Here is a 56,664-nt window from a genome sequence, read left to right as displayed (position 1 = left end):
CACCTGCGTCCTCGGCGACAACGGCGCCGGCAAGTCCACGCTGATCAAGGTGCTGTCGGGGGTGCACCGGGCCGACCGCGGCCAGGTGCTGCTCGACGGCCGGCCGGTGGCCTTCGGATCACCCCGCGAGGCCCTGGACGCCGGGATCGCCACGGTCTTCCAGGATCTGGCGATGATCCCGCTCATGGCCATCTGGCGGAACTTCTTCCTGGGCGCGGAGCCCACGAAGGGCCGGGGACCGTTCCGCCGGTTCGACTCGGCGCGCGCCAAGGACGTCACCCGGCGCGAGCTGGCCGCGATGGGCATCGACATCCGCGATCCCGACCAGCCGGTCGGAACGCTGTCGGGCGGGGAGCGCCAGTCGGTGGCCATCGCGCGGGCGGTGCACTTCGGCGCGCGGGTGCTGATCCTCGACGAGCCCACTTCGGCCCTCGGCGTCAAGCAGGCGGGGGTGGTGCTGCGCTACGTGGCCCAGGCCCGCGACCGGGGCGTCGGCGTCGTGCTCATCACGCACAACCCGCACCACGCCTACCCGGTGGGCGACCGGTTCCTCGTGCTGAACCGCGGGCGCAGCCTCGGCGAGTTCGGCAAGTCCGACATCGACCGGGACGAGCTGACCCGCCTGATGGCCGGTGGCGCGGAGCTCGAGGCGCTGGCGCACGAGCTGGAACGACCCGCCGACTGACGGCGATGTCGACAAACCGACAGCCACGAGGCGGTCACTGAACGTTCTGATCGCGGCGCGGCACAGGTACCGCGTGTTGCCTTTGTGACTAGTGGTGACGGTGCGACTCTCGCTGGGCTCAACGCCCCACCCTCTTCCCCAGGGAGCGAGTCATGCACCAGCGCCGTCCGACCGGACCGCTGACCCCTCGGATCGGCCGCCGCCGGCCCGTCGCTCGCCGCTCCGTCCGTGCCCTGCGCACCGCCCTGGTCGGCGTGGTCGCCGGAGCGGTGCTCCTGGGGAGCGCCGGCACGGCCGTCGCGCTGCCGCCCCCGCCGCCCAACCCGAGCGACAGCCAGCTGGGTGCGGCCCAGGGCACGAAGGACGCCGCCGCGGCCGAGGTCGGCCGGCTCCTCGGGCTGCTCGCCGGCGCGGAGGCGCAGCTGGAGCGGGTCGGCATCCAGGCCGAGGCTGCCGGTACCGCCTACGAGGCCGCCAAGGAGGCGCTGGAGATGGCGCAGGCCGCGGCCGCGCAGGCCGCCCTGGAGCTGCAGGCGGCGGCCGACGAGGTCGCCGCGGCGGAGGCGCGGATCGCGCTCTTCTCGCGCGACAGCTACATGCAGGGCTCCTCGCTGGCCAGCTCCGCCGCACTGCTCGACTCCCGCGGACCGGGTGAGCTCATCCAGCGCGCCGCGATGCTGGACTACGTCGCGGAGAACGAGCTCGACGTCCTGGGCACGCTGGAGGTGGCCCGGATCCGGCAGGCGAACGCCGAGTCCAGCGCCCGTGCCACCCGGGACGAGCGGGCCGCGGCCGAGGCGTCGGCGGAGGAGACCAAGGCGGCGGCCGATGCCCAGCTCGCCGCGCAGCAGGCCGCGTACGCCGAGGTCGACGCGCAGAAGGCCCAGTACGAGGAGCAGCTGAAGGCCGCGGAGATCCAGCTGCTCCAGCTGCAGGGCGCGCGCAACGCGCACGACCAGTGGGTGGCCCAGAAGCAGGCCGAGGAGGCAGCCGCTGCGGCGGCGGCCGAGCGGGCGGCCCGGGCGGCCGAGGAGGCCGCAACGGCAGCGCGCAACGACCCCGGCGGCAGCGGTGGCGCTTCGTCGGGTTCCGGGAGGTACCTCAAGCCGTTCTCCGGCCGCGTCACCAGTTGCTTCGGTCCGCGGTGGGGGGTCAACCACAACGGCGTGGACGTCGCATCGGCGATCGGTACACCCCTGTACGCGCCGATCTCAGGCACCGTGCGCCGGGCGGGAGCGGCCACGGGATTCGGACTGGCTGTCTACCTGGAAGGGGATGACGGAGCGATCTACGTGTACGGCCACATCAACGACTACTTCGTCCGCACCGGCGACCGGGTCGTCGCAGGTGAGCGGATCGCCGAAGTCGGCAACAGGGGCAACTCGACGGGGCCCCACGTCCACTTCGAGGTGCATCCGAACGGATCCATGTACACCGGCGCGGCCGACCCGGTGTCGTGGCTGAACGCTCGCGGTGTCACGGTCGGGGCCTGCGGTGGCTGACAGGGACTGCGGCAGGCACCCCGTGCGGGGGGAGCGGTGCGGTGCAGGGGCCTCCCTCAGCCGCCGGGCGTGGCGGAGCCGGCCGAGACGTCGATGCCGCAGTCGTCGCGCAGATAGGTCTCGACGTTGGTCGACGCCGTCTCCAGGTCCTGCTGCAGCGGGGTGAGCTCCTGCTCCAGGGTGGCCAGGGCGTTCGGGTCGCTGAAGTCGATGCCGGAGAGGGTCTCGGACAACCTCTGGGCCCCGTCGGCCAGGGCGCTCCAGTCCGCCTCGATCTCGGCGGGGGCATCGATCGCCCGGATCTCGTCGGCCGCCCGCTGCATGACCTGGGGGAGCTCCGTGGGGTCGGACACGCCGCCGGCCGTCGCCTCCAGGCGCTCCTGGATGCTGGCCGCCTGGGTGCAGAACTCCGAACCGGCCGCCACCGCGGTGGACTCCGCGGCGGTCATGGGGGTCTCGGGCGCGGAGTCCTCCCCGTCGGACCCCCCGCAGCCGGTGAGCAGCACGACCGCGGCGGCCACGGAGAGTCCGCTGCGGCGCAGCAGGATGGAACGGTGCATGCGCCGGAGGGTAGCCACCGGGAGCGCGCCGTAGAGGCACCGGCGATAGCGTGCGGGCCGTGACCGCCCCGTCCGATCCCCGCGCCGGCTGGGGACTGCCCGGCCTCGGCGCCCTGCCGCGCACCGCCGACCTCGAGCCGCTGGTCACCCGGGTGCTGGCGCCCAACCCGTCCCCGATGACCCTCGACGGCACGAACACCTACGTCGTGGGCGCGCCGGGCAGCGGGCAGGCGGTGCTGGTGGACCCGGGCCCGGACGACGCCGCGCACCTCGCCGCCGTGGAGGCCGCGCTCGAGGCGCGGGGCGCCCGGTGCGTCGCCGTCCTCGTCACCCACCACCACGGGGACCACGCGGAGGCGGCCCTCCCGTGGGGCGGCCGGTTCGGCGTGCCCGTGGCCGCCGGCAGCGGCGCGGTCGCCGGTCCGGGCGGCCGGGTCCTGGAGCCGGGCGAGCGGCTCGCCCTCGCCGGCACCGCCTTCGGCGTCGTCGCCACCCCCGGCCACACGGCCGACCACCTGGCGTTCCGGCTGGAGTCCGGCGCCGTGCTGGTCGGCGACCACGTGCTGGGGCGGGGGACGTCGGTGGTCACGCACCCGGAGGGCGACGTCGTGGCCTACCTGGAGTCGCTGCGCCGCGTGCACGACCTCGGCCCCGGCGCGCTGTACTGCGGCCACGGCCCGGAGCTGACCGAGGACCCGGGCGCGGTGCTGGACTTCTACCTGGCCCACCGGGCGTACCGCGAGCAGCAGCTGCTGGACGCGCTGGGAACGGGCGCCGCCACCGTGGACGAGCTCGTCGCCACGGTCTACGCCGAGGTGCCCCGGGAGGTGTGGCCGGCAGCTGCCCAGTCCACCCGTGCCACGTTGGACAAGCTGGCCGCCGAGGGCCGGGTCGTGCTGGGCAACGCCGAGGAGGTGCGCCCGGCGTGACCGACGTCCCGCTGGTCACCAGCGCCGGGAGCGAGCGCGACCAGCGGCGGGCGGCAGCCGCGCTCGCCGCTGCCGGCCTGCGGCCCGGCGACCGGCTGCTGCTGTCGGCCACCGCGTCACCGGAGCTGCTCGCCGTCGTGTTGGGCGCGCTGCGCACGGGGATCGTCCCGGTGGTGCTGGACCCGGCGCTGCCGGACGACGAACGCGCGGCGCTGGCGGAGGACGCCGACCCGGGCCTTGACGCGGGAGGGGACCCGGCGCGCCTGCTCGGCGACGACGAGGCCGAACTCGCCGACGTGCCGCTGGCCAGGCCGATGCACTACACGTCGGGCACGACCGGCCGGCGCAAGGGCGTCTGGTCCGGAGTGCTGGCCGAGGAGGACGCCCGGGCGCTGGCCGCCGAGGAGATCGAGCTGTGGGGATTCGGGCCCGGTGACCGGCACCTGGTGCTCTCGCCGCTGCACCACAGCGCACCGCTGCGGTTCGCGATCCACACCCTCCTGGCGGGAGGGGAGGTGCTGCTTCCGGGCGCCTTCGACGTCGAGCGGGCCGCCGCGGCGATCAGCACGCTCCGGCCGACCACGACCTTCTGCGTGCCCACCCACCTGCAGCGCCTCATCGCGCACGCGGGCGTCGACTGGTCCTCCTTCCGGCGCCTCGTCCACGCGGGGGCGCCCTGTCCGGAGCCGCTGAAGCGGGCGGTGCTGGCGGCGCTGCCCGAGGGCAGCGTCTGGGAGTTCTACGGCTCCACCGAGGCCCAGTTCACGGTCTGCTCTCCCGAGGACTGGCTGGCGCACCCCGGCAGCGTGGGACGGGCACGGCCGGGCCGGCGGCTGGAGACCGACGAGCGGGGCCAGCTCTGGTGTGCCGTGCCCCGGTGGGCGCGGTTCGAGTACTGGCGGGCACCGGAGAAGACCGCGGCCGCCTGGCGGGGCGACCGGGTCACCGTGGGCGATCTCGGCCGGGTGGACGAGGACGGCGTGGTGTGGCTCGACGGCCGCCGCGAGGACCTGGTGATCTCCGGCGGGGTGAACGTCTACCCCGCCGAGGTGGAGGCGGTCCTCGACGCCCATCCGGCCGTGATCGAGAGCGCGGTGTTCGGGGTGCCCGACCCCGACTGGGGGCAGCGGGTGGTGGCCGCGTACGTGGGCGACGCCGATGCCGGTGAACTCGGCACCTGGGCCCGGGAGCGGCTGGCACCGGCCAAGCGGCCCAAGACGCTGCACCCGGTGGCCGAGCTGCCGCGCACCTCCACCGGCAAGGTGCGCCGCCTGGACCTGCCCGGGGTGCTCGGCCTCGCCGATGGCTGAGCAGGGCGGCTGGGACGTCGTCGTGGTCGGCGCGGGAACCGCCGGGTGCGCGCTGGCGGCCCGGCTGGTCGACGCCGGCCGCCGGGTGCTGGTGCTGGAGGCGGGCGCGGACCACCCGCGGGCCTCCGACGTCCCCGAGGAGCTGCGGGACGCCGGGACGCTGCGCGCTGCGGTCCCCGGGCATCCCGCCAACTGGGATCTGCCCGGGTTGCTGCCCGACGGGCGCACGGTGCGGGTGCCCCGGGGCCGCGTCGTGGGCGGGTCGAGCGCGATCAACGCCGGCTACTTCATCCGCCCGACCCCGCACGACGCCGCCGGCTGGGCCGCCGAGGGCAACGACCTGTGGGCCTGGGACAGGCTGCTGCCCGCGCTGGTGCGCCTGGAGAGCGACCTCGACCTCGGGTCCCGGCCGGGGCACGGCGCGGACGGGCCGGTGCCGGTGGCGCGGCCCCGCGGCGGCCCACCGCTGGCCGACGCGTTCGCCCGGGCCGCCGTCGAGCTCGGGCTGCCGGCGGAGCCGGACAAGAACGCCGGTGGGGAGCCCGGCTACGGGCCCCTGCCGCGCAACGTGCGGAACGGCGTGCGGATCAGTGCCGCCGACGCCTACCTCGCCCCGCGCCGGGGGCATCCGGGGTTGACCGTGCGCGGCGACGTCCAGGTGCTGCGGGTCCTCGTGGAGCGGGGGCGGGCCGTCGGCGTCCGGACGGCGGACGGCGACGTCCGGGCCGCCGAGGTGGTGCTCAGCGCCGGTGCGGTCGGCTCGGCGCACCTGCTCCTGCTGTCGGGCGTCGGCCCGGCCGGGCAGCTGCGGGCGGCCGGGATCGAGGTGCTGGTCGACGCGCCGGGCGTCGGGACGGGCGCCACCGACCACCCGCTGGTCTACCTGCCGTTCTCCCCGCGCGAGGGGGTTGCCGCCGGGCTCGGGGAGTCGCCGCTGCACGGGGTGCTGCACGCGACCTCCGACGGCGCGGCCGTACCGGGTGACCTCGAGGTGCTGCCCTGGCTGGCGCCCTTCGCCGAGGTGATGACCGGCCGGGCGGCGCCCGGCCGACCGATCGAGGTGGGCGTCGGGCTGCAGCGGACCGAGGGCCGGAGCCGGCTCGCGCTCGTGGACGCCTCCCCGTTCACCCCGCCGCTGGTCGAGTACCGCCACCTCGCCGAGGCCGCCGACGTCGCCCGCATGCGGGCCGGCGTGCGGCTCGCGGCGGAGCTGATGTCGACGCGGGCGCTGCGCGAGGTGGGCGAGCCGGGGAACCTCCCGCGGGACGACGCCGGGCTCGACCGCTGGATCCGCGAGCGGCTGACCACCGCCGTGCACCTGTCCGGAACGGCCCGGATGGGTCCGGACGGGGATGCAGGGGCCGTCGTGGACCAGGAGCTGCGCGTGCGCGGCGTCGAGGCACTGCGGGTGGTCGACACGGCGGTGCTGCCGCGCGTGCCCAGCCGTGGACCGGCGGCCGCGGCGGTGCTGGTGGGGGAGCGGGCGGCCGAGCTGATGGCCGGCGGCTGACCGCCGCGCGGGATCAGCGGACGGCGGGCATCTCGCTGGTGGTGGCGGGAGCCGGGGCGGACCAGGCGTCGGGGTGCGGGCGGCCGGCGTCGGCCGCCCAGACCGGGGTGCGGGTGCCGCTCCCGGAGGTGCGCGTGGCCGTGGCCGGCCGGGCGCTGAGGCTCACGATCACGGCCAGCAGCACGAGCAGACCGACCAGCACACCGCCGATGACCAAGAGCGTGGAGAGCATGTACTCAAGGTAGGGCGCGGACCGTTCCGTGTCACTCGGCAGAACTTCACTGACATGGGCCTCGACAGGCGCACACTTCGCCTGTCGGAGCGGCTCGCGTCCCATGCGTAACAGCGACTATCGCCAGCCGTGCCGCACCGCGCTCCCGAGGCCCGGCGGTTCCTTGGATACGAGCGTCGCTGCCGGGGGTAGGGCGGGCGTTCCGGATGGACGGGAGGGGTCCGGTGGCGGATCTGGCGGAACTGGCGGGCCGGGCGGTGGCCGTGCCCGTGGGCGCCGTGGCGCGCTGGCGGCACGGCCGGGCCGTGCACCCCCGGGGCGCGGTGTTCGACGCGGTGCTGGAGCGGTACGGGGCGACGCCGCCCGTCGAGGTGCCCTGGCTGGACGCGGAGCACAGCGAGCCGGTCGTCGTCCGGTTGTCCCGCGGAGCCGGGCTGCCGGCGCCCCTGCCCGACGTCCTCGGCCTGGCGATCCGCCTCGGAGCGGAGGAGGCGCCGGTGGACCTGCTGCTGTCCAGTGCCGGCCGCGGGCCCTGGTCCCGGCGGGTGCCGATCCCGCGGATCGGCGAGGCCGTCTCCTACGGCTCGATCATGGCCTACTCCACCACGGCCGGGCCGGTGCGGATCACCGCCCGGGCCGAGACGTCGGGGCTGTCCTCCGACCCCGCGCCGGTGGCCGCGGCGGCGGACGCGGGCGCGCTGGTGTTCACCCTGGCCGCCGCCGTCGCGGGCGAGGGCTGGCGACCCTTCGCCCGGCTTCGCAGCACGGGGTCGCGGGGGCCGCTCGACCCGGCCGTGCGCTTCGACGCCGTCCGCAACCCGCCGCCCGGACTGGTCCCGGACGGGCCGCTGGCCCGGTTCCGGGCGCCGGCCTACGCCGCCGCCCGTGTCGCCGGACCCGAGGGCCGGTGACGCGCACGACACGCCAGCTCACCCGATGGAGTCGGTTCCGGGTTCGCTGACGGACGCGTGGGGTAGGACGGTTCAGACCTGCTCAACCACCAGTCAGGCCCGAGGACGTCGAGCGACACCGTCGTGCTGTCGCGATGCTCGACCGCACGAGGAGACGCACCGTCGCGTGAGCCCTGCACAACCCCCGGATACCGGGCTGCCCGGCGTCGTCGGCGCAGGCATCCGGATCGCCACGATCCCGCACCGGGACCCCTACGTCGACGCGGTCGTCCCCGACGGTGTCGAGCGGGTGGCGCGGGACGCCGTCGTCGGCCCGTGGCGCGACGTCGCCTCCCTGGCCGAGCACACCCGCGACGTCGACGTGGTGCACCTGCACGCCGGCTACGGGTACCTCGACGACGCGGTCGTGGAGGCGTGGGCCGAGGAGCTGCAGCGGCTCGGCGTGCCCCTTGTCGTGACGGTGCACCAGCTGAGCGGCCCCGCGGGCTCGGGAGGCCCGCCCGACAGGGCGCTGGCGGCCGTGCTGTCCACGGCGGAGGTGGTGCTGACGCTCACCCCCGGGGCGGCCGACGACATCGCCGAGCGGTACGGCCGGACCGCCATCGTGGTCGCGCACCCGTCCCTCTGCGCCCCGGACCCCGAGCTGGGCGCGGAGCGCGGGCTGGTGGGGATCCGGATCGGCCCGGCCTCCGCGGCGGTGCCCGATCCGGTCGCCCTCGTGCGGGCGGCGCTGTCGGGCGCCGTGTCGGGGGGCGGGCGGCTGCGGGTCCTCGTGGAGGAGGCGGAGGTGCCCGCCCTCGATCCCGCGGTCGTCGAGCTGGCCGCCGACGGGCAGCTGGAGCTCGTGCGGTTCGGTGTCGCGGGCTGGCCCGCCCAGCTGCAGCAGCTGCACGTGGCCGTCCTCCCGGAGCGGTGCGGCACGCACTCCCGGGACCTGGAGATCTGCCGGGACGTCGGCACCCGCGTGGTGGCGCCCAGCTGCGGCTGGTTCGGCCACCAGTGGTCCGACGTCGTCTCCTACGGCAACGACGAGCGGGACGGGTTCGACGCCGTGTCGCTGGCCGGCGCGATCGGTGCCGCCCTGGCCCGTCCGATGCCCCGTCCGGCCGACCGGGCCTGGCGTGCGGAGCAGAGCGCTGCCGTGCGGCAGGTGCACGCCGAGGTCTACGCCCAGGTGGCGGCGGACCGCAGTTGGTCGTAGACGACGCGCGGGGCCGGGAACGGGGACGGGCCCGGCGCGCTGCGCCGGGCCCGCATGTGAGGTGGGCAGGGGCGGGGTCGAACCGCCGACCTCTCACTTTTCAGGCGAGCGCTCGTACCAACTGAGCTACCTGCCCCTCCCGGCGTATCCGCCGGAAAAGCGACCCTGACGGGACTCGAACCCGCGACCTCCGCCGTGACAGGGCGGCGCGCTAACCAACTGCGCTACAGGGCCTTGCTTGTGGTGCTCTGCTCGTGGTGCATCGTGCCCCCAACGGGGTTCGAACCCGTGCTACCGCCTTGAAAGGGCGGCGTCCTGGACCGCTAGACGATGAGGGCTCTCGTTCGCCGGGGGCAGCGAGAACAATACATGCCCCTCGCGCCTCCTCGGACCGGGGGTGCCCCGATGCGAGGGTGGGCCCGTGCGCGCCACCCCTCTGCTCTCCCTTCCCGCCCTGCCCGCGGCCCTGTTCACGGCTCTGGCCCTGCTGGCCGGCTGTGCCGGCGACGGCGGCTCGGGCACGTCCCCGTCGGCGGCCCCGGAGCCGGGCGCCGGCAGCAGCACCGCCGCACCCCGTCCGGAGCCGGACGAGCCGGCGACGCCGTCGGACTTCCCGGCCGACACGGAACCGGACACCGCCGAGCCGTCGCAGGACGCCCGACTGACCGTCAGCGACGTCCGGCTCGGCGCGCAGGAGGGGTTCGACCGCGTGGTGTTCGAGCTCGGTGGCGCGGGCACGCCGGGCTGGGACGTCCGGTACGTGGACGAGCCGACCGCCGACGGCAGCGGCGCCCCGGTGGAGGTTGCGGGCGAATCCGTCCTGCAGGTGCGCATCACCGGCGCCGGGTACCCGTTCGACACCGGCGTCGACGAGTACTCCGGGCCGTCCCTGATGGCGGCGGCCGGCACCGGCGCCGTCACCGAGGTGGTCTTCGGGGCCACCTACGAAGGGGTGACGTCGGCGTTCGTCGGCAGCACGGCTCCCCGCCCGTTCCGGGTGTACCTGGCGGAGGACCCTCCACGCGTCGTGGTGGAGGTCGCCCACACCGGCTGAGCCGGCCAACCGTCAGTTGACGCTGGCGGTGAGCTCCACGGAGTCCTCGGTGATGCCGGAGCAGGCCAGCTGCAGGGGCCCTGCGCTCACGCTCTCGCCCTCGCCGCAGGAGACGCTCGCGCCACCGACGCTCAGCGTGGCGCGGCCGTCCTGGACCCCGCCGAAGGTCAGCGTGGTGTTGAGGATCTCCGCCTGCGCGCCGTCGCCGGTGAGGGTGACGGAGCAGGAGCCTCCCGAGCAGGAGACGTTCTGGGAGGTGAAGGAGCAGCCGGCCAGCAGCAGGCCGCCGGCGAGCAGGCCACCGGCGAGACGGGTGGCACGGGTCGTCGTCGACATGCCCTCAGCCTAGGGTCGGGCGGTCAGCCGGGCGGGGAGGGCAGCGCCGGGGCGACGCCGGCGGCCCCCTCCCCGTCCGGGATCGCCCCGTCGGGGACGGGGGCGTTCGGGATCGCGTCCTCGGGGATCGTGCCGTCCGCGGGGGCCGCACCGTCCCCGGCGGCGTCGGGAAAGCGCGGCAGGATCGTCCGCTCCATGGTCACCTCGGTCTCGCCCAGGCCGCCCAGGGTGATCTCGTCGTAGGCCCGCAGGGCCCCGGTGTCAGGGTCGAGGTACAGCACCGTGCCCGTCAGAGGCTCGGGGAAGTCCCCCTGGAGCCCGCGCAGCCCGGCGCCGCCCGTGGAGCCCTGGACCATCAGCAGCGTGCCGTCGTCGAGCTCGGACACCTTCGGCTCGTGCGTGTGGCCGGCCAGCACCAGCGGGACGGCGCCGTCCAGGGGCGGGGCCTGCTTCGGGTCGTGCACCAGGGCGATCGCGGGCGTCGGGTCCATCGTGTCCACCAGGTCGGCCAGCTGTTGGCCGGAGTTCACCAGCACGTCCTCGCCGACGTCGTCGTCGCCGGTGCTCTTGTCCGGGGTGAACCGCGGGTCCGCGGTGCCGACGATCCGGATGCCGGCGACCGTGGTCGCGGAGCCGTCCAGCACGGTGACGTTGGGCTGGTTGGCGAGCAGGGCCGCGGTGACCGCGGAGTCGTGGTTGCCGCGGATGTAGACGTAGGGCACCTCCAGCGTGCCCACGGAGGTGATCAGCCGGCCCTCCGGCGGGCTGCCCCAGTCGGTGATGTCGCCGGTGTCGAGGACGGCGTCCACGTCGAACCGCTCGGCGACCTGCTCCAGCAGGTCGAAGCCGGCGGGGTTCAGGTGGAGGTCGGAGACGTGCAGCAGCGCGACGGTGTCGTCGTCCCCGCCGGGCGCGGGCAGGGCGGACAGGGTGGCGTAGAGGGTGCCGACGTTGGACACCAGGTCCTCGAGGGAGGCCCGGTAGGCGTCGAACCGCGCGACGATGTCCTCGGCGCTGCCGATCAGGCTGTTGGCGTTGACCAGCAGACCGGTGTACGTCGGCTGGGAGAGCGCCTCCGGACGCCAGGTGGCCGCCCCGATCGCGCCGGTGCCGGCCAGGACCGCCGTGGTCACGCCCAGGGCGATCAGCGGTTCGCGACGGCGGTGGAGCACCGCCCACGAGGTCAGCGCCCCGCCGGCGAGGGCCACGAGCGCGGTCAGCCAGATGAGCCGGACCACGGCGTCCTGCAGGTTCTCCGTCACCCGGTCCACGACGCCGGCGAGTTTCACCGGGTCGCTGGCGAGGGCCGCGGCCCGTTCCTGGTCGACCCGCTCCAGGACGACGTCGAGACGCAGCGGCCCGTCGTACACGTCGACGACCAGTTCGCCGAGGGGCGCCACGGACACCTGGGCGCCGCCGCCGGCGGGCCGGAACGCCAGGGTCGCGTCGAACGGTCCGATCGGTGCCGAGATGCGGGCGAACAGCAGGACGGCGACGAGCGCGCCACCGAGGGCCAGGCCGACGCGGGCGGCCCACAGACCGGTCTTCCGGGCCCGACGCGGCCACGGGGACTCGCGCGGGCTCGGCTCGGTCACCTGACGAGGCTAGCCAGAGACCGGCCGGTCCTCAGCGCGGCTGGCCGCGCGATCAGCCCTCGGCGTGAGCGGGGCGGAAGATCCAGCGCAGCGCGAGGAAGCGCATCAGGCCGATGAACGCGGTGACGGTGGCGACGGTGGCGATCTGCAGCGCGAGGTGCGAGGTCACGGTGAGCGCCTCCAGCAGGCCCAGAGCCGAGCTGGTGGCCAGCAGGCCGAGCACGGTGACGCCACCGGCCTCCCACTGAGCGGTGAACCAGTGCACGCGGTCGTCGGCGCGGAAGGTGAGCCGGCGGTGCATCTCGTTGGCCAGGACCGTGGACACGGCCGTCGCCAGCAGGTGGGCGGTGAGGTAGCCCCCGCCCCGCAGGGCGATGAAGAAGAGCGCGTAGACCGCCGTGGTCGCCGCGCCGACGAGCACGAACCGCATGAATTGGGCGGTGGTGTCGTCCCGGCGGAGTCGCGCCGTGAGCCGGGGCGTGGTGTCCTGCACCCACCGCGCCGTCGCCCGTGACAGGTCGCCGAATGCCTCGGCGGCATGGCCGCGGCGGAGCAGGTACGGGCTGGTCACGGGGGTCCTTCGGCAGTCGGGCGGGTCGTCGAGGTCGAGCAGGGTCAAGGCTCCTCCTCCGGCTAACCCGTGTCACCACCGTTTATGCCGGTCGTCACTGGCACTCACCCGTGTCGTTGCTCACGGTTGCCTGTGGGTCCTCGACCCCGGGACGTGCGTCGAGCGGTGCGGACGCGGGTAGGGGGCGGCCATGAGCCTCATGGGTTTCCTGGACCGCGTCGCGGACGTGTCGGCGTTCGACAAGGCGATCGAGCCGGCGCGGTCGGCCGTGCAGAAGGGGCTGAAGCCCGCGGTCAAGGACCTCCTGCACGGCACCTGGCTGGGCCACCCGCTGCACCCCGTCCTCGTCCAGGTCCCGGTGGGCAGCTGGGTCTCCGCCGGCATCCTCGACGCCGTGCCGCGGTTGCGACCGGCCGCGACGGTCCTGATCGGCACCGGGGTGGCCGCCGCCGTGCCCGCCGCGCTGTCGGGGGCGGCGGACTGGTCGGAGCAGGGCACCGGGGTCCGCCGGCTGGGTGCGCTGCACGCCGTCCTGAACACCGCCGCGCTGGGGCTGTACGTGGGCTCGCTGGTCGCCCGGGGCAAGGGGCGCGACGGCCTCGGCCGGCTGCTGTCCTACGGGGGCCTGGGCCTGGCCGGGGGATCGGCCGCGATCGGCGGGCACATGTCCTACGCCCAGTCCTCGGGCGCCTCCCACGCGGCGACGGCCGTCCGGGCGCTGTCCACCGACTGGATCGACCTGGGGCCGCTGGACGACCTCCCGGAGGGGCGCCCCACCATGCGCTCCGGCAAGGGGGGCAGCATGGCGGTCCCGCTGGCCGTCGTCCGCCGGGGCGGGCGGGTCGACGTCTTCGTGGCGGCCTGCTCGCACCTGTCGGGCCCGCTCGACGAGGGCGTGGTGGAAACGGTGCGCGGCTCGGACTGCCTGGTCTGCCCGTGGCACGGGTCGGCCTTCGACCTGGACGACGGCCAGCCGCGGCGCGGTCCGGCCGCCAACCCGCAGGAGAAGCTCGAGGTCCGCATGGAGGCCGGCCGCGTCATGGCGCGGGTACCCAGCCGGCACCGCTGAGGGAGTGCCGCCGCACGCGCGGCGGACCTAGGCTGCCGGGCCATGCGGCGGGTCCCGGTGCTGGTGGCGCTGGCGCTCGCCCTGGGTGCCTGCTCGACCCCGGGCGCACCGGCGGACGGGGACCGTCGTCCCCCGGCGGCGCCGGAGCTGCCGCCCGTTCCGGGGATCGCGGCCGAGGCGGTGCTGCTGCGCACCGACGAAGCCGTGGGTGGTCGCTTCCAGGTGCGGATCACCGCCACGGGGGACGAGCCCTTCGCCGTGCGCGCCGTGGCGCTGGCCGTGCCGGGCTTCGCCGCGCTACCGCCCACCCCGGTGACGGCGGAGTTCGCGCCGGGCCGGGTGATCGACCTCCCCACCCCGTACGGCCGGCCCGACTGCGGGGTCGCGCCCGAGCCGGCGGCTGCGCTGCTGACCGTCGTCCGGCCCGACGGGCGGGTCGAGGAGCTGACGGTGCCGCTGGCAGGCGCCGTTCCCTCCCGCGTGCACGGGGAGGCGTGCGCGGAGGAGGCGGTGGCGGCGGTGGTGGACGTGGCGGTGACCGACCTGGTGGCGGAGGAGGAGCAGCTCACCGGGCGGCTCACGGTGCGCCGGCGGGGCGGGGAGGGCCCGGTGGCGGTCGAGCGTCGGCCGGAGCGTGCTCGTGGACGTCGCGGTGGAGGAGCTGCCGGTGCGGCTCGGCCCCGACACCGACCGCGGAGCCGTGCCGATCACGTTCCGGCCGGCGACGTGCGACCCGCACGTGCTGGCGGAGACCAAGCAGCCCTACGTGTTCCCCCTCGACGTCGCACTGGGGAAGGACGCGCCGGTGGTCGTCGACCTGCCGGTGGACGACGACCTGCGCGGGGCGCTGGGCGATCTCGTGCGGCGGGTGTGCGCCGGCGGCTGAGCGGGAGGGCCGGGAAGGAGACGGTCCGGGAAAGAAGCCGGCCCGGCTGCCCCGGGGGGAACGGGTCAGCCGGGCCGGGGTCGTACCCGCCGGCGCACAGGGCGCAGGGCGGACGATGCGGCGGACGGGAACGTCAGTGGCGCGTTTCCCGACCGGAACGATGATGACCGTACGTAACCGTCGGTGCGGCCCGCGATCCCCTGAACGGGTGGTCCGGCGGGCGCGCGGGTGACACCCGGCACACAGGGTGTGCGCAGGAGGCCCCGCTGGGCACGGACGGACGATGTTCTTCCTCTTCAGCAGCCGGCTGGGCTGCCTCGGGTCGCTGCTGATCTCCGCGCTGCTCACGCTGGTGCTGCTGCTGGTCCTCGACGTGCTCTGACGCGCGGAGGGGCCGGTCCCCGGCGGGACCGGCCCCTCCGGGCGCTGTGTGCGGAGCGCGGCGTCAGCCGTTGAGCTCCAGGGTCTGCATCGTGTCGGCGCGGACCTGGGCCAGCAGCGCGGTGTCGGTGACCAGCGAGCGGCCGTAGGAGGGGATGGCCTCCTGCAGCAGCGGGCGCCAGGCGTCCACGCGGTCGGGGAAGCAGCGCTCCAGCAGCGTGAGCATCGCCGCGACGGCGGTCGAGGCGCCGGGGGAGGCCCCCAGCAGACCGGCGATGGTGCCGTCGCCGCCCACGATCAGCTCGGTGCCGAACTGCAGGACGCCCTTGCCGGTCTTCGGGTCCTGCTTGATGACCTGCACGCGCTGACCGGCGGTGACCATGTCCCAGTCGTCCTGCTCGGCGGTGGGCACGAAGCCGGTCAGGGTCTTGTGCCGGGCGCCGCGGCTCTGCAGCAGCTCGCCGATGAGGTACTTGGTCAGCGCCAGCTCGGTGCGGCCGACGCCGAGCATCGAGCCGAGGTTGTTGGGCTTGACGCTCTTGGGCAGGTCGAACATCGACCCGGCCTTGAGGAACTTGGGCGAGAAGCCGGCGTAGGGGCCGAACAGCAGCGAGTACTCGCCGTCGATCAGGCGCAGGTCCAGGTGCGGCACCGACATGGGCGGGGCGCCGACAGCGGCCTGGCCGTACACCTTGGCCTGGTGCCGGCTGACCAGCTCGGGCGAGCGGGTGCGCAGGAACAGCCCGCTGACGGGGAACCCGCCGAAGCCGCGGATCTCCGGGATGGCCGCCTTCTGCAGCAGCGGCAGCGCACCGCCGCCGGCACCGACGAAGACGAACCGCGTGCGGACGGAGATCTCCTCGCCGGAGTCGGTGTCGCGGACGGTGACCTTCCACCGGCCGTCGGACTCCTTCTCCAACTCCTGCACGCGCTGGTTGAGGTAGACGTTCACGCCCTTGGGGGCGACGTCGTCGAGCATCAGGCGGGTCAGCGCGCCGAAGTTGACGTCGGTGCCGGCGTCCGAGCGGGTGGCGGCGACGATCTGCTCGGGGTCGCGGCCCTCCATCATCAGCGGCAGCCACTCGGCCATCGTGGCGTGGTCCTCGGTGTACTGGAGGCCCTCGAACAGCGGCTGGGCGGCGAGCGCGGAGTGCCGGGCGCGCATGTAGCTGCGCCCCTTCTCGCCGGTCACGAAGCTGAGGTGCGGGACCGGGGAGATGAAGTCCTTGGGCGACCCGGTCATCCCGTTGCGCACGAGGTGCGACCAGAACTGGCGGGAGACCTGGAACTGCTCGTTGATGGTGGTGGCCTTGGTCGGGTCCACCCGGCCGTTCTCGTCCGCGGGCGTGTAGTTGAGCTCGCAGAGGGCGGCGTGGCCGGTGCCGGCGTTGTTCCAGGGGCCCGAGCTCTCGCCCGCGACGGCGCTACCGGACTCGAAGACGGCGACGCTCCAGTCCGGGGCGACGACCTTCAGCAGCTGGGCCAGGGTCGCGCTCATGATGCCGGCCCCGACGAGTACGACGTCGGGATTCGCGCTGTCGGGAACTGCGCTGCGCTCGGAAGTCACGTCTGCCTCTCTGGCGGTGCTCGGCGGAGCGCTGCGGCGCCCCTGCATCGATGGTCGGCTCACGGGCGCCCTTGCATGTGCCCTGCGGGCTATGAACTCCGTCACCAGTACCCACGTGCGCGTCGCCTCAAGGATGCACCGCCGGATCTTCCGCCTGCCCCGCGGGGCGGTTGCGGAGCCCACCTATCCGGTGACCGGGGACCGCTCCGGTTGGTCCAGTTCCCGGCGGGCGACGGCGAGCAGGGCCTCGCGCACGCGGTCCAGCGCGGTGGAGCGCAGCCGCCACTGCTGCCAGTGCAGGACGACGTCGACCGCTGCCGCCGTATCGAGGACGACGAGCTCCGGCGTCGTCGTGCGGGCCTGCAGGTCGGGCACCATGCCCCAGCCGAGCCCGAGGGCGACGGCGGCGACGTAGTCGGCGGAGGCGGGGACGTAGTGCACCGGCGGGGCGACGTCGTCGCCCGCCTGCGCGTGCAGGTAGCGGTGCTGGAGGTCGTCCTTGCGGTCGAAGACGACGACCGGCGCGGAGGCGAGCGCCTCGGGGCTGGGGCCGGCCGGGAACCACCGCCGGGCGAAGGCCGGGGTGGCCATCGGCCGGTACCGCATGCTGCCCAGGCGGGTGGACGTGCAGCCGGGCACCGGCTCGGCGTCCGCAGTGACCGCCGCCATCACGGTGCCGGCGCGCAAGAGGGCGCTGGTGTGCTCCTGGTCCTCGCGGTGCAGGTCGAGGGCGACCTCGCCGGCCAGCGGGGCCAGGGCGGGGAGCACCCAGGTGGCCATGGAGTCGGCGTTCACCGCGATGGGCAGCGTGGGCACGCGTTCGGGCGCGGCGGGGTCGTCGCCGAGCTCGCGGGCGACGTCGGCGGTCAGCAGGTCGATCTGGCGGGCCAGGCGCAGCACCGCCTGACCGGACTCGGTGAGCCGGACGGGCCTGGACCGGACCAGCAGGATGCGTCCGGTCGCGACCTCCAGGGCGCGCAGCCGCTGGCTGATCGCCGACGGCGTGACGTGCAGCGCCCGGGCGGCCGCCTCCAGGGTGCCGCCGCGGACGGTGGCGTCCAGCGCACGCAGCTGGGCGAGGTCCAGATCCATGAAGCAACGCTAATGTGTCGGAAGAATCATGAGCTGGACCGCGGCTCCGCTGGTTCCTAGCGTCTCCTCGTGCTCACCACCCCGGCGCTGGTCGCCGTCGCCTCCGGGCTCGCGCTCGGCCTCGGGCTGATCGTGGCGATCGGCGCGCAGAACGCGTTCGTGCTGCGGCAGGGGCTGCGGCTGGAGCACGTGGCCGCGGTGGTGGCGGTGTGCGCGATCTCCGACGTCCTGCTCATCGCCGCGGGGGTGCTGGGCGCCGGCGCCGCCCTGACGCGGGTGCCCTGGCTGATCCCGGTGGTCTGCTTCTCCGGAGCGGCGTTCCTGCTGGCCTACGGGCTCTTCGCCGCGCGGCGGGCGATGCGGCCGGGTGCCCTGCTGCCGGACGCCGCCGGCGTGCGGACCGGGCTGATGGCGACCGTGGGCACCTGCCTGGCGCTGACCTGGCTCAACCCGCACGTCTACCTGGACACCGTGGTGCTGCTGGGCTCGATGGCCTCGACCTACGGGGAGCACCGGTGGGAGTTCGCCGCCGGTGCGGCGGTGGGCAGCGTCGTCTGGTTCACCGGCCTGGGCTTCGGCGCGCGCCTGCTGCGCCCGGTGTTCGCCCGGCCGGCGGCCTGGCGGGTGCTGGACGGCGTCATCGCCGTCGTCATGACCGCGCTCGCCGTCTCGCTCGTCGTGCGGGGCGTGGGCGAGCTCTGAGGTCGAGTCGTCGCGGTGGGCCGAGGAGTCGGAGGTCCGGCAGTACCCTTCCCCCGGGTCGCGAGGGCTCCGGACGTCGTCCGGACGGTCGTCCGTGCCCGGGCCTCTAGCTCAATTGGCAGAGCAGCGGACTTTTAATCCGCGGGTTGTGGGTTCGATCCCCACGGGGCCCACCGCGCTGGCCTGCACGTTTACCTATCCCGCGAGTCTCGGCTGGTGGTCGCGCCCACACGGCGCCCACACGCACGTCCGCGGCTGCCCGCGCGGCGGCGTCCATCCGGTCGGCCAACGCGGTCAGGTCGTCGTCGAACAGGCCGGAGTACACGTCCAGCGTCATGGCCGCCGAGGCGTGCCCGAGCATCCGCTGGACGCTCTTGACGGTCGCGCCGCTGGCGACCGCGAGAGAGGCGGCGGTGTGCCGCAGGTCGTGCGGGGTGACGTCGCTCAGCCCGGCCGTCCGGACCGCCGGATCGAAGACAGCCCGACGCCAGTTCCGCAGCCGCAGCACCGTGCCGCTGGCCGTGGCCATCAGCAGGTCGTCGCCCTGCTTGCCCGCGCAGTGGCGGGCCAGGGACTCGGCGAGGGTCGCGGGCAGGGGCACGGTCCGCCGCTGATGGGTCTTCGGTGTGCCGAACTCCAGCCGCCCGCCGACCTCGGTGACCGCTTCGGCGATGGTGAGTCGGCGCCGGAGGAAGTCGATCCGGCGCACCCGCAGGGCGGCCATCTCGCCGAAGCGCAGTCCGGTGTAGGCGAGCAATCGGATGACGTCCCCGTCCTCATTCGCCGCGTCGGCGAGCCGCTCGACCTCGTCATGGGTGAGGAACCGCGGCTCCTGCCGCGTCACTCGTGGCAGGGGTACGCGCTCGGCCGGGTTGCGGGGAATGCGCCCGTCGCGGACGGCGAGGCCCAGGAGGAGTGAGAAGACGCGGTGGGCCTGGCGGACCGTGCCCGGGGCGGACCCCTGCGTCAGTAGCCCAGCCACCCACACGGCGACGTCGGCGTGGGTGACGTCGACGAGCCGGTGCCGACCCCACGACGGCAGCACGTGGGTCCGCAGCAGGTTCCCGTACCGGTAGAGGGTGCTCGGCTTGACCCCGGTCTGCGAGGACAGCCATCGGTCGGCCCAGTCGGCGACGGTGACCCGGCCTCGCTCCGGCGCCGTCCATGTCTGCGTGACCAGAGCCGAGGTCGCCTCGTCGAGCCAGCGCTGGGCGTCGACCTTCCGTGCGAAGCGTCGCTCGTGCTGGCGACCGCCCGGGTCGCGATACCGAGCGCGGTAGCGGGTAGAGCCGTCGCTGAGTGTGATGCGGGTGATCGAGCCGTCCATGAGGACCTCCGTAGCGAGGTATGTGTCTCCAGCGTGCCGGACACCTCTGACAACAGGCGGCCCTCGTCATCCCGGACATGATTATGCCGCTCGCCGCTGAGCGGCATGGTTCCCGCAAACTCCCGTCCTGAATGGGGTGGCTTGGGTCAGGCCTGCCTGGGCGGGACGGCGCGGAGCTGGCGCGGGTCGGCCGGCAGCGTGTTCCAGGTCTCCTCGGTGCGCACGACCGGCATCTCCCGCAGGGTGATCCGTTCCCGGAAGAGCGCGAGCGTCTCACCCAGGCCGGTGGCCGAGGGGGCGAGGACGGCATGCAGCTCGAGCTGGTGGGCGGCGGCGGCGATGCGCTGGCAGGCGGCGTAGTCGTCGACCTCGGACCTCAGGTCGGCAGCGGAGAGTCCCACGGCGGCGAGGTTGTGGGCGTTGGTGAGGTCGAGCACCGCGTCGACATCCACGGTGACGGTGTAGAAGCGGCGCGGCTGCACAAGCTCGACGGGGATGCCGTAGGCCTCGACCAGGTGCCTGTAGGCCTCGGCGGTGACTGACGCCGGTGGACGGCCGAGGTAGATGACGGGAAACGTCTCTCCCCAGCGTCCCTGGTCGCCGCCGGCGAAGGCGTCGCGGTTGACCGCCGCGTGTCGGTAGAAGGTGCCGTGCACGCTGATCGGTGGCACGGCCGCGACGCGTTCGGCCATGGAGCGCTGCACGCCTTACCGAACCTTCGGCCCGCCGGCGAGGCGCTGCACTAGTTGCAGCACGGTCTCGAAGTCGCCTGCCTTGAGTACGTCGATCGGGCGACGGTCGCCTAGGGCGCGTTGCCGGGCGTGCAGCCAGATGTCGATGCCTTCGGGCTTGTAGACGTCGGAGAGTTCTGCGATGACGTACTGCAGCTCCAGTAGCCGGTCGCGCTTGGTGCCCTCGGGCCGCGCGGCGCCGGCGGCCCATTTCTGCACTGCGCGTTCTCCGGCGCCGACGATCTCCCCGATCTCGGTGAGGGTGAGCGCGCGGCGCGTGTCGGCCACGACATGGCGGTAGACGGGGGAGTCTCCGGCCGGATCGTGCGGCGCAGGCTGGGACGCCGCCGCGGCGGTGCGGGTCGGGCTCATCTGACTGGTCTCCTTCTGAGGCAGCGCCGATCGGTCCGTTCGGCCTGCGAGGTAGACGCTATACACTCTCACTGTTCACCGGTAGGTACATCGTCAAGTTCGTGCTAGAGTTCACCCCGCAAGCGTCACAGTTCGGTAACTCTGTGGTTGGAGACCCACCGATGGATCTGTTGATCAGGGCCGGTCGCGGTGACCACCTGCTCGTCAAGGATCTGTGCGCCCCGGCCGCCAGCGGACTGTGGCCCCTGCGGGAGTTGCCCCTCACCGGCGTGGTTGCCGATGCGCAGGTGGCGGTGGAGCGGCCGGGCCTGCGGGAGACTGCGGATGCGGCCGGGGTGCCGTTCTTGGTCGACCCGCTCACCCCGCTGCTGGCCGATCAGCAGTCGCCGAGCAATGGCTGGGCGCGACTGCCGTACGCGACCGCAGACAAGCTGACCCCGGCAGACCTCGGCCACCACGAACTGCAGGACGAACTGATCGACCAGGTGATCGGCTTCCAGCGCGAGCAGGGCGCCACGGTGCTCATTCCGCCCTACGTCTACGTCGACCGGCGAAACAGCGCCTGGCTGGAGGTCAACCGCAGCCTGCTGATCCGGACCGCCCGCTATCTGGAGCGCGAAGACATCGACCTGCCCGTCGCGCCCGTCTTCGCCGCATCCCTGCACCAGTTCGGCCCCCAGTCCACCTGGGCGGCCGGGCTGGACCCGTTCCTCGCAACCGCCGACGAGATGAACACCCGCTACGTGGCGCTGTCGATGTCCTGGTCCAAGCAGCGGGCCGCCAGCTACGACGCCATCGCCACGCTGATGACCGCCACCCAGCACGCCGCCGCCGGACGGCGGGTGCTGTCCTGGCGTCAAGGCCTCTACGGCGCAGCCCTGACCGGCGTGGGAGCCGCCGGCTACGAGACCGGTCCCGGGCACGGCGAGGCCGGCCACTATCCCCAGTTGCTGGCCCGCAAGCGTCCCAGCGACAAGCCCCGCACGGGCGGCGGAGAGGCCAACGTGTACTTCACCGCCTTCGGCCGCAGCCTCGACCGCAGCCATGGCCAGAAGCTGCTCGAGAACCGGCTGCTGCGGGCCACGCTGGTCTGCCCGGAGAGCTCCTGCTGCCCGGACGGCGCCAGCAGCATGATCAACAGCTGGCGCGAGCACGCCGTGCGGGCACGTCAGCGCGAACTGGCCGAGATCGACCGCATGCCCGCCTCGCCCAGCTGGCGACTCAACAAGATCTCCCGGGATGCCGAGCAAGCCGCACTGTCCACCCGGGCGGCGAACGACGTCCTCGCCGAGGCGGGAAACGGCTGGCGGCTGCCCACGGACACCTACCGGCATCTCTCGGACGTAGCCGCCGACATCCGCGCCAACCTCGGCCGGCGAGTGGCGTGACCAGGACGGGCGGTCACCGTCGACTCCAGCGGCGGGCGGGGTGAGCGCGTACTCGTAGCGGCCGGAGCGAGCACCCGGCCGCACCCGGGTCCCCGGGACTGGCTTGGGCACGAGGGCGCTGGACAGCGGCGAAGGCGACCCGGTCGGCCAGTGGCGCCGGCACCCGCAGCGGCTCCGTGCCGGTGCCCGGATCCCACCGGTCGTCGTCCTCCCACGTGCCCAGGCACAGCAGGATCTCTTCCAGGGCGCGCAGCGGCGCCAGCGGCTCGCCGTCGAGGTCGACGACGAGCGGGATGCGCCGCCCTTGGCGGGGTTTGCTCGTTCGGTCCGGGCTGGCCGGCCGCCTGCTCAGCCACGGGCGGACCACCGCTCGGTCGCCGACCGGCCGGTCACGCCGGTGGCCCGGCCGATATCGGCCTCCGAGGCCCCGGCGGCGACCGCGGCGCGGACCGCCTCATCCAGGGCGCGGGCGGCGGCAGCCTGCCGGGCGGCGGCCTGCTCCACCTCCTCCAGGGCCTGCCATCCGGCGATGTGCCGGCGCCATTCGGTCATCACCCGGTGCTCGTCGGCGGCGTCCAGATCGGCCCACGGGCCGGTGACGGCGAGCCGCCGCGCCGCCGGGTCGGCCAGCTCCGGTGGTACGCGGGTCCAGCAGGTGCCGCGCCAGCCGCAGGTGCGGTCGGCGGCCCACCCGACGACCGCCGCGTCCGGGCGCCACTCCCTCCGCCTGGTCGACCACCTCGAGGCGGCCTGGCGGCTGGTGTGCGAGTGGACGATCCCGTCGCCGCGGAGGATCGTGCCGTCGGACCAGAGGCCCTCGGCGGTGCCGCCGTCGCGGTAGGCCAGCCGCACCCGGTCGCCGTCGCGGGGCCCGTCGTCGGGCCGGCGGGCCATCAGCACGCCGCGGGTGCTGGTGGTGCCCGCGCCTTGTGCGCCGTCGGCGAACAGCGGAACGACCCAGCCCTCGTGCGCCTGGCCGTTCACGACCGGGCCCATCCATCCCATGGCTCCTGCTTCCGGTGATGGGAGCGTCGCTGTTCCGGTGCTGCTGGAGCCGGTTCTGTTCGGCTTCTGTGGAGGACCGTCGTCGTCCACAGGCGGGGCTGGCCGCCGGGCGTCACCCGTGTGCCCGCAGTGCGCAGCGGTCCGGTGCCCGGTCCCGCCGCGCTCAGGAAGCGGCTATCGGCGGAGGGGCTGGTCTGCTTGTGCGTCGATCCAGATGTGCAAGTCGGCGCGGCGGTAGAGGACGCGCCGGCCGAGTCGGAAGCTGTTCGGGCCGGTGCCCAGGTGTCGCCAGTACCGGAGGGTGGCGACGGGCGCGCGGAGTACGTCCGCGGCCTCGGTGATGGTGAGCAGCTCGGGCTCGTGGTCGGCGGCGGGGTCGGGCATGGCTGGCTCCGGGGGTCGTCGGTGGTGGGCGGTGTCTTCACCACAGAAGGCGCCATTTCGGGCCCGGTGGTGACACTTCACAGCCAGCTTTCTCGGACGGTCTCCGGTTTTTCTCCTCTAGCGGCCACCGGTGGCGCGTCACCTGCCAGCGACGGAGGCCCTCCGTCTGCCGACGCCGTGGGTCGGCGCCGGGACCGCCGGTGGACAGCCCCGGGACTGCGGCTGGGTTCGCCGTCCCGGTAGGCGGTGTCCCGGGACCGCCTCCAGTTCGTCTGCGGCCGGTGCCCGGTTGTCCGCCGCGACGCTGTGCCTGGCCGACGCCGACCTGCGCCGCCCGCGCTTCCGAAGCGCGTTCTCCCGTAGGCCGACGACAGTCGGGGTACCCGTGTCCCGCGGGACCTGGAGAATTACTGGAGGTCGCTGGTGACTGACCCGGGGTTCCTCCAGTTGTCCTCCAGTCAGCCGATGCAGGCCGTGAGCATTGGGGCGCTCCTGCGCGATCGGCCCCTGTGGACGACGGCTGCTGTGCACAACATCCGGGCGGACGCCCTCGGGCGCGTGCTGGCCTGGCCAAGCTTGACTCATGGCGCTGGACACCTCGCTCGGGGCACGGCGAGACCGCGGGGCCCGTGATCGGTCCGCCAGGGGTCTCCGCGGCGTGTCGGGTGATCGAGGCTCGCTATCCGGTGGGCGCGCCGTCGACGTCGTCGCGCCGGGACCGTTGGGGCGGGCCAGGAGCACCCTTCGGGCCACGCTGCGCGTGGCGCCGGCTGCGCCGTCGTCAAGGTCCGCCTGCGGCGGGCTGTCCTTACTGTTCCCCCGACCCGTCCGGCAGCTCAGCGTAGGGGCCTCCCGCGCCGCCTCCTCCCGACCGGACCAAGATCCTTCCGCCCTTCGGGCGCTCCGCTGCGGAAGCAGTCTTGGTCCGGTCGTCCCCCCGCCGTCGCTCCCGGCCCCTGAGCAGAGCTCTGTGCCGGACGGGCCGGGGGAATGGGTGGCAGGGCACCTGTTCCGTGGTCCCTCCCGTACCGGTGTCGGCTCCAGTTCCGGGACGGTCCAGATGACCAGCACCAGCACCACGATAAGCAGCGCGGCCAGCGGCACGAGCAGCAGTCGGACCGGCAGGGGAAGTCGGAGTGGGCGACCGCAGCTGAGTCCGGCGCAGCGGGAGGCGGCCGACGCCGCCCGGGCGGCGAAGATCGCCGCCCTGCACGACCAGATCGGCGAACAGGTCGAGGCGCCTACTGCTGATCCGACATCCCCGGCCGCCGCAACTCGGCCATTGCCTAACCTCCGCGATGATCTTGAGGCGTTGCATTGACAGGTGAGTCCATCTCGGTCTTCTTTGCGTCGATGCCCGCATGCCAGGTGCCCGGCGGGGTTCGCTCGTTCCTTCCTGCACCAACCTCAGCGCGACGGGATAGAGGTCAGCAGCGGGAGGAGGACAGCGGCGAGCACCGCGTCGGCGTAGGCGTCGTCGACCGGCTGGCCGGTGAGCAGCCAGCGCTGGACGAGCAGGGAGCTGGCCGCCTCGGCCAGCACCGTACCGGCCAGCCCAGGCGGTACCTCCCCGCGCTGTGCGGCGTGCGCCCATACGTGTTCGAAAGCGTGCTGCCAGCCGTCCAGAGGGCCGCCGCGGAACGCCTCGGCGAGGGTGGGGTCGTGCGGAACCGTCGACAGCAGCGACAGGATGGCTGCCCCGGCCGGTCCGTTGATGAGGGCCACCAGCGCGTGCAGTAGATCGCGCAGGTCGCTTCGAAGCGAGCCGGTATCGGGCGGGATGATCTCGGCCTGATTGAGCTCGGCGATGATGTCGATGACCAAGTCCTGCTTGGTCCGCCAGCGCCGGTAGATGGTGGCCTTGCCGACGCCGGCCTGAGAGGCCACGGCGTCCATGGTCAGCGCGCCGTAGCCGACCGCGGCGAGCAAGTGGAGAACAGCGGCCCGGATTACGCCGTCGCGGGTGGGGTCGCGTGGACGCCCTCCCCGGCTGGCCTGCGCGCTATCGGTCGTCGACCCGGACATGGGGAGACATTAGACACTGGAAGATCATTTCTGAAGAACTCGGCGTGACTGCCGGAGACTGCGCTGCTCCGGAGCAGTCTCTTGGGGTGATCTGGAGCTGGCGGCCTGTGGGGGATGGGTCACCGCACGCCGGGTCGGGCCCCATGCCCGAGCTGCTGTCCACGGCGCCGACCGGTCCTTGAGCCACGATGGCCACATCATGGTCACCGCGACCGGTATCGCTGGGGATCAACTGCCGACCGCCGGGGTCGGCTGCTCCAACCTGAACTGCTGGTGGTGTCGCATCCGGACACCGACGACGATGTTGCTGGGTGGGGATCTGATAGGCCCTTGACCGGAGCGGAGAAATCTGGCGAGACGGCAGCTCCTGTTCCCGTCCCCGTCGAGATCAGGAACGATGCTCTGCTGAGGGGCCTTGCCGTGGCCTGCCCGGTGTCCCGGCGCCCTCGCCGTGGAGGACAGCGTGGTGGGGTCGAGCGGTGCCGCGATGGGCTTCGCCTTGTCGCTGTTGCTCCAGGAAGCCGTCCGCTTCTTCGGCTGGTGCGCCGTGGGATCGTTCGCCGTTGGGGTGTGCTGGATGGCGTGCGCGGCCATGGGTGCCAGTCGGCGCAGTGTCGCGGTCGGCCATGGCAAGCCGGAAGAGGACGAGGCCCAACTCCGACGGGAGGCCGCCAGGGGCATCGCCGAGCTCGAACTCTGGCTGGTGGCGCAGCCGCCGCAGGCTCAGGATCCCGGCGGCCCGGGCTGACCGCGAGGCCACGGAGTCTCCGGTGCAACGTGCAAGCGCCTCGGACCGGGTATATGGTTGCGCCATGCAACAAGGCGTGGACGCGGGTGTCTCCGAGCCGTTGGAGCGCATCGAACGCGAGCTGACCCACCTGGTTCAGCGGGCGCAACGGGTCCACCTGCATGCCGAGTCGTCCGGGCAGCCGTTGGAGCGGTCCGCGTACCTGATCCTCGGCCGGCTGCGCGACGAGGGCCCGCTGCGCAACGGTGCGTTGGCGGCGCTGCTCGGCCTCGATGCGTCCACGGTGAGCAGGCACGTGGCGGCGTTGCAGCAGTCGGGGCTGATCGCGCGGGAGGCCGATCCGGAGGACGGGCGGGCGTGCCGCCTGCGACTGACCGAGACGGGGCACCGGGCCGTGGCGGCCACTCGCAAGGCCCGCCGCGGCCTGGTCCGGGAACTGCTCAGTTCCTGGTCGGCGGAGGACCGGAGGACTCTGGCCGCCCTGCTGGAGCGGCTGAACGCGGGGCTGGACGCCCGACTCCCTGGTGCGCAGACGGACCATCCTCCGCCGTCGGCCCAGAGTCAGATCCACGTCTCGGCCTGAGGATTCCCCTGCTGAGACGGTCGTTCCCCCCTCGCACGGCTCGCTACAGAGAGGCCGCACACCCGTGAGTTCGACACCCGCCGACGATCGGCGCGGAACACCGCACACCGCGCCGGTGATGCCGGCCCTGAGCCATCGCCAAATCCTGACCGTGCTGGTCGGGCTCATGCTGGGCATGCTGGTGGCGGCGCTGTCCCAGACGATCGTGGCCACTGCGTTGCCGACCATCGTCGGTGAGCTCGGTGGGCAGGAGCAGCTGGCGTGGGTGGTGTCGGCCACCCTGCTGACCTCCACCGCCTCCACGCCGATCTGGGGCAAGCTGTCCGATCTCTACGGGCGGAAGATCATGTTCCAGTCCGCGATCGGGATCTTCCTGCTCGCCTCCCTGGCCAGCGGCTTCGCGCAGGACATGGCCCAGCTGATCGGTTTCCGCGCGGTCCAGGGCCTGGGTGTCGGCGGGTTGATGGCGTTGTCGCAGGCGATCATCGGCGACGTCGTCAGCCCGCGGGAGCGTGGTCGCTACCAGGGCTACATCGGGTCGGTGTTCGGGATCGCGACGGTCGCCGGCCCCCTGCTGGGGGGATTCCTGGTCGAGCACCTGTCCTGGCGGTGGACGTTCTGGGTCGGCATCCCGGTCGGGATCGCGGCCCTGATCGTCACCGAACGGGTGCTCCAGCTGCCCTTCCCGCGGACCCGGCACGCCATCGACTGGCTCGGCGCGTTCTTCATCGTGGCATCGGTCAGCGCGCTGCTGCTCATGCTGTCCCTGGGTGGCAAGGAATTCGCCTGGAACTCGCCCTGGACCTACGTGCTGGCGGCCGTGGCCGCCGTGATGCTGGCCCTGGCCGTCTGGCAGGAGCGCCGCGCCCGCGAGCCGATCATGCCGCCGCACCTGTTCGCCAACCACACCTTCGTCATCACCAGCCTGGCCGGCTTCGTCGTCGGTGTCGCGATGTTCGGCGCGATCATCTTCCTGCCGCAGTACCTGCAGATCGTCAAGGGCGAGTCGCCGACCGCCTCGGGGCTCCTGACGCTGCCACTCATGGTGGGTCTGCTCGCTGCCTCCATCGGCTCGGGGCGGGCGATCACGGCCACCGGCCGGTACAAGATCTTCCCGGTGATCGGCCTGCTGATCGCCGCGGTGGGGCTGGGTCTGATGAGCCGGCTCTCAGTGGACACCTCGCTGGTGGTGGCCGGGCTGTACATGCTGGTCACCGGGGTCGGCATCGGCCTGGTGATGCAGGTGCTCGTGCTGGCCGCCCAGAACGCCGTGGAGCAGAAGGACCTGGGCGTGGCCACCTCCGGGGCGACGTTCTTCCGGTCACTGGGCGGTGCTCTGGGGGTGGCGGTGTTCGGCGCGCTGCTCACCCATCGCCTCGCCGACACCATCCCGTCCCGGCTCGCCGAGGCCGGCGTCCCGGCCGAGCGGCTCGCCGGCGGAACTCCGACGCTGGGCAGCCCCGAACAGATCGCCGCCTTGCCCGAGCCGGTGCACACCGCGGTCATCACCGGCTTCGCCGACGCGCTGCAGACCACGTTCCTGGCAGCTGTGCCGTTCGCTCTGCTGGGTTTCCTCGTGCTGCTGTTCCTGCGGGAGACACCGCTGCGCCGGCACGCGCAGGAGCACACCACCGGGGAGAACCTCGCCGAGGCCTTCGAGACGGCCGTCGATCCCGACAGCGATCTCGGCCACGGCGACGAGGACCAGGCCGCAGACCGCCCGGCCGCCGACGCCAGGCGATCCGCACCCGTCAGCCCCCCGCGACCGGAGCAGTAGGACGCCGTCGCGTCGGGAGCCGATTGGTCCGGCTCCGCCTGGCCGGTTGGATCGCGCGTCGGTCTCGGCACATGCAGCGGTCGGCCGGGAGAGTGAACCCCTTTCCACCCGTGCTGGCCGGCGCGATGATGGTGGGCAGATAACAAGCGGATCGAGGTCGGCGCGGCCCGAGTGGGCTCACCCGGACGCGTCGTCGGAAAGCGAAACTCCGGAACCCTCAGGGGAGGGGGCGCTGTGCGGCCGGCCGTTCGAGTCGCTCTCTATGCCGGGGCGACATGGGTACTCGACCTCGGCCGGCTGCTGCTGTGGTGCGTCATGACCGGATGCCTCGCGTGGGGCACCACCTGGTCCGGACGCCCCGCCGTGCTGACCGACTGGCTGGCGACTGGTCCGCCCGCGCGTGGACGATCGCGCACGACACCGGTGGCCATCAAGTTGCAGGCAGGCCGAGGAATCGCAGCCTTGGAGTGCTGGCTGGCGGCTGGCAAGCCGCCCCGGGGTTCGGCCCGCCCGCCGAGGCGGGGCGAGTCGGGACCGGCGAACTGATCGTCATCGATCGATAGCGCGTGGCCCGCGGGGCTGCGGAGCGCCGACCGCACGTGGACGGGAAGGTGTGACCTCTTCCCGCCGTTGATCCGTCCTTCTTCCCTTTGCGCCAGTTGAGCTGTCCCCCACGGCTGAGGGTGCCGTCCCGCGAGGTGGTAACAGTGCAGGGCACTGACCGCGTGGGGATCACGTGCAAGGGGCCATCGAGCGATGGTTAGCGGGACCACGCCGATGGTTCTCCTGGAAGGGCACAGCACACGATGGCCCAGGACCAGTCTGCCTGCTCGAGGTGCTCGAGGCACTGAAGGCCGCCGACGATGTCGATGACCGAATCCGTTCGGCGGCCGCCACCATCTACCAAGCGCTAAATCGAGGCCGAGGAGTTGACTTCGGTGATCGTCGGCTGGGATGGGGTCTTGACCTCGGTGACTTGGAAGCCCTGGTAGTCCTTGGACCGGTACTCCCCAGCGCTGCGCGGTCGTTGGCCACACCGCCCACGTACGACACGACGGTCATCTTCTTGCCCGGTGTTACCGGCCGCGTCCGATGACGACGGCGGCGCGTCGGGATGGTTGATCAGTGCGAAGTGCATGAGCAAGCCGCGCCGGTCGCGGACGCGCGGGGCTTGGTGGTCATGCTGCCGCGGCGGTGGTCATGCTGTCGTGACTGTGGTGATGGCGGCCCGGACGGAGGCCTTGCCGACGATCGCCTTGCCGGCGGCGTAGGCGGCGACCGGTGACTGGACGCCGACGTGGTAGACCGTCGGATGCGGCTGGTGGCGACTGCGATAGTTCCGGCCTGGACGTCGGCGACGTGCCGGGCCAGCAGTTGCGCGGCCCGCGGGTTGGTCACCGACCGTGCTGAGCAGCAGGCCGCTGGCCGCGATCCGGGTGCGCGGCCAGTTGGTCGAGTTGGGCGGTGAGGGCGGCCAGTGCGTAGTCCAGGCCCTCGGCTCGATCGCCAGCTCTTCCACGCCGGCGATCTGCGGCGTGCATCACGTCGGAAACCCACGGGCCAACCAGCTCGATGAGGCCGCCGACGCGATAGACGTGGCGCTCGCCGCCGAGGCTTCGGCGCTTCGCTCGGCAGCGACCGTGGCGGCGCTGCCCACCGGACGCTCGGCCGGCCGCCCGGTGGGATGATCCGCACCAGCGGGCGTCGTCGCGGCTGCCAGCGGCCACGGGCTGGCCGGCGCAGCCTTGATCAGCCTGAGAGCCCCCGGGCAGCCGCCTCGGAGTTCTCCAGCAGTAGTCCGGGACAGGCGGGGATCCGGCTACAGGCGGAGCGGTCGGATGGGGGCGAAGATCAACGAGGGGTCGGCGAGCCACTGGTCACGCGGCAGCACATCGACGTAGAGCTCGATCTCGTGGCCGTCGGGGTCGGCGATGTAGAGCGAGTGGGTGACGGTGTGGTCGCTGGCGCCGAGGACGGGGACGCCGTGCCGGTCGAGGTGGCGGACGACCTCGCGCAGCTCCTCGTCGCTCTCGCCCACCTTGAGGCCGAAGTGGTACATCCCGACGCGCCGGCCCGGCGGCATGGGTGCGGCGGAGGGCCCCACCTCGATGAGCAGCAGCTCGTGGTGCGTGCGGCCGGAGCTGAAGGCGGCGGCGGGAACGGGCAGCGGAACGTCTCCGCGCACCTCGTCCCAGCCGAGTACCTCTCGGTAGAAGTGCCGGGACCGGTCGAGGTCCCGGACGTAGAGGACCAGGTGGCCGAGTTCGTGCACGCGCATCGCTGTGGCTCCTTCTCGATGACCTTGGTGTCGCGGGAGGCCAGGGCCTGGTGTCGGAGGCTCAGCCCCGGTCGGTGGCCGTCGCCCCGCGCGCGTAGTCGTAGGAGGTTCTGACCAGGGCGGCGACGACGTCGGCCTCGGCGTCGTCGCGCGGGGCGTAGAGCATCACCGTGCCCGCGGGGATCAGACCGCGCGCGGCGACCGGATGCTGCTCCGCCCACCCCGCGTCGATGGCCTGGCGGGCCACGTCAGGTGGCAGGGCCAGGTGCAGGGAATGGTCGGGAGCGGGGTGCAGGTGGGCGAACTCCGTGCCGAGCATGAACGCCTCCCGGGGCCCGACCGCCTGGTCCGGGGGCAGGGTGAGGGCACGCGCGCCGGGCACCGAGATCAGGCTGTCGGCCCAGACGACGCCGGGCAGGTCGGCGAGCAGCGCCTCGAGCCGCCGGCGCGGCCGGTCGTCGCTCGGCTGCTGCTCCAGCTGCATGTGCGGGTTGGTCGGGGTGGTGGCCGGCCGACCCCCGCTGCGTCGCGGGAGGGAGGCTGCGCCCGCGGTCACGACAGCTCGAACAGTGGTCCCACGACGACCAGGCCGAGGTCGTCGCCGAGCTGGGCGAACAGGCCGAACATCACCAGCGCCGCCCCGGCCAGCGCGAGGTCCTTGAGGAACTGCGTCTGCTCGGTCATCCGGGCCGCAGCCTCGGTCTCGGCCCAGAATCCGTGCATGAGGACCGCGGTGGGGACCAGGAATGCCGCCAGCAGCAACGCGCCGAGATCGGGCCACACCCCGACGGCGACCATGAGCGCGCCGATCACGATCAGCACGCCGCTGGCCGGCACGGCGGCCCCCGCCGCGGGAACCTTCTTGCTGGCCGCGTATCCGGCCATCATCTGGCGTTGGGTGACGTGCGCGATCCCTGACCCCAGGAACAGCACGGCGAACAGGATCCGCCCGATGAGCACGACGACGTCCATACTGGCTCCTGTCACTAACAAGGAGTACTTACTTTCCGTAAGGTGAAGGGATAGCAGGCGCCGGGGATAGGGTCAAGCGTGAGCAGCTCAGGGCCGACAACGGGACGGGTGTCCGTCGAGCGTGCGCCGCTCGACGCCGACCGCGGGTCGGAGTACTGCGCGGTCTTCCACCGGGCGATCGAGCTGATCGGCCGGCGGTGGAACGGCGTCATCGTCCGGGCGCTGCTCGCCGGCGGGCAGCGCTTCAGCGACGTGCGCGCGGCGGTCCCCGGATTGTCCGACCGGCTGCTCGCCGAGCGATTGCGCGAACTGGAGCGCGAGGGGGTGGTGACGCGGTCGCTGCCCTCCTCGGCCGGCGGTTCCTGCTACAGCCTGACGGCCAAGGGGCGGGCCCTCGCTCCAGTCCTCGATGCGGTGTCGTCGTGGGCGGCCGCCTGGGTGGCGACCGGCGGGGCGGAGTCCGGCGACGGCGAGGCGGCGGGAAGCCGCCGCAAGGTTGATCGAGGGAGCGGCCAGGCGACGGATGAGGAGCTGACGCGAGGGTCTCGGAAGCCTCTTGAGGACCCCACGTGACGGCGATGACGGGTCGCTACGTCAGCCATCAGTAGTCCTGGACGGCGGCGGCCTCGCCGAGCCGCAGGCCGGCGAAGGCGTAGGGGCGACGAACGGTCGGAACGCGTCGTCGGTGGCGCGCAGAACGCTTCCCATGGGCGGCGGTGGGCAGCCGCATGACCGCCTCGGTGCGCCGACGGCGGGGGAGGGTGATGCCTGCGCTGGGGTCGTTGTGATCGGCTTGTCGCCGACAGCACCGCGAAAGACGCCGCGCAGGCGGCTCGACCGAACTGATCGTCGCCGGGTCGTTCGGCCAGGTCGCCTGGCTACGGTGGGACGACCGCCAACCGGTCCGGAAGGTGCTGAGGTGCCTCGCCGTTCTTTCCGTCCGGCTGTCATGCCCTATGGCCGTGAACGGCTTCGAGCGTCCGATCCCCGTGGAAGTCCATGCGCAGATCGTTTGTGGACCGTCTCGACGATTCGCCGGTCAGGGTGAACCGATTCTCAGGTGGAGTCGAGCCGCAGGGTGCGCAGGGCGATCCGAGCGAGGCTGCGGGCGGTGGTGGTCTGGTCATCGGCGGGTAGTACGAGATGGCTGACGGCGAGTCGGACCAGGGCGTCCACGCCGTCGGCCAGGTCTTGCGGGTCGAGCTGCGGGAAGTGCTCGGTGAACCAGGAGATCAGGGTTCGGGTGGCGGCGTCGAGCACAGGTGCGGAACGCGTCGTGAGCATGGGCAGCAGCTCGTTGTCGGCGTCGCGTGCAGAGGTGAGGATGGCGCACAGCAAGGGACTGGCGTCGGCCTCGGCGAGCACGTACTCGATTGCTGCGGTGATTCCTCCGGCGGCGTCCTGAGGGTGGGCTTCGAGGGTGCGGGAGATGCCGACGAGAAACCGCTCGGTTTCCTGCATGATCAGCGCTTCCCCGAGGCCCTGTTTGTCGCCGAACTCCTTGTACAACGTCGGGCGCGATACCCCGGTCAGCGCGGCGACATCGCCCACGCGCACCCGCGACCAGCCCTTCTCGACCGTCAGGGCCCGCGCTGCGTCCAGTGCGCGATCGCGCACGTGTTGCCGGAAGGTCAGACGAAGAGGCTCTGCCGCCACTGGCCGCCCCCGTCCGGTCATGTTTGTTCGGTCCTTGACAATTGCCGACAGTCTGTCACAGCCAACTGTCGGAGACTCCTTCCATCGAAGGCCGGTCCTGACAAGTACGAGGTCTGGGTCCATAACTTGACAAAAGTTGGCTGTGTGTCAACCTGGGGCCACCCGTACGGAGCAGACCCTGGAGCCGTGATGACCACTGTTGCCCATCCGCGCGACACCCGCCCCTATGACCCCGCGGACATCTCGTCCCGAGCGTTCTGGTCGCAGACGGCCGCCGAGCGGGAGAAGACCTACGCCGTACTGCGTGCCGAGCGTCCGGTGAGCTGGCACCAGCCGGTCGAGGACATGCTGATGAAGGACCCGAACGACCAGGGGTTCTGGGCTGTCGTGCGCCACGCCGACCTGGTCGAGGTCACCAAGCGGCACGAGGACTTCATCTCGGGCGAGGGCATCGTGATGGAGTCGATGCCGCAGGAACTGCTCGACGCGGGCCAGGGCTTCATCGCGATGGACCCGCCGCGGCACACCAAGATCCGGCGGCTGCTGAGCTCGGCGTTCACCCCGAAGCAGATCCGCCGCATCCACGACCAGATCCAGGCCAACGCCGGGCGCATCGTGGACGACATCGCGACCCGGGGGGAGGTCGACTTCGTCCCCGAGGTCGCGGCTCTCGTCCCGATGCACAACATCTGCGACATGATGGGCATCGACGAGGCCGACCGGACGAAGATGGCCTACGAGGCGCAGTTCGCCGGCGGCTGGAACGACCCGGAGTTGATGGGTGACCAGGAACCCCTCGGCCGCCTGTTCGAGGCCATGCTCTACCTCGGTGAGCTGGCCGGCAGGTACATCGCCGAGCGCCGGCGCAACCCGGGCGAGGATCTGCTCAGCAACCTCGTGCAGGCCGAGGTCGACGGCGAGCGGCTGACCGACGACGAGATCATGTCCTTCTTCGGGCTGCTCACCATCGCCGGTAACGACACCACCCGGCAGAGCACCAGTCACGCGATGAAGGCCCTCACCGACTTCCCCGAGCAGAAGGCCTGGCTCATGGAGGACCTCGACGGCCGGCTCAAGGGGGCGGTCGAGGAGATGGTCCGGTGGGCCACCCCGATCATGACCTTCCGGCGCACCGCGTCCCGCGACTGCGAGCTGAACGGGCAGCAGATCACCCATGGCGACAAGGTGGTCATGTTCTACGCCTCGGCCAACTGGGACACCGAGGTGTTCGACGCGCCCGAGCGCTTCGACCTCTCCCGGAACCCGAACCCGCACGTGAGCTTCGGCGGGGGCGGGATCCACCACTGCCTGGGCAATCAGCTGGCCCGCCAGCAGCTGGCGGCCATCTACCGCGAGCTGCTGACCCGGCTGCCCGACATCGAGGTGTCCGGCGAGCCCTCCTACACGGTCAGCACCTTCTTCCACGGCGTCAACCACCTGCCCGTGCGCTTCACCCCGGAGCGCTGACCGACCCACCCGACCGGAAAGGACACTCCCGTGAGGATCGTGCTGGACGAGAACAAGTGCTCGTCGCTGGGGATGTGTGAGTCGGTGGCCCCGAACTTCTTCGAGGTCGGTGACGACGGCGCACTCAACCTGCTGAACCCCACGCCCCCGGAGGACCGGCGGGCGCTGATGGAGGAGGCCGTCGCGGCCTGCCCCACCAGCGCGCTGAGCATCGAGGAGTGAGGATGGGCGCACCGCGCCCGGAGCACGACGCCGACGTCCTGGTCATCGGCAGCGGCTTCGGTGGCAGCGTCGCGGCGCTGCGGCCGTCGGAGAAGGGCTACCGGGTCACCGTGCTCGAGGCCGGGCTGCGCTTCACCGACGACACCTTGCCCCGGACCTCATGGGATGTCCGCCGGTTCCTGTGGGCCCCCCGCCTGGGGCTCAAGGGGATCCAGCGGATCAGCAAGGTCGGCAAGGTGGTCGTCTTCGCCGGCGCCGTTCTTCCGGGACCGGCAGTGTTCGCACATCACCGACTGACAGGACGAGCTGGCGCCCCGGTACGACCAGGCCAGCCGGATGCTCGGCGTCGTGCAGAAACCCGACGCTCACCGCCTACGACGAGGTGATGCGGTCGGTGGCCGAGGAGATGGGCGTCGGTTCGACCTTCACCCTGACACCGGTCGGGGTATTCCTCGGCCGCGAGCCACCCTCCTAGCACGTCGGCACGCTCCGCCGGCCCACCGTCCCCGGCCGTTCCCTGGAGGAAATTTGCCCGAGGAACCCTTCGTCGTCGTCGGCGCGTCCCTGGCCGGCTTGCGGGCGGTCGAGTCCGCCCGCAAGAGCGGCTACACCGGTCGGCTGATCCTTGTCGGGGCCGAGGAGCACCTGCCCTACGACCGGCCACCGCTGTCCAAGACCTTTCTCGACCCGGGCGACGAACCGGCGATGCCGCACCACCGCACCGAGGACGAGCTGCGCGCCCTGGACGTCGAGCTGCGGCTCGGCGTCCCCGCGACCGCGCTCGACACCGCCGGCCGGGAGATCATCCTTGGCGATGACGAGTGGCTGCGCTACGAGCGGCTGGTCATCGCCACCGGTGCGCGCGCCCGCCAGCTGCCCGGGAAGCAGCTCGACGGGATGCACACCCTGCGCACCGTCGAGGACGCCCGCAGCATCCGCCGGGCCCTGGACGCTGGCTGCCGCACGGTCGTCGTCGGTGGTGGCTTCATCGGGTCCGAGGTCGCCTCGGCCGCCCGCAAGCGGGACGTCGACGTCACCATCCTCGAGGCGGCCCCGCTGCCGCTCGTTCGTGCCGTCGGCGAGCAGATGGCCGCCCCGTGCGCAGACCTTCACGCCCGCAACGGCACCGAGCTGCGGTGCGGTGTCTCCGTTACCGGGCTCGAAGGCGAGGATCGCGTCGAAGGCGTCGCGCTGTCCGACGGCTCGGTCCTGCCCGCCGATCTCGTCGTCGTCGGCATCGGCGCCGACCCCGTCACCGACTGGCTCACCGATTCAGGACTGCAGGTCGACGACGGCGTCGTCTGCGACGAGACACTGCGCGCCGACACCGAGGTGTACGCCGCGGGGGACGTCGCCCGCTGGCCCAACCCGCTCTTCGGCCGGACGATGCGCCTGGAGCACTGGACGTCGGCCGCCGAGCAAGGCGCCGCAGCCGCGCGCAACGCTCTGGCCCCCGCCGAGGCCACCCCGTACGGCACCGTTCCTTACTTCTGGTCGGACTGGTACACCGACAAGTTGCAGATGGTCGGCATCACCGCCGCCGACGAGGTCACCGTGATCGGGGACCTGGACGGCACTCGGTGGCTCGCGCTGTACCGCCATGAGGACCTGCTCGTGGGCGCCCTCGCGTTAAACATGCCGGGCAAGATCATGAAATATCGGGCGATGATCGGACGGCGAACCGCCTGGCAGGACGCTCTCGCCTTCGCTGGTCGATGAGATGCGCAGATCCCAGTCGCCCGGCAGTTGCCGCGTGCCATTTCGGGTGACGGCCGACCTGGCCTGCCACGGAACGCACGCCGAAGACCAGGAAGAGGACCAGCCATGAGAAGTGCATCGGAGATTTGCTCAAGTTGGATGCCGGTGCCGCATGAGTGAGGCCGACGGCGTGCTCGCGGACTGGGCCGCCGGCTTCAATCACCGGTCCACAGCGGCGGACGTCCTGCCAGCGCACCACCCGGAGTGCCTCGGCTGCGGGCCGGACAATGCACACGGTCATCACCTCCAGGTGCGGCGCGCCGGTGAACGCGTAGTGAGCGAGCACGTCTTCGATGCCCGGCACGTCGGCGCGCCAGGCATCGCTCACGGTGGCGCGGTGGCGACCGTCGTCGACGACCTCTTCGGGTTCGTCCTCTACCTCGTGGGAGAGCCGGCCGTCACCCGGCACCTGGAGGTCGACTATCACGCCCCGGTGCTGCTCCAGCGTCGCTATGTGCTCGAGGCCCGATTGGAACGGCGGGAAGGCCGCAAGCTGTTCGTCGAGGCCACCGGGACCGATGACGCCGGCAACACAGCGTTCACCGCGAAGGCGCTGTTCGTCGTCGTGCCACTCCAGCACTTCGCCGGCGCAGCGGCAGGAGATCCGCCCGTCGCACCCTGAGCATCGACTCAAGGGGACGATGCCTTCTCTTCACGACATCGACGAGGGCGCGTATCCGACGTGCTGGAGAAGTGCAGCAACCGGCATAGCAAGACGGTGTTGCGTCGGCGGGTGAGTGCGAACCCGAGTGGACTCGGTGACCGCCTGCGCCCGTGCGCTTCAGGCTTGGGGTGGTGCCCGGGACGTTTGTTCAGCCCCCAGGGGCTCAGCGAGGATCATCGTCTAACCGTCCGGAGGGCACCGCGCCTGACTACCGCCTGCGATGTCCTCGTCGGTGCAGGAGCAGTCCGGTGGCTGCGGTGGCTGCGATGAGGTCCTGGCTGAGGAGGGCGGCCGGCACGCCGAGCACCCGTTGCGGGAGGCGGTGCTGGTCGTAGGGGGAGGTGCCGGGCAGGAGCAGGGTGAGGTTGAACGGTGCCCACCGTGCGATGGGCAGCAGCGCGGCGGCGGTGACGGTCCGTTGCGACCCGGGGTGGTCGCGTTCGCCCTCGCGCAGGAGCCAGAGGGCGATCAGGCCGTCCAGGGTCGCGCTGACGACTTCGGAGGCGCCGTGCCAGCGCGCGTGCGGGCCGTACTCCGGCCCGAACGTGTGCCGACGGTTCCAGTCGGCCAGCCATGGCAGGGTGGCGCTGGCGACGGCGGAGGCGGCGATCAGCCGCCGTCCCCACCGCCGCAGGTCTGGCCCGCGGGCCGACGTGCCCGTGGTCCTCCTGCCGGGAGTGCGCGCGCTCATCGGCTCGGGGTGGACACCGGTTCTTCGGCGGTCCGCCGTTCCGGCGCGGCGGCGTCCTGTCTCTGCCGGTCGAGCTGCTGGAGGAGCTTGTCTCCCTCGACGTCGAGGTCGGGCAGGAGGCGGTCCAGCCATCGGGGCAGCCACCAGGCCCGGTCGCCGAACATGGACATCACCGCCGGGACCAGGGTGAGGCGGATGAGGAACGCGTCGATGGTGATGCCGATGGCCAGGGCGAAGCCCATCTGCTTGACCATCGGGTCGGCGTTGAAGATGAACCCGCTGAAGACGGCGATCATGATGACGGCCGCGGCCACCACGACCCGGCTGGCCTGGGTGAACCCGTCCACCACGCTGTCGGTGCCGTGGTGGCCGTGGACGTGGGACTCGCGCATGGAGGACACCAGGAAGATCTGGTAGTCCATCGCCAGCCCGTACAGCACGCCGGTGACGATGATCGGCAGCATGCTCATCACCGGCGTGGTGGTGTCGAACCCGAAGACCTCGTTCAGCCAGCCCCACTGGAACACCGCGGTGGTGGCGCCGAAGGTGGCCAGGATGCTGAGCAGGAAGCCGGCGGTGGCCTTGATCGGGACGAGGACCGAGCGGAAGACCAGCAGCAGCACCAGCAGCGACAGGCCGAGGACCACGGCGAGGTAGAGCGGCAGGACCTCGGCCAGGCGCTCGGACATGTCGATCCCGATGGCGGTGAGGCCGGTGACGCCGAGGTCGATGCCGAACTCGTCGGCGTAGCGATCGGCGCGGTCGCGGATCTGGGTGACCAGTTCCTCGGTGGCTTCGTCGGTCGGTCCGCTGGTGGGGATGACCGAGAGCACCGCGGTGGCGCCGTCCTGACTGAGCCCGGCCGGGATGGCGGTCTGCACGCCGTCCAGCGCGCCGAGGTCGCCAACCACCTCCTGCAGGGCCTGCTGGTCCAGGGGTGTGCCCGGCTGAGTGGAGCTGGCGACCGCGACGAGGGGGCCGTTGAAGCCTTCCCCGAAGCTGTCCGCGACGGCGTCGTACCCGTCCCGCTGCGGCGTGCCGCTGCTGTAGCTCTCCGCCGAGGGCATGCCCAGCCGCATGCTCGTCATCGGCGCGGCCAGCAGGGCGGTGACCGCGACGACGGCCAGGACGACCAGCAGTCGGTGCCGCACGACGAAGCCGGACCACTGCCGCGACGGGGAGCGCGACCGGTCGGCATGTCCGGCCGCGCGGCGGCGGGCCGCCGGCGAGCAGATCCGCTCCTTGAGCAGGCCCAGCAGGGCGGGCAGGAAGGTCAGCGCGACGAGCACGGCGATGGCGACGGTGGCGGCGGCGATGAGGGCCATGACACTGAGCAGCGAGATGCCGACCACCAGCATGGCGGTCAGGGCGATGACGACCGTGGTTCCGGCGAAGAAGACGGCGCTGCCGGCGGTGCCGACCGCGCGGGCCGTGGCCTCCTGGGCGTCCAGCCCCTTGTTCAGGATGAGCCAGCGCTGCCGGTTGACGATGAACAGGGCGTAGTCGATGCCCACTGCCAGGCCGAGCATGAGTGCCAGGACGACCGAGATCGAGTTGAGCTGGAACAGGTGCCCCAGGGCGAAGGCCCCGCCGATGCCGGTGGCCACCCCGACCAGCGCGTTGGCCAGCGGCAGGCCGGCGGCGACCACGGAGCCGAGGGTGACCAGCAGGACGAGGGCCGCGACACCGACGCCCACGATCTCCGCGACCCCGATGACCTCGGGGATCTCTTGCAGGGTGGCGCCGGGGAGCACCGCGATGCCGGCGTCCTCCGCCGGTGCCTCCGCGGCCGCGACTGTGTCGCCGACCGTCCCGGCGGGCAGCTCGAAGAGCTGGTCGGTGAACTGGAACTGCAGGAGCGCCACCCGCCCGTCGGGGGACACGGTCACCCCGAGCACCGGCTGGCCGTCGACCACCAGCATGCCGGCCGGCGGGGCAGCCGGCGCCTGCTCCGGGTTCCCGGGCGGGCTCCCACCCGGGGGTGCGGGCGCGCCGCCGCGCTCGGATTGGGCGGCGATCAGTTCCGCCGGGTCGACGACGTGCTCGACGGCATAGACGTTCGCGACCGACTCGGCGACCGCGGCGGCCAGGGCCAGGGAGTCGAGGCGCTCACCCTCGGGCGCCTGGAACACGATCGAGCCCTGCCCGCCCGCCGCCTCCGGCAGCTCCCGGCCCAGCTGGTCGATGACCTCCTGCGCCGGCGTGCCGTCGATCCGGAACTCGGTGCTCAACCGCGGCGGATTCAGCACGAGAGCGCCGATCAGGACCGCCAACAGCAGCACCCAGGCGCCGATCGCACGCAGCGGATGACGGTAGGCCGCCCGTCCCACGCGGTAGAGAAACGTCGACACGGGGTCCCCCTGGCTCGTCTCACCCGACAACCATGATCATCGAAGTGATAGTCAACTATCAGGCGGAACGATAGCATCGGCCGGGCAACGACGTGACGGACCTGATGACGGCGCCCGGGAGGACACGATGGCCGACGAGGCGGTGAAGACCCGGCGACGCGACGCGACCTCCAACACCGAACGGCTGATCACCGCCGCGCGCAGCGTCTTCGCCCGGAACGGGCAGGCGTCGCTGGAGGAGATCGCCGCCGAGGCCGGGCTGGGCATCGCCACCCTGTACCGGCACTTCCCCAACCGCGAGCTGCTGACCCGCGCGGTCTACCGGTCCATCTTCGACACCGAACTCGTCCCCCTGCTCACCGAGTCCTGTGCCCAGAGCACCCCCAGGGCCACCTTCATGGCGATCGCCGACCGCCTGTTGGACCTGGTCGACAGGGAGCGCGGGCTGATCGCGTCCTCGGCGAACTTCGCCGTGCTCACCGATGAACTGCTGCGGGACTTCGTCGACCCCTTCGCCATCCTGCTGCGACGGGCCCAGCACGCCGGCGAGATCAGGGCCGACCTGCAACCCCACGACATTCCGCGCATCTTCAGCATGCTCCTGGTCGGTCTCTCCACCCCCCGAGCAACCCCCGCCGTCCGCCGCCGCTACCTCTCCCTGGCCTTCGACGCGCTCAACCCGCCGGGCGCTGAGCCGCTGCCGCCGCTCGACGAGCAGGACGCCACCGAGGGACTCCGAACCGGAGTGGCCACGCTCCGCATCGCCAGTTCCCTCTCCGGCCCCGATGAACGGCCCTGACCCGGGGGTCTCGCACCGTCGAGGCCCATCCGGTCCACCCGTCGAGCGGCCGGCAGGCGGGGACCCGACCCACCGGCATGTCCCCGATCGAGCAGACCTCCTCGAGCTGGTCGAGCGGCTGGCGCTCGAACTCTGCCGACTGGCCATTCCACCCATGCCGGCGCGCGTGCTGGCCTACGCCCTCGTCGCCGATCACGACACCCATACCGCCGGACAGTTCGCCGAAGGTCTGGATGTCAGCCCCGCCGCCATCTCCGGCGCCCTGCACCAGTTGATGGACCTCGGCCTCGTCGAACGCACCAGAGAGCCAGGAGTCCGCAGCGACCTCTACGCGCTGGCTCAGCACAATCCCCTACCGCGCTACCTGGCATCCAGGATCCAACGGGTGCGCACCGCCGAGGACAGACTCACCGACGCAGTCCAGTCCCTTCGCAGAGGCACGCCAGGCGGCACCCGGATCTCCGAAGCCCTCGCCTTCGCCGCCTTCCTCCGCACCGAGTTGGGCGATGCCATCGCCCGGTGGCAGGAGAGCCCACGGCCTGAATCTGACGAGACCGCAGGCGGCTGACTCGGGGAAGGAAGCGACCGCCGTCCGTCGCGCTGCGACGGGGCGCGCCCAGTGCGCCAGGCCGGCGTGAGACGCCTCGTCCGGTCCCACCGTCTTGCGCCACGGGTCGGTGCTCGTCGGCCTGTCGGTACTTGCCGCTTGCCGGCGATCGTGGATCCGAAAGCAGGGGAGTGTGTCGCTCAACGCCAATAATCAACCGAGAGCCGCCGCAAAGTCCTAACCCAATCATTCATTACCGTGATCACCCAATAATCCAGTAGCCCGCCCCGGACAACCAAGTCGTCAACAGGTTCCTGCACCGCCCAAGGCCTCACTGAAGGACGGCACGCATGCTACCCTTGCGGGTAGTTCGGGCCCCGCTTCGCGGGGCCCATCGCCGTTTCTAGGGGTGACCTGTTGGTCATTATTGGGTGGCGTTGAAAATGCACGGGGGAATGAAGGTGTACGTCGGCGACCCGGCCGCCGCCCGCGCCTATGTGGAGGCTGATCGGGGTCGGGCCGATGACTACTACCTGGCCGAGGGCACCGGCTTCGCCCGCCGCTTCACCGCCACCGACGCCCGCGTGACCGAACTGGCCCCGTTGACCGGCGACGGATACGAGACCTGGGTGGCCGGCCACGACCCGGACACCGACCAGCCGCGGGGGCAGCTGCGCGACGACGACCGGGCGGTGCGGTTCGTCGAGGTGGTGGTCAACGGCCCGAAAACCTGGTCGCTGGCCGCCGCACTGCACCCGGACATCGCCGCCGCGTACGAGGCGGCGCAGGACCGCGCGGCCGAGCAGATCATCGGCTGGCTCTCGCAGCACGCCACCACCAGGGTCGGCCCGCGCGGCGGGCAGGTGCAGGTGCCGCTGCAGGTGCTGGAGGCGGCGACGGTGCGGCACTACACCTCCCGCGCCGGCGATCCGCACTGGCATCTGCACCTGCAGATCCTGTCCCGCGTGTTCGCCGTCGGAAAATGGCGCGGGCTGCACACCGTCGGGGTCCGCGACTCGCTCGGGGCGATCAACGGCATCGGGCACGCGGCGATGGCGTGTGACCCGGAATTGAACGCCGCGTTCGCCGCGCACGGCTACACGAAGGACGCTACTGGAGAAATACTGGAGCTCGCCGACTATGTCGGCCCGTTCAGCGCGCGGAACGCGCAGATCGCCCGGAATGTGGACCGCTACGAAGCCGAGTGGACCGCCGCGCACCCCGGTGAACGGCCAGGCCCGGCGCTGCGGCGGGCGTGGGACGCCCGCGCCTGGGCCGACGGCCGCCCGGACAAGGTGGTTGCGCAGCGCGGGGTGACCCTCGACGAACGGTGGCGGGGGCAGCTGTTGGGGCTCGGCTACCGCGGCCCGGCCGGTCCCGTGGACCTTGCGCCCACCCAGGTCGGTGCCCTCGATCGGGAGGAGCTGGTGCAGCGCGCGTTGGCCCGGCTGGCGGCGGGCCGGTCGGCGTGGAACGCCGCGGACGTCCGCGGCGAGGTCGAGCGGCTGATCGCCGCGGCGGGCGTCGTCGCCGGGGCGGCGGTGCGCCTCGAGCTGGCCGAGGACCTCGCCGCCCGCGCGATGGACCGCTGCCTGCCACTGCTGGACCGCGACGGCGTCCCCGAGCACATCCGGGCCTGGACGTCGCGGCCGGTGCTCGCCGTCGAGGCCGAGCTGACCGCCCGCCTCGCCGCCCGCGCCAGGACCGGCGGACCGGAAACCGACCTGACACCCCCGGTCGACCTCGCGGCCGGCGCCGCGCGGCTGGATGCCGGCCAGGCCGCGGCGGTCGCCGCACTGGCCGGCGACCGGCCACTGGCCGTGGTGGAGGGTGCGGCCGGCGCCGGCAAGACCACCACCCTCGCCGCCACCCGCAACGTGCTCGACCAGCAGGGGCGCCGGCTGGTGGTCGTCACCCCGACGCTGAAGGCGGCCAAGGTCGCCGCCGCGGAGGTCGGGGCGGTCGCGGGGTCGGCGGCCCGGCTGGCCTTCCAGCACGGCTGGCGCTGGAACAACGACGGCGCCTGGACCCGGCTCGGTATCGGAGATCTCTGTCCGACCACGGGAGGTGTCTACGCCGGGCCGGGGGAGGGAGCGCGACTCCGCCCGGGGGACCTCCTCGTCGTCGACGAGGCCGGGATGCTGGATCAGGACACGGCCCGGGCCCTCCTGACGGTCGCCGACGAGTGCCGGGTGCGCGTCGCCCTGCTCGGTGACCGGCATCAGCTCGCGGCGGTCGGGCGGGGTGGCGTGCTGGACCTCGCCGCGGCCCAGGTTGACCTGACCGGGCACCTGACCCTGGACGGGGTACACCGCTTCACCCGCACCGACGCCACCGGCGCCACGACACCGGACAGCGACTACGCCGAGCTGACCCTGGCGATGCGCGCCGGCGAGAACCCCGGGACGGTGTTCGACACTCTGCTGGCCCGCGGGCAGATCCGGCTGCACCCCGACGCGCAGGCGCTGCGGAAGGAGCTCGCCGCCACCGCGGCGCAGTGCTACACCGCGGGCGAGCGGGTGGCCGTGGTGGTCGCCATCCGTGAGCAGGCCGCCGCCCTCAATGCCGCCATCCGGGACCGGCTCGTCACCGACGGTCGGGTCGACGACCGGCGTGTGGTCGTGACCGGGGCCGGGGAGCGGATCGGCGTCGGCGACCGGATCGCCACCCGGCGCAACGACCGCGACCTGCAGGTCGCCAACCGCGACGTGTGGACGGTCACCGGCGTCGACCGGGACGGCGGGCTGCTCGTCACCCCCGACCGCACACCCCATGTCACCCCCGCCAGCGGCGGGTCCGCAGCTGTCACCCCCGCCGTTCCCCCGGCCGGGAACCGGGCGCGGGTGCTGCCCGCCGACTACGTCACCGCGCATGTGGAACTGGCCTACGCCACCACCGCGCACGGCATCCAAGGCGACACTGTGACCGCCGCCCACCTGGTGGTCGGCGAGGACACCGGCGCGGCCGCGGCCTACGTCGGGATGACCCGCGGCCGAACCGCCAACACCGCCCACCTCGTCGCCGACGACCCCGCCGAGGCACGGGAGCAGTGGCTCGCGGTCTTCGCCCGCGACCGCGCCGACCTCGGCCCCGCACACGCCGCCCGGCTGGCCGCCGCCGAAGCCACCCGCTACGCCACGCCCCGACCGCTGGAACAGTCGCTCGCCGACCTGCACTCTGCGTGGACGGCCGAGCAACGCTGCCTGGATCGGCTCGCCTCCGACCTGCCGCGCCGGGACGCGCTACGCGAGATCGTCGCGCTCAAGTCGGCCCACGCCGACCGGACCGCCGCGCTCACCGAGGCCTATCGGCAGACAGGGATCGACGCCCGACACGCCACGGCGCGGGCCGACGCCAGCGGCGCGGCCGTCACCGCCGAGACCGACCGGATCCGCGACACGCTGCTCGCCAGCTGGGACACCGGGCGGGACGCCGCCCGCGACGCCGCGCGGGTCGTGCTCGACGGTCCCGGCCGGCTCCGGCTTCGGCTGGCGGCGGTGAACCGGGCCGGCGAGCAGCTGGTGGACTGGGCGGACGCCTGGCGGCCCTACCTGCCGGCCATGCCCACCGACCCGCGGCAGATCGCGCGCCTGGCTGACCGGTCCGACGACCAACCGCGGCTGTGGACCGCCTTCGACTCCTACGCCCGCCACCACGCCGAACACGCCCACCCGGAGCACGCTCAGTTGCGCGCGACCGCAGCCACCGCCCAGGAGGCCCACCGGCACGCCGGGGCCGCGGTGGCCGACGCCCGCCGCCAGCACGAGAACCGGCTCGCCCGCTTCGGACCGCTCGCCCGGACCTTCGACCCGGCGGAGCGACTGTCCGACACCGAACACCAGATCGCCGCTGCTCGCCAGCAGCTCACCGATGTACGCGCGCGCATCGCACGACTGACCTCCGAGCCGGCGCTCCGCGCCCAGCCGCCCGACCGCCTCGCCGGAGAGCGGGACACCTGGCGTGCACGCCAGGACGCCGACCCGAACCCACACCGATCGGCCGCCCCGCTGCCGACCGCCTCCGAGCCGGGTGTCCGCCTCCCGCGGCCCGAGGACCTCGCGGCACTCACCCGGCACACCGCCGCAGGGCGAGGCATATCGCGCTGAGCGGGCGGCGCCCGCCGGAGCCTTCGACGACGGGGCGCTGAGCACCGTTCCGGTTAGTGCCGCCGCCCGTCGTCCAGGTCGGGGGTGGGTGCCCCCCAGCTACGGCGCTCGCCATCACCCGGATGGTTCACCATGGCGTGCGGGTCAGTGGGGACGCTTCACCGGACGGTCTCCCGCCCACACCGCGCCCACAAGACGCCCACAGAAGGGCCGTTCGCGACCAACATCGGCCGATCGCAGCAAACGGTATTTCCGCTGGTCATGGCCCAGTTCCGCGTAGAATGCGCTGATCAGAAAAGTGTCTTTTGGGAACTTTTAATCCGCGGGTTGTGGGTTCGATCCCCACGGGGCCCACTCGGGAACGGCCGGCGGCAGGCCGTGTACGGGGGCTGGGAGGACTGCGGTCAACTCCCACTTCAACGTATAGCGCAGGCGGGGGCTTGCGGCAAGACCCCGGTCCGCCCCCACACTCGCTCGTCGTGGACCGTCCGACCAGCGCTTTCGCCCTTCCCGACACCCTCGCCGCCAAGGCCGATCCGGGCCTGATCGCCGGCGACGAGCAGCACTTCGCCGCCATCGCCGAGACGCTCCAGCAGCAGATCGCCGAGCTCTCCGAACGCCTCGATGCCGAACGCAGGGCACCCGGCGGCAGCGGCGAGGAGGCGCTGAACCGGGACCTGGAGATCCACCGGCTGAGCGCCCGCCTCCGCACGCTGCGCCGGTTCGGCCTGGACCTGTGCCTCGGCCGGATCGTCTTCGCCGACGATCCGGAGCCGGTCTACATCGGACGGCTCGGCCTCACCGACCGCGCGGGCCGCCGTCTGCTGCTCGACTGGCGGTCGCCCGCGGCCGAGCCGTTCTTCGGCGCCACCCACGCCGACCCGACCGGCCTGGTGAGCCGCCGTCGCTACCGCTGGACCCGCGGCCGCGTCACCGACTACTGGGACGAGGTGTTCACCCCCGACGGGCTGGAAGGCCACGCCGCGCTCGACGACCAGTCCGCGTTCATCGCCACCCTGGGCAGCAACCGATCGGCCCGCATGCGCGACGTGCTCGGCACCATCCAGGCAGACCAGGACGCGATCATCCGCGCCGGCTCCTCGGGCGCGCTGGTGGTCGACGGCGGGCCCGGGACCGGGAAGACCGTCGTCGCCCTGCACCGCACCGCCTACCTGCTCTACGCCGATCCGCGGCTGGGCCACAACCGCGGCGGGGTGCTGTTCGTCGGCCCGCACGAGCCCTACCTGGCCTACGTCTCCGACGTCCTGCCCAGTCTCGGCGAGGAGGGCGTGCGGACGTGCACCCTGCGCGATCTCGTCCCCGAGGGGGCGACGGCGGGAGCCGAGACCGACCCCGAGGTCGCCCGCCTCAAGGCCTCCGCGGACCTGGTCGGCGCGATCGAGGCCGCCGTCCGGTTCTACGAGGAGCCGCCCCGCACGGGCATGACGGTCGAGACCGACGCGGGCGACATCCGGCTGACCGCCGACGACTGGGCGGAGGCGTTCGAGGTGCCCGATCCTGGGACGCCGCACAACCTGGCGCGCGCCCAGGTGTGGGACGAGCTGCTCACGATCTGCGAGGACAGGTACGACGGGGAGGAGGACGACCACCTCCGGACGTCGTTGTCGCAGAACCGGGAGCTGCTCGCCGTCTTCAACCGCGCGTGGCCGCTGCTGGAGGCGACCGACGTCGTCGGGGACCTGTGGTCGGTGCCCGCCTACCTGCGGAAGTGCGCCCCGTGGCTGAGCCCCGAAGAGGTCCGCAGGCTGCAGCGCGACGATGCCCGCGCCTGGACGCTCTCCGACCTGCCGCTCCTGGACGCCGCCCGGCAGCGGCTCGGTGATCCGGAGGTCGCCCGGCGCACCCGCCGGCAGCAGGCGGTCGTCGCGGGCGAGCGGGAACGCATGAGCTCCGTCATCGACGAGCTGATCGCCGCCGACGACTCCGAGCTGCTGCTGATGACGAGCCTGCGGCACGGGGACCTGCAGGACGCCCTCGTCGACCAGGGTGCCGTGCCCACCGCCGACCCGGACGTGCTGGCCGGCCCGTTCGCGCACGTCGTCGTCGACGAGGCGCAGGAGCTGACCGACGCCGAGTGGCAGATGCTGCTCCTGCGCTGCCCGTCGGGGAGCTTCACCGTCGTCGGCGACCGCGCCCAGGCCCGGCACGGGTTCGCCGAGTCGTGGCAGGAGCGGCTGGAGCGGGTGGGCCTGGACCGGGTCACCCTCGCCACGCTGACCATCAACTACCGGACGCCGGCCGAGGTCATGGCCGAGGCCGAGCCGGTCATCCGGGCGGCGCTCCCGGACGCGAACGTGCCCACCTCCATCCGCAGCAGCGGCGTGCCGGTCACGCACGGATCGGGAGGGGAGCTGCGCGAGATCCTCGGGAACTGGCTCGCCGAGCACGACGAAGGCATCGCGTGCGTCATCGGCGACCCGTCGTTCGAACCGACCCCCCGCGTCCGGTCGCTGACGCCGTCGCTGGCGAAGGGGCTCGAGTTCGACCTCGTGGTGCTGATCGAGCCCGACACGTTCGGCGACGGGATCGCCGGCGCCGTCGACCGCTACGTCGCCATGACCCGGGCCACGCAACGGCTCGTCGTCCTCACCGGCTGACGAGCCCGAAAACCCGGTGCGCCCGAGGTCCGGATCCCGCTACCGTCCCTCCGCACGTGATCAGCAGCCGGGCGGCATCGCCGCCGCAGGTCCTGCGCGTCGGTCACGGGCATGCCATGTGGGCAAGCGTCTTCGGAACGCGCGGGTTCGACTCCCGACGCCGTTCGGCGCGTGGTCATCCCGGTATCGACGGTCTGCAGCGCCCCGTGCGCTCCCCGCCGGCGCCCGACCACGCGCCGGACGGTCCGCGTCCCCAGGACACACCGGAGGGAGGTCATCGGACGTGCGGATCGTCGTGCAGGAGTGGGAGCAGGTGCTCGTCTACCGCGACGGGCGCTTCGAGGAGGCGCTCGGCGCCGGCGCGCACCGGCGCACCCGGTGGCGGCGGCGGAGGGTGCGCGTCCCCGTCCGGCCCCGGATGCTGGTCGTCCCGGCCCAGGAGGTGCTCACCGCCGACGGGCTGTCGGTGAAGGTGAGCCTGTCCGTGTCCGTCCGGACCGTGGACGCCCGTCGCTGGCACGAGGCCGTCGACGACGCCGACGGCTACGTCTACACCGCGCTGCAGCTCGCGCTGCGGGAGGCGGTCGCGGCGCGCTCGCTGGAGACCCTGCTCACCGACCGGCGCACGGTGCCGGAGGAGATCCGCGAGGGCGTCGCCGCCGCGGCGGCCGCGGTCGGGATCGGCATCGAGACGCTGGCGCTGCGCGACGTCATGGTGCCGGCGGAGCTCCGGCGCGCGGCCGCGGAGGTCGTGACGGCGCGGGCACAGGGTCAGGCGGCCCTGGAGCGCGCGCGGTCGGAGGTCGCGGCGGCGCGGGCGCTGGCGAACGCGGCCAAGATGGTCGCCGAGCAGCCGGGGCTCCTGCAGCTCCGTACGCTGCAGGCGGTGGAGGCCGGCGGCGCGACCGTCGTCCTCGGTGGCCCCGGGCTCTCCGAGGTCGGCGGCCTGATCCGCTGACCGCGCCGCCGTGCCCGCCTCCTCGTCGCGAGGGCGGTCACGGCGGCGGTGCGGCCGCCTCGTCCCGCTCTGGGGGTGGTCCTCGCCCACCGGCAGCCCTGCAGGACCCCCGAAGCGCGAACAGGGCCCCCAGAGCCTCCGAGTGGGCTCCTGTGGAAGAGCGGACGGTCACGGCGGCGGGGCGGCCCGCCGATGGAAGGGGGGACGCACCGGCGCGGAGCAGTCCGTTCGACCGGGTGCCCAGCCTCCGACACGCCGTCGTGCCGGAGCGCCGCCGGGATGACCGACGTCGCGATCCCGCCCCTCCACGCTCGAGATCCACGGTTTGTCGACAAGACGGCCGGCCGGAGAGCGGGTCATCGACCGCCTGAGAAGGCCTCCACAACGAATGGGAAACGTGCCGTCCGCGGGGTGTCCCGAGGCGGCTTCCCGAGCCCCTTCCCGGACCTAGCCTTCGGGCTGTCCGCGGCGCTTCCCCAGCCGCGGAGCACGACCGTGAGGAGCTCAGCGTGAACACGTCCGGCCAGTCGGTGCACACCCCCGCCACGAGCGGAGGGCTGCCCCTCGACGGCGGCCTCGGACTGCTGCTGGACCTGATGGAGCCCGCGCCCCTGCCCGGGCCGGCTCCCACCCCGGGCCCGGGACTGGTGGCCCGTGCCCAGGACTGGACGCAGCGGGCGGCGGCCTGGGGCGAAGGACCGCAGGGGGCCTGGCGTGCCTGGTGAGCTGATGTGGCTCGCGGTCGCCCTGTTCGCCAGCCTCGGGCTGGTCATCGTGCTGGGCGCCAGCTCCACCGCACGCTACGAGCTCGAGCGCACCAGCGCGTCGAGCCGGCGGGACGCCGTCCCCGGGGACCCGCGGTCGGTTCCCACCGGCCCGACGTCCGGGCCGCAGCTGCCTGCCGCGTCCCGGTCGACCTCCGGGCAGCAGGGTCCCGGTCAGGCCACCTCTGCGCACCGTCCGGCGGCCCAGGCGTCCCCGTCACCGGCCCCCGTGGCGACCCACCCGGCGGGGCGGCTGACCGCGCTCGCCCCGATGGCCACCGGCTGGTGGCTGGTCGACGGCCCCGGCGCCCCGCTGGCCGGTCCCTTCGACGACGCGATCGACGCCGACTGGGCGGCCTTCTCCCTCGCCCTGCCCGAGACGGCGCGGGCGGTCTACGGCGCGCAGCGCGAGGACGGCAGCGTGCTGCGCCGGCAGTCCCCGCAGGAGCGGGCCTGGCTGGACGAGCTCGGGCGCCAGCTCGACCGCCTGCCGGAGGAGTGGACGGCGCTCATCGAGGACGAGGACGCCCTGACGACGCTCGCCGTCGACGTCACCGCCGCGCTGCTCGAGGCCGGGCTGCCGCTGCACGACTGCGACGACTCCGACGGGGCGCCCCGCTCCGGTGGCGCCTGCCTGACGCCGCACCTGGAGTCCGGCGGCCTCGTCGTCACCTGGCGGCAGCACGACCGGATGAGCGTCGAGCAGGTGCGCGGTGCCGAGGCGGGCGACGCCGTCCAGTACTCCATGACCGTGGCCGTCGCCAACGTGCTGACCCAGCTCGGCTTCGTCGTCGAGCCCTACGGCACGACGGGCGGCTACCTGGTCACCCCGGGCGGCTGCTGACCCCTTTCTGGCAGGCGTCACCGACAGCTGCGTTCTGCCGCGCGCGGCCGGATGTGCCACCATCCGGCCGGTGACCGGCGAACCGCATCCGAGGGCAGCGCTATCAGCGGCGACCGCACCCGACGGGCCGGCATGAGCGTCTCCGAGGTCGACTCCGCCGACGCCCGGACCGGGGTGAAGGGCCGGGTGCTCGTCGGCTCGATCGTCGGCGTGCTGGCCGTCGCACTGTGGGCGATGGCGAGCCCCGCGGCGGCGGCGGACGCCATCGGGTCGCTGGTGGGCTGGACGTCGGAGTGGTTCGGCTGGTTCTACATCGCCTTCGCGACGGCCGTGCTGGTCTTCGTGCTGGCCATCGCCTTCTCCCGATACGGCAAGGTCAAGCTGGGCCCCGAGCACTCCACCCCGCAGTTCAGCACCTTCGCCTGGGCCTCGATGCTCTTCGCGGCGGGCATCGGCACCGACCTGATGTTCTTCGCCGTCGCCGAGCCGGTCACCCAGTACCTGGCCCCGCCGGTGGGGGACGGCGAGACGGTGGAGGCCGCCCGCGAGGCGACGGTGTGGACGCTGTTCCACTACGGCATCAACGGCTGGGGCATGTACGCGCTGATGGGCATGGCGCTGGCCTACTACGCCTACCGCCGGAACATGCCCCTGGCGATCCGCTCCACCCTGTACCCGGTCTTCGGCCGGCGGGTGCACGGGGCGCTGGGCGACGGGGTGGACATCGCGGCCGTCCTGGGCACGATCTTCGGCGTCGCCACGTCGCTGGGCATCGGCGTCGTCCAGCTGAACTACGGGCTGTCCGTGCTCTTCGGCATCCCCGAGGGCCGGGCGGCCCAGCTGGGCCTGATCGGCCTGGCCGTCGGCGTGGCCGCGGTGTCCGCGGTGAGCGGCGTCGACCGGGGCATCAAGCGGCTCTCGCAGCTCAACGTCCTCCTGGCGATGGGGCTGGCCGCCTTCGTCCTCGTCACCGGCAACACGGCCTTCCTGCTCAACGGCCTGGTGCAGAACGTCGGCGACTTCGTGAGCAGCTTCCCCGGCCGGACCCTGGACACGTTCGCCTACGACCGGCCGGACGAGTGGCTGAACGGCTGGACGCTCTTCTTCTGGGCGTGGTGGATCGCCTGGGCCTCCTTCGTCGGCCTCTTCCTCGCCCGCATCTCCCGAGGGCGCACGATCCGCCAGTTCGTCGCCGGGACGCTGCTGCTCCCGTTCAGCTACATCCTCATGTGGGTGTCGATCTTCGGGAACAGCGCGATCGACCGGATCCGCCAGGGCGACGCGGCCTTCGGGGAGACGGCGATGAACACCCCGGAGCGCGGCTTCTACACGCTCCTCGCCGACTACCCCGCGTTCCCGTTCATCGCGGCGATCGCGACCTTCGTCGGGCTGCTCTTCTACGTGACGTCGGCCGATTCCGGTGCTCTGGTGATGGCGAACCTGTCCTCCCGGCTCCCCCGGCCGCAGGACGACGCCGCGGCGGGCTTGAGGATCCTCTGGGCGGTGGCGACCGGTGTCCTCACCGCGGCCATGCTGCTGGTCGGCGGTGTGCCCGCGCTGCAGAACGCCACGATCATCATGGGCCTGCCCTTCGGCTTCGTGATGGTGCTGGTGATGGTCGGTCTGTACCGGGCGCTGCGCCAGGAGGTCGACCGCGGGGCCAACCGGCACCGGGTCTGGCCCACCGGCCGACCGGGGGCCCGCCGGCGGATCCGGTCGCGGGGCCGGCTGCGACGGCGCAACACGTCGGCTCCCCGGGGCCGGGAACGGGCCGACGAGTACCTCCGGGAGACCGTCGGCCCCGCGCTGGCCGAAGCCGTGGCCGAGCTGCGGGCGCGCGAGGTCGAATCCCGGACGCGCGTGGTCGACGACGGGACGGGGGGCCAGGGCGTCGAGCTCTCGGCAGAGGTCCACGGCGGGACGCCCTTCCGGTACTGCATCCGGCCGAGGGTTCCCGCGAACCTCGGCGGCCGCGGCGGGCAGACCGATGATGCGGCCGGGTCCGGCGTCGTCGTCAGGCTCGACGCGGGCGGTCGGGACCCCGGCCCGCTGGGCTACGACGTCGTCGACTACACCCATGCGCAGCTGATCGACGACGTCCTGGACAGGTACGAGGAGCACGTCGCCGGTCAGCGGGCCGGGGCCTGATCCGTTCCGTCACCCGTCGAGGAACCGCTCGATCACCGGCGCCAGCTCGTCGGCCTCGGTGATCAGCGCGATGTGCCCACCGCGGTAGACGTGCAGCTGGGCCCGGGGGATGAGCCGGGCCATGACCCGCGCGTTCACCACCGGGATGATCGGGTCGTCGTCGCCGGCGATCACGAGCGTGGGCTGCCGGATCAGCCGCAGGAACGGCAGGCTGCTCCAGCCGGTGCTCGACGCCAGCTGGTAGTAGTAGCCGCGCTTGGGCCCCACCCGGGTGTGCGTGTGCAGCACGGCCGCGGCGCGTTCCGGCTCGGTCCGCATGGTCCCGCCGTAGATGTCGCCGGCGATCTGGCGGGCGTACTCCGGGTCGCGGTGCCGCCGGGGGGTGAGCATGCGGGCCAGCACCCGCGGGTGCGCCGGCACCATGATCGAGCCGGTCGCCGTCGCGGCGAGGACCAGCCGGCGGCAGCGGCGCCGGTGCTGCACGGCGAAGTGCTGCGCCAGGCCGCCGCCCCAGGACAGGCCCAGGACGTCGACCGGTTGCTCGTAGCCCAGCCGGCTGAGCAGCCCGGCCACCACCGGGCTCAGCGTCGACAGCACGTAGGGGACGACGGGCCGCGGTGAGCCGCCCACACCCGGGACGTCGAACCGGATCACGGTCCGCCGGGGATCGAGGGCGTCCACGAACGGCTGCAGGACCTCCAGGCTCGCGCCGATGCCGTTCATCAGCAGCAGCGGCGGGACGTCGTCGTCCGTACCCGGGCGGACGGCGGTCCGCAGCGTCCGGCCGCCGATGGTCAGGCTGCGGACGACCTCCCGGCTACTTGTCGAAGACATAGGTGCCGGGTGCGTCCGCCAGTGGCTCCAGACCGTTGCCGCCGAGCTCGGCCGGCGCCGGGATCTCCTCGCCGGACCGCTCGCCGAGCCAGTCCATGAAGTCCGGCCACCAGGAGCCCTTGACCGTCTCGGCCTGCTTCATCCACCGGTCGGCGTCCGGCGGGGTCTGCTGGGCCACCTGGAACGTCGACTTCGGGTTCCCGGGCGGGTTCACCAGCGAGGCGATGTGGCCGCTGGTGGAGAGGACGAACCGGCTCTCGCCGCCCAGTAGCTGGGTGGTGCGGTAGCAGGCCTGCCAGGGGCACAGGTGGTCGGCGACACCGGCGGTTGCGTAGGTGTCCACCGTGACCTTCGACAGGTCCACCGGCGAGCCGAGCATGCTCACCGCATCCGGCTCGGTGAGCGCGTTGCGCACCGCGACGTCGATGAAGTCGCGGTGCAGGCCCGCCGTCATCCGGGTGGTGTCGGCGTTCCAGTAGAGGATGTCGAAGTTCGGCGGCGGCTTGCCCTGCAGGTAGTTGTTGACCCAGTAGTTCCACACCAGGTCGTTGGGGCGGAGCCACGCGAACACCTCGGCCAGCTGCGCGCCGTCGAGGTAGCCCTTCTTCCGCGAGCGCTCGGTGGCCGCCTCCACCGCCTCGCGGTCCATGAGCGCGGACACCGTGCCGGCGCGCGACCAGTCCAGGACGGTGACCGCGTAGCTGGCCGCGCGCACCCGGTCCTGCTTGCCGGTGGCCGCCAGGTGGGCCAGCACCATCGCGGTGATGATCCCGCCGGAGCAGAACGCCTGGAGCGCCACCTGCTCCTGGCCGGTGATCCGCTCGACGGCGTCCATGGCGTCGAGCAGGGCCTGGCCGTAGGTGTCGAGGTCCCAGTCGGCGTGCCGCTCGTCGGGGTTGCGCCAGGAGATCATGAAGACCTGCTGGCCGGCGCCCACGTAGTGCTCGACGATGCTGCGGCCGGGCGCCAGGTCGGTGATGTAGTACTTGTTGATCGTCGGCGGCACCATCACCAGCGGCACCGCGCGGACCTTCTCCGTGGTGGGCCGGTACTGGATCAGCTCGAACACCTCCGTCCGGAGCACGACGGCGCCGGGGGAGACCGCCAGGTCCTCGCCCACGGTGAAGGCGTCCGGCTCCACCATCGTCGGCACCCGCGGCGGGTTGGCGAGGTCGCGGACGAACCGGCTCAGGCCCTTGACGGCGCTCTTCCCGCCGGTGTCGATGGCCGCCTTGAGGGACAGCGGGTTGAGCACCGGGACGTTGCTGGGGGCCAGCGCGTCGACGAGGTTGGTCGCGGTGAACCGGATCCGTTCGTCGTCCTGCCAGTCGAGGTCGGCGTCCTCGATCAGCTCCCAGGCGGTGCGCGCGGTGGCCAGGTGCAGCTGCATCGCACGCCTCAGCAGCGGGTTGCCGCTCCACGCCGGGTCGGCGAAGCGCTTGTCCTTCTTGCCGGGCGCGATCTCCGAGCTCCCCCCGGCGATCCGGGCGACCTCCTGGACCAGTTCACCGGCCCGGCGCGCGACCGCATCGGGCTTGCGGGCCAGGGCGGAGGCGAAGCGCAGGGTGGTCCCGGCCGGCGGGACCAGGCGGCGGAGCGGGCCGCGGGCGGCGTCGACCAGCACCATGTCCAGGCCGGTCGCGGCCTCTGCGGCCTGCTCGGGGGACCCGGCGGCGGGCTCGCCCTCGGCCGGGGGAGCGGAGGCGGTGCGGGTCGGCTCGGTGGCGGGCTGAGCCATGGCTGGATCTCCTTCGGCGCTGCCCGGGTGAGTCGGCGACGCCGTCCCCCGGGGCGCGGTTGTGACCCCGACCACTCAACCACAGGATCCGGAACGGGGCAGGGCGCCCGCGAGGTGTGCAGGGCCTGTTGTGGAGCACGTGCTCTAATAACCGCCGTGGCCCGACCGCGACTGCACACGCCGGACGCGCTGCTGGACGCGGCCGAGGCGATCGTGGTCGGCTCCGGGCGGGCCGGTCTCACCGTCCGGGCGCTGAGCGCGCGGACGGGCGCCTCGAACGGGAGCGTCTACCACGCGTTCGGCGACGTGGAGACCCTGCTGGCCACCGCGTGGCTCCGGCGGGCCCGCCGGTTCCTGGCGCTCCTGCGGACGGCGGTCGACGCGGAGCTGGCCGCGGGCGACGGACGGCGCGCGCTGCAGGCAGCCGCCGACGCCCCCGCCCGGCTGGCCGAGGAGGACCTCCGCGCCGCCCAGCTGCTCACCGTCCTCACCCGCGACGACGTCCTGACCGAGGACGTGGCCGGACCGGTGGCCGCGGACCTGCGGGCGCTCGACCGGGAGCTCGGCGAGGTCCTGCGCCGGCTCGCCGCAGCGATCGACGACCGTGCGGGACGCGCCGCGCTCGACGTCGTCACCACCTGCGTCGTGCGGTTGCCGGCGGCGCTGCTGTTCCCCGACATCCGTGCCGGCCGGGTGCGCCCACTCACCCGCCGACAACTGGCGGCCGCCGTCGGCGCCGTCCTCGACTGTCCTCCCACTCCCCAGGAGAACCGATGCCCACCCTCGACCGGCACGACGACGTCCTCGTCCTCGACC

51 protein-coding genes, 4 tRNA genes and 2 pseudogenes (1 of these 57 only partly in view) are annotated in these 56,664 nt (G+C 72.9%); 33 read left to right on the top strand and 24 right to left on the bottom strand.

Translation table 11 applies throughout. The features are described 5' to 3' along the window. On the top strand, positions 1-685 hold the 3' portion of the coding sequence (locus GCU60_RS09810; protein WP_163204658.1) for an ATP-binding cassette domain-containing protein. The gene continues 143 nt to the left of window position 1, outside the view; 685 of the gene's 828 nt are visible here — the last part of the coding sequence; its start codon lies beyond the left edge, outside the window; the stop codon is at positions 683-685. A 152-nt stretch (positions 686-837) separates the two neighbouring features. Next, complete coding sequence (locus tag GCU60_RS09805) at positions 838-2,187, top strand: M23 family metallopeptidase (RefSeq protein WP_163204656.1); 1,350 nt, start codon at positions 838-840, stop codon at positions 2,185-2,187. 56 nt (positions 2,188-2,243) lie between these two features. On the opposite strand, the gene GCU60_RS09800 is transcribed toward GCU60_RS09805, so the two are convergent. Beyond that, positions 2,244-2,747, bottom strand: coding sequence for a hypothetical protein (locus GCU60_RS09800; RefSeq protein WP_163204654.1), 504 nt, complete (start codon positions 2,745-2,747; stop codon positions 2,244-2,246). A 59-nt stretch (positions 2,748-2,806) separates the two neighbouring features. Between GCU60_RS09800 and GCU60_RS09795 the strand changes: the two genes are divergently transcribed. Genes GCU60_RS09795 through mftG form a run of 3 tightly spaced genes read left to right on the top strand, consistent with a single transcriptional unit; the run spans position 2,807 to position 6,496 of the window. Beyond that, the gene (locus tag GCU60_RS09795; protein WP_163204652.1) at positions 2,807-3,676 is read left to right on the top strand and encodes an MBL fold metallo-hydrolase; all 870 of its coding nucleotides are present in this window, start codon (positions 2,807-2,809) and stop codon (positions 3,674-3,676) included. Beyond that, positions 3,673-4,986, top strand: coding sequence for an AMP-binding protein (locus GCU60_RS09790; RefSeq protein ID WP_163204650.1), 1,314 nt, complete (start codon positions 3,673-3,675; stop codon positions 4,984-4,986). Before GCU60_RS09795 ends, GCU60_RS09790 begins: the two co-directional genes overlap by 4 nt. After that, complete coding sequence (gene mftG, locus GCU60_RS09785; protein ID WP_163204648.1) at positions 4,979-6,496, top strand: mycofactocin dehydrogenase MftG; 1,518 nt, start codon at positions 4,979-4,981, stop codon at positions 6,494-6,496. Before GCU60_RS09790 ends, mftG begins: the two co-directional genes overlap by 8 nt. Positions 6,497-6,509: 13 nt before the next feature. On the opposite strand, the gene GCU60_RS09780 is transcribed toward mftG, so the two are convergent. Next, the gene (locus tag GCU60_RS09780; protein WP_163204646.1) at positions 6,510-6,728 is read right to left on the bottom strand and encodes a hypothetical protein; all 219 of its coding nucleotides are present in this window, start codon (positions 6,726-6,728) and stop codon (positions 6,510-6,512) included. A 224-nt stretch (positions 6,729-6,952) separates the two neighbouring features. Here GCU60_RS09780 and GCU60_RS09775 point away from each other — a divergent pair, with 224 nt between their 5' ends. Continuing rightward, the gene (locus GCU60_RS09775) at positions 6,953-7,639 is read left to right on the top strand and encodes a phosphodiesterase (protein ID WP_345770508.1); all 687 of its coding nucleotides are present in this window, start codon (positions 6,953-6,955) and stop codon (positions 7,637-7,639) included. Between the two features lie 166 nt (positions 7,640-7,805). Beyond that, positions 7,806-8,840 (top strand): glycosyltransferase, encoded by a 1,035-nt coding sequence (locus GCU60_RS09770; RefSeq protein WP_345770507.1) that lies wholly within the window; start codon positions 7,806-7,808, stop codon positions 8,838-8,840. A 62-nt stretch (positions 8,841-8,902) separates the two neighbouring features. Here the strand turns inward: GCU60_RS09770 and GCU60_RS09765 are convergent. From GCU60_RS09765 to GCU60_RS09755, 3 genes are all read right to left on the bottom strand, one after another. Next, positions 8,903-8,976 (bottom strand) — tRNA-Phe (locus GCU60_RS09765). Between the two features lie 24 nt (positions 8,977-9,000). Further along, positions 9,001-9,074: transfer RNA gene (locus GCU60_RS09760), tRNA-Asp, on the bottom strand. 31 nt (positions 9,075-9,105) lie between these two features. After that, positions 9,106-9,178: transfer RNA gene (locus tag GCU60_RS09755), tRNA-Glu, on the bottom strand. An 83-nt stretch (positions 9,179-9,261) separates the two neighbouring features. Between GCU60_RS09755 and GCU60_RS09750 the strand changes: the two genes are divergently transcribed. Further along, complete coding sequence (locus tag GCU60_RS09750; protein ID WP_204261772.1) at positions 9,262-9,894, top strand: AMIN-like domain-containing (lipo)protein; 633 nt, start codon at positions 9,262-9,264, stop codon at positions 9,892-9,894. 12 nt (positions 9,895-9,906) lie between these two features. Here GCU60_RS09750 and GCU60_RS09745 read toward each other — a convergent pair whose 3' ends face one another. The 3 genes from GCU60_RS09745 to GCU60_RS09735 are packed head-to-tail and all read right to left on the bottom strand — an operon-like array spanning position 9,907 to position 12,444. Next, complete coding sequence (locus GCU60_RS09745) at positions 9,907-10,230, bottom strand: hypothetical protein (protein ID WP_163204641.1); 324 nt, start codon at positions 10,228-10,230, stop codon at positions 9,907-9,909. A gap of 23 nt (positions 10,231-10,253) precedes the next feature. Beyond that, complete coding sequence (locus GCU60_RS09740) at positions 10,254-11,825, bottom strand: metallophosphoesterase (RefSeq protein ID WP_163204639.1); 1,572 nt, start codon at positions 11,823-11,825, stop codon at positions 10,254-10,256. 52 nt (positions 11,826-11,877) lie between these two features. Continuing rightward, a complete protein-coding gene (locus GCU60_RS09735; RefSeq protein ID WP_239520844.1) occupies positions 11,878-12,444 on the bottom strand; it encodes a GtrA family protein in 567 nt (188 codons plus the stop codon). Positions 12,445-12,586: 142 nt separating this feature from the next. On the opposite strand from GCU60_RS09735, the gene GCU60_RS09730 reads away from it, so the two are divergent. Together GCU60_RS09730 and GCU60_RS09725 are read left to right on the top strand one after the other, a co-directional pair. Further along, on the top strand, positions 12,587-13,465 hold the full coding sequence (locus tag GCU60_RS09730) for a Rieske (2Fe-2S) protein (RefSeq protein ID WP_163204637.1): 879 nt from the start codon (positions 12,587-12,589) through the stop codon (positions 13,463-13,465). Between the two features lie 634 nt (positions 13,466-14,099). Beyond that, the gene (locus GCU60_RS09725) at positions 14,100-14,351 is read left to right on the top strand and encodes a hypothetical protein (protein ID WP_163204635.1); all 252 of its coding nucleotides are present in this window, start codon (positions 14,100-14,102) and stop codon (positions 14,349-14,351) included. 445 nt (positions 14,352-14,796) lie between these two features. Here GCU60_RS09725 and mqo read toward each other — a convergent pair whose 3' ends face one another. Together mqo and GCU60_RS09715 are read right to left on the bottom strand one after the other, a co-directional pair. Then, positions 14,797-16,299, bottom strand: a complete 1,503-nt coding sequence (mqo, locus tag GCU60_RS09720) for a malate dehydrogenase (quinone) (protein ID WP_345770506.1) — start codon at positions 16,297-16,299, stop codon at positions 14,797-14,799. Between the two features lie 183 nt (positions 16,300-16,482). Next, on the bottom strand, positions 16,483-17,391 hold the full coding sequence (locus tag GCU60_RS09715; RefSeq protein ID WP_163204633.1) for a LysR family transcriptional regulator ArgP: 909 nt from the start codon (positions 17,389-17,391) through the stop codon (positions 16,483-16,485). 69 nt (positions 17,392-17,460) lie between these two features. On the opposite strand from GCU60_RS09715, the gene GCU60_RS09710 reads away from it, so the two are divergent. After that, on the top strand, positions 17,461-18,093 hold the full coding sequence (locus GCU60_RS09710) for a LysE family transporter (RefSeq protein ID WP_163204631.1): 633 nt from the start codon (positions 17,461-17,463) through the stop codon (positions 18,091-18,093). A gap of 100 nt (positions 18,094-18,193) precedes the next feature. Then, positions 18,194-18,266 (top strand) — tRNA-Lys (locus tag GCU60_RS09705). 203 nt (positions 18,267-18,469) lie between these two features. Here the strand turns inward: GCU60_RS09705 and GCU60_RS22075 are convergent. The 3 genes and pseudogenes from GCU60_RS22075 to GCU60_RS09685 form a co-directional block, all read right to left on the bottom strand. Beyond that, positions 18,470-19,420: pseudogene (locus GCU60_RS22075) on the bottom strand (tyrosine-type recombinase/integrase); the annotation flags it as partial. A 146-nt stretch (positions 19,421-19,566) separates the two neighbouring features. After that, a complete protein-coding gene (locus tag GCU60_RS09690) occupies positions 19,567-20,124 on the bottom strand; it encodes an RES domain-containing protein (protein ID WP_116450878.1) in 558 nt (185 codons plus the stop codon). 3 nt (positions 20,125-20,127) lie between these two features. Beyond that, positions 20,128-20,523 carry an antitoxin Xre/MbcA/ParS toxin-binding domain-containing protein gene (locus GCU60_RS09685; protein ID WP_116451124.1) on the bottom strand — a complete coding sequence of 132 codons (396 nt, stop codon included), beginning with the start codon at positions 20,521-20,523 and terminating at the stop codon, positions 20,128-20,130. A 101-nt stretch (positions 20,524-20,624) separates the two neighbouring features. Here GCU60_RS09685 and GCU60_RS09680 point away from each other — a divergent pair, with 101 nt between their 5' ends. Continuing rightward, on the top strand, positions 20,625-21,911 hold the full coding sequence (locus GCU60_RS09680) for a hypothetical protein (protein ID WP_163204627.1): 1,287 nt from the start codon (positions 20,625-20,627) through the stop codon (positions 21,909-21,911). Between the two features lie 348 nt (positions 21,912-22,259). Here the strand turns inward: GCU60_RS09680 and GCU60_RS09675 are convergent, their stop codons facing one another. The 3 genes from GCU60_RS09675 to GCU60_RS09665 form a co-directional block, all read right to left on the bottom strand. Continuing rightward, positions 22,260-22,916, bottom strand: a complete 657-nt coding sequence (locus tag GCU60_RS09675; RefSeq protein WP_116450880.1) for a hypothetical protein — start codon at positions 22,914-22,916, stop codon at positions 22,260-22,262. A gap of 174 nt (positions 22,917-23,090) precedes the next feature. Beyond that, on the bottom strand, positions 23,091-23,300 hold the full coding sequence (locus tag GCU60_RS09670; protein WP_116450881.1) for a helix-turn-helix transcriptional regulator: 210 nt from the start codon (positions 23,298-23,300) through the stop codon (positions 23,091-23,093). A gap of 1,407 nt (positions 23,301-24,707) precedes the next feature. Continuing rightward, the gene (locus GCU60_RS09665; RefSeq protein ID WP_116450883.1) at positions 24,708-25,325 is read right to left on the bottom strand and encodes a TetR/AcrR family transcriptional regulator; all 618 of its coding nucleotides are present in this window, start codon (positions 25,323-25,325) and stop codon (positions 24,708-24,710) included. A 487-nt stretch (positions 25,326-25,812) separates the two neighbouring features. On the opposite strand from GCU60_RS09665, the gene GCU60_RS09660 reads away from it, so the two are divergent. From GCU60_RS09660 to GCU60_RS19850, 5 genes and pseudogenes are all read left to right on the top strand, one after another. Beyond that, on the top strand, positions 25,813-26,073 hold the full coding sequence (locus GCU60_RS09660) for a hypothetical protein (RefSeq protein WP_163204625.1): 261 nt from the start codon (positions 25,813-25,815) through the stop codon (positions 26,071-26,073). A 64-nt stretch (positions 26,074-26,137) separates the two neighbouring features. Further along, positions 26,138-26,656 (top strand): MarR family winged helix-turn-helix transcriptional regulator, encoded by a 519-nt coding sequence (locus tag GCU60_RS09655; RefSeq protein ID WP_163204623.1) that lies wholly within the window; start codon positions 26,138-26,140, stop codon positions 26,654-26,656. Between the two features lie 118 nt (positions 26,657-26,774). Then, positions 26,775-28,433 (top strand): MDR family MFS transporter, encoded by a 1,659-nt coding sequence (locus tag GCU60_RS09650; protein ID WP_116451125.1) that lies wholly within the window; start codon positions 26,775-26,777, stop codon positions 28,431-28,433. A gap of 806 nt (positions 28,434-29,239) precedes the next feature. Continuing rightward, positions 29,240-29,377: pseudogene (locus GCU60_RS22070) on the top strand (IS256 family transposase); the annotation flags it as partial. 459 nt (positions 29,378-29,836) lie between these two features. Beyond that, entirely contained in the window at positions 29,837-30,121 is a 285-nt protein-coding gene (locus GCU60_RS19850; protein ID WP_204261770.1) for a hypothetical protein, read from the top strand. Between the two features lie 131 nt (positions 30,122-30,252). On the opposite strand, the gene GCU60_RS09640 is transcribed toward GCU60_RS19850, so the two are convergent. The 3 genes from GCU60_RS09640 to GCU60_RS09630 form a co-directional block, all read right to left on the bottom strand. Continuing rightward, positions 30,253-30,711 (bottom strand): VOC family protein, encoded by a 459-nt coding sequence (locus GCU60_RS09640; RefSeq protein WP_116450885.1) that lies wholly within the window; start codon positions 30,709-30,711, stop codon positions 30,253-30,255. A gap of 61 nt (positions 30,712-30,772) precedes the next feature. Further along, a complete protein-coding gene (locus tag GCU60_RS09635) occupies positions 30,773-31,267 on the bottom strand; it encodes a luciferase family protein (protein ID WP_164704465.1) in 495 nt (164 codons plus the stop codon). Continuing rightward, on the bottom strand, positions 31,264-31,683 hold the full coding sequence (locus tag GCU60_RS09630; RefSeq protein ID WP_116450887.1) for a DoxX family membrane protein: 420 nt from the start codon (positions 31,681-31,683) through the stop codon (positions 31,264-31,266). The genes GCU60_RS09635 and GCU60_RS09630 overlap by 4 nt, the downstream gene beginning before the upstream one ends. Before the next feature lie 108 nt (positions 31,684-31,791). Here GCU60_RS09630 and GCU60_RS09625 point away from each other — a divergent pair, with 108 nt between their 5' ends. Continuing rightward, positions 31,792-32,256, top strand: coding sequence for a winged helix-turn-helix transcriptional regulator (locus GCU60_RS09625; protein WP_116450888.1), 465 nt, complete (start codon positions 31,792-31,794; stop codon positions 32,254-32,256). 483 nt (positions 32,257-32,739) lie between these two features. Here GCU60_RS09625 and GCU60_RS09620 read toward each other — a convergent pair whose 3' ends face one another. Then, complete coding sequence (locus GCU60_RS09620) at positions 32,740-33,360, bottom strand: TetR family transcriptional regulator (protein WP_116450889.1); 621 nt, start codon at positions 33,358-33,360, stop codon at positions 32,740-32,742. 168 nt (positions 33,361-33,528) lie between these two features. Between GCU60_RS09620 and GCU60_RS09615 the strand changes: the two genes are divergently transcribed. From GCU60_RS09615 to GCU60_RS09595, 5 genes are all read left to right on the top strand, one after another. Beyond that, positions 33,529-34,806 (top strand): cytochrome P450, encoded by a 1,278-nt coding sequence (locus GCU60_RS09615; RefSeq protein WP_116450890.1) that lies wholly within the window; start codon positions 33,529-33,531, stop codon positions 34,804-34,806. 30 nt (positions 34,807-34,836) lie between these two features. After that, positions 34,837-35,028: a ferredoxin gene (locus GCU60_RS09610; protein WP_116450891.1), complete on the top strand. Its 192-nt coding sequence runs from the start codon at positions 34,837-34,839 to the stop codon at positions 35,026-35,028. 2 nt (positions 35,029-35,030) lie between these two features. Continuing rightward, positions 35,031-35,414 carry an FAD-binding protein gene (locus GCU60_RS09605; protein ID WP_275585492.1) on the top strand — a complete coding sequence of 128 codons (384 nt, stop codon included), beginning with the start codon at positions 35,031-35,033 and terminating at the stop codon, positions 35,412-35,414. A 142-nt stretch (positions 35,415-35,556) separates the two neighbouring features. Next, the gene (locus GCU60_RS09600) at positions 35,557-36,747 is read left to right on the top strand and encodes an NAD(P)/FAD-dependent oxidoreductase (RefSeq protein WP_116450892.1); all 1,191 of its coding nucleotides are present in this window, start codon (positions 35,557-35,559) and stop codon (positions 36,745-36,747) included. 151 nt (positions 36,748-36,898) lie between these two features. Continuing rightward, positions 36,899-37,408 carry a PaaI family thioesterase gene (locus GCU60_RS09595; protein ID WP_116450893.1) on the top strand — a complete coding sequence of 170 codons (510 nt, stop codon included), beginning with the start codon at positions 36,899-36,901 and terminating at the stop codon, positions 37,406-37,408. A gap of 250 nt (positions 37,409-37,658) precedes the next feature. On the opposite strand, the gene GCU60_RS09590 is transcribed toward GCU60_RS09595, so the two are convergent. Further along, positions 37,659-38,141: a hypothetical protein gene (locus GCU60_RS09590; RefSeq protein ID WP_116450894.1), complete on the bottom strand. Its 483-nt coding sequence runs from the start codon at positions 38,139-38,141 to the stop codon at positions 37,659-37,661. Continuing rightward, positions 38,138-40,492, bottom strand: a complete 2,355-nt coding sequence (locus GCU60_RS09585; protein WP_116450895.1) for an MMPL family transporter — start codon at positions 40,490-40,492, stop codon at positions 38,138-38,140. Before GCU60_RS09585 ends, GCU60_RS09590 begins: the two co-directional genes overlap by 4 nt. A 127-nt stretch (positions 40,493-40,619) precedes the next feature. On the opposite strand from GCU60_RS09585, the gene GCU60_RS09580 reads away from it, so the two are divergent. From GCU60_RS09580 to betT, 8 genes are all read left to right on the top strand, one after another. After that, complete coding sequence (locus GCU60_RS09580; RefSeq protein WP_116450896.1) at positions 40,620-41,291, top strand: TetR/AcrR family transcriptional regulator; 672 nt, start codon at positions 40,620-40,622, stop codon at positions 41,289-41,291. After that, positions 41,278-41,859 carry a GbsR/MarR family transcriptional regulator gene (locus GCU60_RS09575; RefSeq protein WP_374201736.1) on the top strand — a complete coding sequence of 194 codons (582 nt, stop codon included), beginning with the start codon at positions 41,278-41,280 and terminating at the stop codon, positions 41,857-41,859. Before GCU60_RS09580 ends, GCU60_RS09575 begins: the two co-directional genes overlap by 14 nt. A gap of 434 nt (positions 41,860-42,293) precedes the next feature. Beyond that, the gene (mobF, locus tag GCU60_RS09570) at positions 42,294-45,944 is read left to right on the top strand and encodes a MobF family relaxase (RefSeq protein WP_163204619.1); all 3,651 of its coding nucleotides are present in this window, start codon (positions 42,294-42,296) and stop codon (positions 45,942-45,944) included. A gap of 479 nt (positions 45,945-46,423) precedes the next feature. Continuing rightward, complete coding sequence (helR, locus tag GCU60_RS09565; RefSeq protein WP_163204617.1) at positions 46,424-48,562, top strand: RNA polymerase recycling motor ATPase HelR; 2,139 nt, start codon at positions 46,424-46,426, stop codon at positions 48,560-48,562. 283 nt (positions 48,563-48,845) lie between these two features. Continuing rightward, complete coding sequence (locus GCU60_RS09560; protein ID WP_163204615.1) at positions 48,846-49,520, top strand: SPFH domain-containing protein; 675 nt, start codon at positions 48,846-48,848, stop codon at positions 49,518-49,520. Positions 49,521-50,029: 509 nt separating this feature from the next. Beyond that, positions 50,030-50,245: a hypothetical protein gene (locus tag GCU60_RS09555; RefSeq protein ID WP_163204613.1), complete on the top strand. Its 216-nt coding sequence runs from the start codon at positions 50,030-50,032 to the stop codon at positions 50,243-50,245. Beyond that, positions 50,235-51,128, top strand: a complete 894-nt coding sequence (locus tag GCU60_RS09550; RefSeq protein WP_163204611.1) for a hypothetical protein — start codon at positions 50,235-50,237, stop codon at positions 51,126-51,128. Before GCU60_RS09555 ends, GCU60_RS09550 begins: the two co-directional genes overlap by 11 nt. A 132-nt stretch (positions 51,129-51,260) precedes the next feature. Then, complete coding sequence (gene betT / locus GCU60_RS09545) at positions 51,261-53,276, top strand: choline BCCT transporter BetT (RefSeq protein WP_163204609.1); 2,016 nt, start codon at positions 51,261-51,263, stop codon at positions 53,274-53,276. Between the two features lie 9 nt (positions 53,277-53,285). On the opposite strand, the gene phaZ is transcribed toward betT, so the two are convergent. Together phaZ and GCU60_RS09535 are read right to left on the bottom strand one after the other, a co-directional pair. Then, positions 53,286-54,110 (bottom strand): poly(3-hydroxyalkanoate) depolymerase, encoded by an 825-nt coding sequence (gene phaZ, locus GCU60_RS09540; RefSeq protein WP_239520842.1) that lies wholly within the window; start codon positions 54,108-54,110, stop codon positions 53,286-53,288. After that, positions 54,094-55,848: a PHA/PHB synthase family protein gene (locus GCU60_RS09535; protein WP_163204607.1), complete on the bottom strand. Its 1,755-nt coding sequence runs from the start codon at positions 55,846-55,848 to the stop codon at positions 54,094-54,096. Before GCU60_RS09535 ends, phaZ begins: the two co-directional genes overlap by 17 nt. Before the next feature lie 156 nt (positions 55,849-56,004). Here GCU60_RS09535 and GCU60_RS09530 point away from each other — a divergent pair. Next, positions 56,005-56,664: TetR/AcrR family transcriptional regulator (locus GCU60_RS09530; RefSeq protein ID WP_163204605.1), on the top strand; the 660-nt coding region annotated here is incomplete at its 3' end.

This window comes from Blastococcus saxobsidens (assembly GCF_010682065.1).
Lineage (GTDB): Bacteria > Actinomycetota > Actinomycetes > Mycobacteriales > Geodermatophilaceae > Blastococcus > Blastococcus saxobsidens_B.
This window is presented reverse-complemented; position numbering and strand designations above follow the sequence as displayed.

Excerpts from the sequence above, each read along its gene's own strand:
- GCU60_RS09800 (WP_163204654.1), bottom strand. The coding sequence starts at position 2,747 with ATGCACCGTTCCATCCTGCTGCGCCGCAGCGGACTCTCCGTGGCCGCC.
- GCU60_RS09660 (WP_163204625.1), top strand. The coding sequence starts at position 25,813 with ATGGGCTTCGCCTTGTCGCTGTTGCTCCAGGAAGCCGTCCGCTTCTTC.
- GCU60_RS09685 (WP_116451124.1), bottom strand. The coding sequence starts at position 20,523 with ATGAGCCCGACCCGCACCGCCGCGGCGGCGTCCCAGCCTGCGCCGCAC.
- GCU60_RS09535 (WP_163204607.1), bottom strand. The coding sequence starts at position 55,848 with ATGGCTCAGCCCGCCACCGAGCCGACCCGCACCGCCTCCGCTCCCCCG.
- GCU60_RS09805 (WP_163204656.1), top strand. The coding sequence starts at position 838 with ATGCACCAGCGCCGTCCGACCGGACCGCTGACCCCTCGGATCGGCCGC.
- GCU60_RS09715 (WP_163204633.1), bottom strand. The coding sequence starts at position 17,391 with ATGGATCTGGACCTCGCCCAGCTGCGTGCGCTGGACGCCACCGTCCGC.
- GCU60_RS09675 (WP_116450880.1), bottom strand. The coding sequence starts at position 22,916 with ATGGGATGGATGGGCCCGGTCGTGAACGGCCAGGCGCACGAGGGCTGG.
- GCU60_RS09745 (WP_163204641.1), bottom strand. The coding sequence starts at position 10,230 with ATGTCGACGACGACCCGTGCCACCCGTCTCGCCGGTGGCCTGCTCGCC.
- phaZ (WP_239520842.1), bottom strand. The coding sequence starts at position 54,110 with ATGTCTTCGACAAGTAGCCGGGAGGTCGTCCGCAGCCTGACCATCGGC.
- GCU60_RS09665 (WP_116450883.1), bottom strand. The coding sequence starts at position 25,325 with ATGTCCGGGTCGACGACCGATAGCGCGCAGGCCAGCCGGGGAGGGCGT.
- GCU60_RS09640 (WP_116450885.1), bottom strand. The coding sequence starts at position 30,711 with ATGCGCGTGCACGAACTCGGCCACCTGGTCCTCTACGTCCGGGACCTC.
- GCU60_RS09575 (WP_374201736.1), top strand. The coding sequence starts at position 41,278 with ATGAACGGCCCTGACCCGGGGGTCTCGCACCGTCGAGGCCCATCCGGT.
- GCU60_RS09615 (WP_116450890.1), top strand. The coding sequence starts at position 33,529 with ATGACCACTGTTGCCCATCCGCGCGACACCCGCCCCTATGACCCCGCG.
- GCU60_RS09780 (WP_163204646.1), bottom strand. The coding sequence starts at position 6,728 with ATGCTCTCCACGCTCTTGGTCATCGGCGGTGTGCTGGTCGGTCTGCTC.
- GCU60_RS09655 (WP_163204623.1), top strand. The coding sequence starts at position 26,138 with ATGCAACAAGGCGTGGACGCGGGTGTCTCCGAGCCGTTGGAGCGCATC.
- GCU60_RS09670 (WP_116450881.1), bottom strand. The coding sequence starts at position 23,300 with ATGCCCGACCCCGCCGCCGACCACGAGCCCGAGCTGCTCACCATCACC.
- GCU60_RS09580 (WP_116450896.1), top strand. The coding sequence starts at position 40,620 with ATGGCCGACGAGGCGGTGAAGACCCGGCGACGCGACGCGACCTCCAAC.
- mftG (WP_163204648.1), top strand. The coding sequence starts at position 4,979 with ATGGCTGAGCAGGGCGGCTGGGACGTCGTCGTGGTCGGCGCGGGAACC.
- GCU60_RS09630 (WP_116450887.1), bottom strand. The coding sequence starts at position 31,683 with ATGGACGTCGTCGTGCTCATCGGGCGGATCCTGTTCGCCGTGCTGTTC.
- GCU60_RS09650 (WP_116451125.1), top strand. The coding sequence starts at position 26,775 with ATGCCGGCCCTGAGCCATCGCCAAATCCTGACCGTGCTGGTCGGGCTC.
- mobF (WP_163204619.1), top strand. The coding sequence starts at position 42,294 with ATGAAGGTGTACGTCGGCGACCCGGCCGCCGCCCGCGCCTATGTGGAG.
- GCU60_RS09595 (WP_116450893.1), top strand. The coding sequence starts at position 36,899 with ATGAGTGAGGCCGACGGCGTGCTCGCGGACTGGGCCGCCGGCTTCAAT.
- GCU60_RS09730 (WP_163204637.1), top strand. The coding sequence starts at position 12,587 with ATGAGCCTCATGGGTTTCCTGGACCGCGTCGCGGACGTGTCGGCGTTC.
- betT (WP_163204609.1), top strand. The coding sequence starts at position 51,261 with ATGAGCGTCTCCGAGGTCGACTCCGCCGACGCCCGGACCGGGGTGAAG.
- GCU60_RS09620 (WP_116450889.1), bottom strand. The coding sequence starts at position 33,360 with ATGACCGGACGGGGGCGGCCAGTGGCGGCAGAGCCTCTTCGTCTGACC.
- GCU60_RS09605 (WP_275585492.1), top strand. The coding sequence starts at position 35,031 with ATGGGCGCACCGCGCCCGGAGCACGACGCCGACGTCCTGGTCATCGGC.
- GCU60_RS09590 (WP_116450894.1), bottom strand. The coding sequence starts at position 38,141 with ATGAGCGCGCGCACTCCCGGCAGGAGGACCACGGGCACGTCGGCCCGC.